The organism is Lentibacillus sediminis (assembly GCF_002763455.1).
Lineage (GTDB): Bacteria > Bacillota > Bacilli > Bacillales > Amphibacillaceae > Lentibacillus_D > Lentibacillus_D sediminis_A.
In genome coordinates this window covers 1-56,299 of record NZ_NIXK01000011.1, presented here as the reverse complement: position 1 = coordinate 56,299, position 56,299 = coordinate 1, and the positions used below count along the sequence as shown (strand labels likewise).

The 56,299-nt window shown below is 40.5% G+C and carries 64 protein-coding genes and 1 pseudogene (1 of these 65 cut by a window edge); 27 read left to right on the top strand and 38 right to left on the bottom strand.

The window, feature by feature from the left end; all coding sequences use genetic code 11:
- The 3 genes in view from CEG13_RS16145 to CEG13_RS16135 are tightly spaced (each overlapping or abutting the next) and all read right to left on the bottom strand, a layout consistent with a single transcriptional unit that may run on beyond the window.
- A protein-coding gene (locus tag CEG13_RS16145; protein ID WP_100012926.1) for a DUF4129 domain-containing protein crosses the window boundary here: on the bottom strand, window positions 1-758 show its 5' portion. Its footprint begins 436 nt before the window's first position; the window shows 758 of its 1,194 coding nt (coding positions 1-758); it begins with the start codon at window positions 756-758; its stop codon lies off the left edge, out of view.
- A complete protein-coding gene (locus tag CEG13_RS16140; protein ID WP_100012925.1) occupies window positions 748-1,962 on the bottom strand; it encodes a DUF58 domain-containing protein in 1,215 nt (404 codons plus the stop codon). Before CEG13_RS16140 ends, CEG13_RS16145 begins: the two co-directional genes overlap by 11 nt.
- The gene (locus CEG13_RS16135) at window positions 1,962-2,912 is read right to left on the bottom strand and encodes an AAA family ATPase (protein WP_100012924.1); all 951 of its coding nucleotides are present in this window, start codon (window positions 2,910-2,912) and stop codon (window positions 1,962-1,964) included. The genes CEG13_RS16140 and CEG13_RS16135 overlap by 1 nt, the downstream gene beginning before the upstream one ends.
- Before the next feature lie 175 nt (window positions 2,913-3,087).
- Here CEG13_RS16135 and CEG13_RS16130 point away from each other — a divergent pair, with 175 nt between their 5' ends.
- A complete protein-coding gene (locus CEG13_RS16130) occupies window positions 3,088-3,654 on the top strand; it encodes a YitT family protein (protein ID WP_100012923.1) in 567 nt (188 codons plus the stop codon).
- Window positions 3,655-3,733: 79 nt separating this feature from the next.
- On the opposite strand, the gene CEG13_RS16125 is transcribed toward CEG13_RS16130, so the two are convergent.
- Window positions 3,734-5,071, bottom strand: coding sequence for a C40 family peptidase (locus CEG13_RS16125; protein WP_239984680.1), 1,338 nt, complete (start codon window positions 5,069-5,071; stop codon window positions 3,734-3,736).
- 487 nt (window positions 5,072-5,558) lie between these two features.
- On the opposite strand from CEG13_RS16125, the gene CEG13_RS16120 reads away from it, so the two are divergent.
- On the top strand, window positions 5,559-6,095 hold the full coding sequence (locus CEG13_RS16120) for an isochorismatase family protein (RefSeq protein WP_100012921.1): 537 nt from the start codon (window positions 5,559-5,561) through the stop codon (window positions 6,093-6,095).
- 91 nt (window positions 6,096-6,186) lie between these two features.
- Window positions 6,187-6,423, top strand: a complete 237-nt coding sequence (locus tag CEG13_RS16115) for a hypothetical protein (RefSeq protein WP_239984685.1) — start codon at window positions 6,187-6,189, stop codon at window positions 6,421-6,423.
- A 47-nt stretch (window positions 6,424-6,470) separates the two neighbouring features.
- Here the strand turns inward: CEG13_RS16115 and CEG13_RS16110 are convergent, their stop codons facing one another.
- The 4 genes from CEG13_RS16110 to CEG13_RS16095 all read right to left on the bottom strand — a co-directional run bounded on the left by CEG13_RS16110 (window position 6,471) and on the right by CEG13_RS16095 (window position 10,895).
- Complete coding sequence (locus tag CEG13_RS16110) at window positions 6,471-8,366, bottom strand: ABC transporter permease (RefSeq protein WP_100012919.1); 1,896 nt, start codon at window positions 8,364-8,366, stop codon at window positions 6,471-6,473.
- On the bottom strand, window positions 8,341-9,105 hold the full coding sequence (locus tag CEG13_RS16105; RefSeq protein ID WP_100012918.1) for an ABC transporter ATP-binding protein: 765 nt from the start codon (window positions 9,103-9,105) through the stop codon (window positions 8,341-8,343). Before CEG13_RS16105 ends, CEG13_RS16110 begins: the two co-directional genes overlap by 26 nt.
- Window positions 9,106-9,189: 84 nt before the next feature.
- Window positions 9,190-10,191: a sensor histidine kinase gene (locus CEG13_RS16100; protein ID WP_100012917.1), complete on the bottom strand. Its 1,002-nt coding sequence runs from the start codon at window positions 10,189-10,191 to the stop codon at window positions 9,190-9,192.
- Window positions 10,188-10,895 (bottom strand): response regulator transcription factor, encoded by a 708-nt coding sequence (locus CEG13_RS16095; protein WP_100012916.1) that lies wholly within the window; start codon window positions 10,893-10,895, stop codon window positions 10,188-10,190. The genes CEG13_RS16100 and CEG13_RS16095 overlap by 4 nt, the downstream gene beginning before the upstream one ends.
- Window positions 10,896-11,011: 116 nt before the next feature.
- On the opposite strand from CEG13_RS16095, the gene CEG13_RS16090 reads away from it, so the two are divergent.
- Both CEG13_RS16090 and CEG13_RS16085 read left to right on the top strand, forming a co-directional pair.
- A complete protein-coding gene (locus CEG13_RS16090) occupies window positions 11,012-11,716 on the top strand; it encodes an aspartate/glutamate racemase family protein (RefSeq protein ID WP_100012915.1) in 705 nt (234 codons plus the stop codon).
- A gap of 195 nt (window positions 11,717-11,911) precedes the next feature.
- On the top strand, window positions 11,912-12,154 hold the full coding sequence (locus tag CEG13_RS16085; protein WP_100012914.1) for a hypothetical protein: 243 nt from the start codon (window positions 11,912-11,914) through the stop codon (window positions 12,152-12,154).
- Here CEG13_RS16085 and CEG13_RS16080 read toward each other — a convergent pair.
- Window positions 12,140-12,928 (bottom strand): HAD family hydrolase, encoded by a 789-nt coding sequence (locus tag CEG13_RS16080; protein ID WP_100012913.1) that lies wholly within the window; start codon window positions 12,926-12,928, stop codon window positions 12,140-12,142. The genes CEG13_RS16085 and CEG13_RS16080 overlap by 15 nt on opposite strands.
- 228 nt (window positions 12,929-13,156) lie before the next feature.
- On the opposite strand from CEG13_RS16080, the gene CEG13_RS16075 reads away from it, so the two are divergent.
- Window positions 13,157-14,020 (top strand): AraC family transcriptional regulator, encoded by an 864-nt coding sequence (locus CEG13_RS16075; protein WP_100012912.1) that lies wholly within the window; start codon window positions 13,157-13,159, stop codon window positions 14,018-14,020.
- Between the two features lie 155 nt (window positions 14,021-14,175).
- Here CEG13_RS16075 and CEG13_RS16070 read toward each other — a convergent pair whose 3' ends face one another.
- Both CEG13_RS16070 and CEG13_RS16065 read right to left on the bottom strand, forming a co-directional pair.
- Window positions 14,176-15,132: an LLM class flavin-dependent oxidoreductase gene (locus CEG13_RS16070; protein ID WP_100012971.1), complete on the bottom strand. Its 957-nt coding sequence runs from the start codon at window positions 15,130-15,132 to the stop codon at window positions 14,176-14,178.
- Between the two features lie 28 nt (window positions 15,133-15,160).
- Window positions 15,161-15,745 (bottom strand): DUF1836 domain-containing protein, encoded by a 585-nt coding sequence (locus CEG13_RS16065; RefSeq protein ID WP_100012911.1) that lies wholly within the window; start codon window positions 15,743-15,745, stop codon window positions 15,161-15,163.
- A 137-nt stretch (window positions 15,746-15,882) separates the two neighbouring features.
- Here CEG13_RS16065 and trhA point away from each other — a divergent pair, with 137 nt between their 5' ends.
- The gene (gene trhA / locus CEG13_RS16060) at window positions 15,883-16,530 is read left to right on the top strand and encodes a PAQR family membrane homeostasis protein TrhA (protein ID WP_100012910.1); all 648 of its coding nucleotides are present in this window, start codon (window positions 15,883-15,885) and stop codon (window positions 16,528-16,530) included.
- Window positions 16,531-16,764: 234 nt separating this feature from the next.
- Here the strand turns inward: trhA and CEG13_RS16050 are convergent, their stop codons facing one another.
- Both CEG13_RS16050 and CEG13_RS16045 read right to left on the bottom strand, forming a co-directional pair.
- Complete coding sequence (locus tag CEG13_RS16050) at window positions 16,765-17,160, bottom strand: HI0074 family nucleotidyltransferase substrate-binding subunit (protein WP_100012908.1); 396 nt, start codon at window positions 17,158-17,160, stop codon at window positions 16,765-16,767.
- A gap of 197 nt (window positions 17,161-17,357) precedes the next feature.
- Window positions 17,358-17,555, bottom strand: a complete 198-nt coding sequence (locus tag CEG13_RS16045) for a hypothetical protein (RefSeq protein ID WP_143469687.1) — start codon at window positions 17,553-17,555, stop codon at window positions 17,358-17,360.
- A 141-nt stretch (window positions 17,556-17,696) separates the two neighbouring features.
- Between CEG13_RS16045 and CEG13_RS16040 the strand changes: the two genes are divergently transcribed.
- Window positions 17,697-18,698, top strand: coding sequence for a DUF3231 family protein (locus CEG13_RS16040; RefSeq protein ID WP_100012906.1), 1,002 nt, complete (start codon window positions 17,697-17,699; stop codon window positions 18,696-18,698).
- A gap of 182 nt (window positions 18,699-18,880) precedes the next feature.
- Here the strand turns inward: CEG13_RS16040 and CEG13_RS16035 are convergent, their stop codons facing one another.
- Window positions 18,881-19,066, bottom strand: a complete 186-nt coding sequence (locus CEG13_RS16035; RefSeq protein ID WP_100012905.1) for a hypothetical protein — start codon at window positions 19,064-19,066, stop codon at window positions 18,881-18,883.
- 574 nt (window positions 19,067-19,640) lie between these two features.
- Window positions 19,641-19,778, bottom strand: a complete 138-nt coding sequence (locus CEG13_RS18835) for a hypothetical protein (RefSeq protein ID WP_158234716.1) — start codon at window positions 19,776-19,778, stop codon at window positions 19,641-19,643.
- 347 nt (window positions 19,779-20,125) lie between these two features.
- Here CEG13_RS18835 and CEG13_RS16030 point away from each other — a divergent pair, with 347 nt between their 5' ends.
- The 6 genes from CEG13_RS16030 to CEG13_RS16005 all read left to right on the top strand — a co-directional run bounded on the left by CEG13_RS16030 (window position 20,126) and on the right by CEG13_RS16005 (window position 24,224).
- Window positions 20,126-20,503 (top strand): CBO0543 family protein, encoded by a 378-nt coding sequence (locus tag CEG13_RS16030; RefSeq protein ID WP_100012904.1) that lies wholly within the window; start codon window positions 20,126-20,128, stop codon window positions 20,501-20,503.
- 20 nt (window positions 20,504-20,523) lie between these two features.
- Complete coding sequence (locus CEG13_RS16025; RefSeq protein WP_100012903.1) at window positions 20,524-21,312, top strand: hypothetical protein; 789 nt, start codon at window positions 20,524-20,526, stop codon at window positions 21,310-21,312.
- Between the two features lie 2 nt (window positions 21,313-21,314).
- Window positions 21,315-21,773, top strand: a complete 459-nt coding sequence (locus CEG13_RS16020) for a hypothetical protein (RefSeq protein ID WP_100012902.1) — start codon at window positions 21,315-21,317, stop codon at window positions 21,771-21,773.
- Between the two features lie 230 nt (window positions 21,774-22,003).
- A complete protein-coding gene (locus CEG13_RS16015; RefSeq protein WP_100012901.1) occupies window positions 22,004-22,498 on the top strand; it encodes a CBO0543 family protein in 495 nt (164 codons plus the stop codon).
- Between the two features lie 141 nt (window positions 22,499-22,639).
- Window positions 22,640-23,641 carry a DUF3231 family protein gene (locus CEG13_RS16010; protein ID WP_100012900.1) on the top strand — a complete coding sequence of 334 codons (1,002 nt, stop codon included), beginning with the start codon at window positions 22,640-22,642 and terminating at the stop codon, window positions 23,639-23,641.
- Window positions 23,642-23,744: 103 nt separating this feature from the next.
- On the top strand, window positions 23,745-24,224 hold the full coding sequence (locus tag CEG13_RS16005; protein ID WP_100012899.1) for a hypothetical protein: 480 nt from the start codon (window positions 23,745-23,747) through the stop codon (window positions 24,222-24,224).
- Window positions 24,225-24,359: 135 nt separating this feature from the next.
- Here CEG13_RS16005 and CEG13_RS16000 read toward each other — a convergent pair whose 3' ends face one another.
- Entirely contained in the window at window positions 24,360-24,578 is a 219-nt protein-coding gene (locus CEG13_RS16000) for a YppG family protein (protein ID WP_100012898.1), read from the bottom strand.
- A 175-nt stretch (window positions 24,579-24,753) separates the two neighbouring features.
- Between CEG13_RS16000 and CEG13_RS15995 the strand changes: the two genes are divergently transcribed.
- The 3 genes and pseudogenes from CEG13_RS15995 (at window position 24,754) to CEG13_RS15985 (ending at window position 25,727) form a co-directional block, all read left to right on the top strand.
- The gene (locus tag CEG13_RS15995) at window positions 24,754-24,858 is read left to right on the top strand and encodes a YjcZ family sporulation protein (protein WP_100012897.1); all 105 of its coding nucleotides are present in this window, start codon (window positions 24,754-24,756) and stop codon (window positions 24,856-24,858) included.
- A 68-nt stretch (window positions 24,859-24,926) separates the two neighbouring features.
- Window positions 24,927-25,013 (top strand): annotated as a pseudogene (locus CEG13_RS15990) (YjcZ family sporulation protein); the annotation flags it as partial.
- Between the two features lie 180 nt (window positions 25,014-25,193).
- Window positions 25,194-25,727, top strand: a complete 534-nt coding sequence (locus CEG13_RS15985; RefSeq protein WP_100012895.1) for a spore coat protein — start codon at window positions 25,194-25,196, stop codon at window positions 25,725-25,727.
- A gap of 64 nt (window positions 25,728-25,791) precedes the next feature.
- Here CEG13_RS15985 and CEG13_RS15980 read toward each other — a convergent pair whose 3' ends face one another.
- Together CEG13_RS15980 and CEG13_RS15975 are read right to left on the bottom strand one after the other, a co-directional pair.
- Window positions 25,792-26,424: a nitrite reductase gene (locus CEG13_RS15980; protein ID WP_100012894.1), complete on the bottom strand. Its 633-nt coding sequence runs from the start codon at window positions 26,422-26,424 to the stop codon at window positions 25,792-25,794.
- Between the two features lie 100 nt (window positions 26,425-26,524).
- Complete coding sequence (locus CEG13_RS15975) at window positions 26,525-28,630, bottom strand: heavy metal translocating P-type ATPase (protein ID WP_100012893.1); 2,106 nt, start codon at window positions 28,628-28,630, stop codon at window positions 26,525-26,527.
- A 193-nt stretch (window positions 28,631-28,823) separates the two neighbouring features.
- On the opposite strand from CEG13_RS15975, the gene CEG13_RS15970 reads away from it, so the two are divergent.
- On the top strand, window positions 28,824-29,150 hold the full coding sequence (locus CEG13_RS15970; protein ID WP_100012892.1) for a four-helix bundle copper-binding protein: 327 nt from the start codon (window positions 28,824-28,826) through the stop codon (window positions 29,148-29,150).
- A gap of 259 nt (window positions 29,151-29,409) precedes the next feature.
- Window positions 29,410-30,018 (top strand): YdhK family protein, encoded by a 609-nt coding sequence (locus CEG13_RS15965; RefSeq protein WP_100012891.1) that lies wholly within the window; start codon window positions 29,410-29,412, stop codon window positions 30,016-30,018.
- A gap of 200 nt (window positions 30,019-30,218) precedes the next feature.
- Here the strand turns inward: CEG13_RS15965 and CEG13_RS15960 are convergent, their stop codons facing one another.
- Window positions 30,219-30,746, bottom strand: a complete 528-nt coding sequence (locus CEG13_RS15960) for an HAD-IIIA family hydrolase (RefSeq protein ID WP_100012890.1) — start codon at window positions 30,744-30,746, stop codon at window positions 30,219-30,221.
- 148 nt (window positions 30,747-30,894) lie between these two features.
- On the bottom strand, window positions 30,895-31,017 hold the full coding sequence (locus CEG13_RS19265) for a hypothetical protein (protein ID WP_275661814.1): 123 nt from the start codon (window positions 31,015-31,017) through the stop codon (window positions 30,895-30,897).
- Between the two features lie 133 nt (window positions 31,018-31,150).
- On the opposite strand from CEG13_RS19265, the gene CEG13_RS15955 reads away from it, so the two are divergent.
- Window positions 31,151-31,687 (top strand): hypothetical protein, encoded by a 537-nt coding sequence (locus tag CEG13_RS15955; RefSeq protein WP_100012889.1) that lies wholly within the window; start codon window positions 31,151-31,153, stop codon window positions 31,685-31,687.
- A gap of 57 nt (window positions 31,688-31,744) precedes the next feature.
- On the opposite strand, the gene CEG13_RS15950 is transcribed toward CEG13_RS15955, so the two are convergent.
- A complete protein-coding gene (locus tag CEG13_RS15950) occupies window positions 31,745-32,401 on the bottom strand; it encodes a carboxymuconolactone decarboxylase family protein (protein WP_100012888.1) in 657 nt (218 codons plus the stop codon).
- Window positions 32,402-32,594: 193 nt separating this feature from the next.
- Here CEG13_RS15950 and CEG13_RS15945 point away from each other — a divergent pair, with 193 nt between their 5' ends.
- The 3 genes from CEG13_RS15945 (at window position 32,595) to CEG13_RS15935 (ending at window position 33,523) form a co-directional block, all read left to right on the top strand.
- Entirely contained in the window at window positions 32,595-32,690 is a 96-nt protein-coding gene (locus CEG13_RS15945; protein WP_100012887.1) for a YjcZ family sporulation protein, read from the top strand.
- 183 nt (window positions 32,691-32,873) lie between these two features.
- Window positions 32,874-33,140 (top strand): hypothetical protein, encoded by a 267-nt coding sequence (locus CEG13_RS15940; protein WP_100012886.1) that lies wholly within the window; start codon window positions 32,874-32,876, stop codon window positions 33,138-33,140.
- Window positions 33,131-33,523 carry a pepsin/retropepsin-like aspartic protease family protein gene (locus CEG13_RS15935; protein ID WP_100012885.1) on the top strand — a complete coding sequence of 131 codons (393 nt, stop codon included), beginning with the start codon at window positions 33,131-33,133 and terminating at the stop codon, window positions 33,521-33,523. The genes CEG13_RS15940 and CEG13_RS15935 overlap by 10 nt, the downstream gene beginning before the upstream one ends.
- Window positions 33,524-33,662: 139 nt before the next feature.
- Here the strand turns inward: CEG13_RS15935 and CEG13_RS15930 are convergent, their stop codons facing one another.
- From CEG13_RS15930 to CEG13_RS15920, 3 genes are all read right to left on the bottom strand, one after another.
- Window positions 33,663-33,899 carry a DUF6429 family protein gene (locus CEG13_RS15930; protein WP_100012884.1) on the bottom strand — a complete coding sequence of 79 codons (237 nt, stop codon included), beginning with the start codon at window positions 33,897-33,899 and terminating at the stop codon, window positions 33,663-33,665.
- Between the two features lie 29 nt (window positions 33,900-33,928).
- Window positions 33,929-34,312, bottom strand: a complete 384-nt coding sequence (locus CEG13_RS15925; protein ID WP_100012883.1) for a VOC family protein — start codon at window positions 34,310-34,312, stop codon at window positions 33,929-33,931.
- Between the two features lie 99 nt (window positions 34,313-34,411).
- Window positions 34,412-34,945 carry a GNAT family N-acetyltransferase gene (locus tag CEG13_RS15920; RefSeq protein ID WP_100012882.1) on the bottom strand — a complete coding sequence of 178 codons (534 nt, stop codon included), beginning with the start codon at window positions 34,943-34,945 and terminating at the stop codon, window positions 34,412-34,414.
- 255 nt (window positions 34,946-35,200) lie between these two features.
- Between CEG13_RS15920 and CEG13_RS15915 the strand changes: the two genes are divergently transcribed.
- The gene (locus CEG13_RS15915; protein WP_100012881.1) at window positions 35,201-35,833 is read left to right on the top strand and encodes a copper resistance CopC family protein; all 633 of its coding nucleotides are present in this window, start codon (window positions 35,201-35,203) and stop codon (window positions 35,831-35,833) included.
- Between the two features lie 18 nt (window positions 35,834-35,851).
- Window positions 35,852-36,994, top strand: a complete 1,143-nt coding sequence (locus tag CEG13_RS15910) for a copper resistance D family protein (protein ID WP_100012880.1) — start codon at window positions 35,852-35,854, stop codon at window positions 36,992-36,994.
- 1 nt (window position 36,995) lies between these two features.
- Here the strand turns inward: CEG13_RS15910 and CEG13_RS15905 are convergent, their stop codons facing one another.
- From CEG13_RS15905 to CEG13_RS15895, 3 genes are all read right to left on the bottom strand, one after another.
- Complete coding sequence (locus CEG13_RS15905; RefSeq protein ID WP_239984679.1) at window positions 36,996-37,667, bottom strand: haloacid dehalogenase type II; 672 nt, start codon at window positions 37,665-37,667, stop codon at window positions 36,996-36,998.
- Between the two features lie 222 nt (window positions 37,668-37,889).
- Window positions 37,890-40,490, bottom strand: coding sequence for a heavy metal translocating P-type ATPase (locus tag CEG13_RS15900; protein WP_100012879.1), 2,601 nt, complete (start codon window positions 40,488-40,490; stop codon window positions 37,890-37,892).
- Window positions 40,491-40,503: 13 nt separating this feature from the next.
- A complete protein-coding gene (locus CEG13_RS15895) occupies window positions 40,504-40,824 on the bottom strand; it encodes an ArsR/SmtB family transcription factor (RefSeq protein WP_100012878.1) in 321 nt (106 codons plus the stop codon).
- A 180-nt stretch (window positions 40,825-41,004) separates the two neighbouring features.
- Here CEG13_RS15895 and CEG13_RS15890 point away from each other — a divergent pair, with 180 nt between their 5' ends.
- On the top strand, window positions 41,005-41,676 hold the full coding sequence (locus CEG13_RS15890) for a DsbA family protein (protein ID WP_100012877.1): 672 nt from the start codon (window positions 41,005-41,007) through the stop codon (window positions 41,674-41,676).
- A gap of 12 nt (window positions 41,677-41,688) precedes the next feature.
- Window positions 41,689-42,108, top strand: a complete 420-nt coding sequence (locus CEG13_RS15885; RefSeq protein ID WP_239984683.1) for a disulfide oxidoreductase — start codon at window positions 41,689-41,691, stop codon at window positions 42,106-42,108.
- Window positions 42,109-42,272: 164 nt separating this feature from the next.
- Here the strand turns inward: CEG13_RS15885 and CEG13_RS15880 are convergent, their stop codons facing one another.
- The 11 genes from CEG13_RS15880 to CEG13_RS15830 all read right to left on the bottom strand — a co-directional run bounded on the left by CEG13_RS15880 (window position 42,273) and on the right by CEG13_RS15830 (window position 55,245).
- The gene (locus tag CEG13_RS15880) at window positions 42,273-42,575 is read right to left on the bottom strand and encodes a hypothetical protein (protein WP_100012875.1); all 303 of its coding nucleotides are present in this window, start codon (window positions 42,573-42,575) and stop codon (window positions 42,273-42,275) included.
- A gap of 177 nt (window positions 42,576-42,752) precedes the next feature.
- Window positions 42,753-44,009 carry a YeeE/YedE family protein gene (locus tag CEG13_RS15875; RefSeq protein WP_100012874.1) on the bottom strand — a complete coding sequence of 419 codons (1,257 nt, stop codon included), beginning with the start codon at window positions 44,007-44,009 and terminating at the stop codon, window positions 42,753-42,755.
- Window positions 44,010-44,471: 462 nt separating this feature from the next.
- Window positions 44,472-45,086 carry an MFS transporter gene (locus CEG13_RS15870; RefSeq protein WP_275661815.1) on the bottom strand — a complete coding sequence of 205 codons (615 nt, stop codon included), beginning with the start codon at window positions 45,084-45,086 and terminating at the stop codon, window positions 44,472-44,474.
- Between the two features lie 172 nt (window positions 45,087-45,258).
- Window positions 45,259-45,675, bottom strand: a complete 417-nt coding sequence (locus CEG13_RS15865) for a YhfM domain-containing protein (RefSeq protein WP_143469686.1) — start codon at window positions 45,673-45,675, stop codon at window positions 45,259-45,261.
- 99 nt (window positions 45,676-45,774) lie between these two features.
- Window positions 45,775-45,957: a hypothetical protein gene (locus tag CEG13_RS15860; RefSeq protein ID WP_100012872.1), complete on the bottom strand. Its 183-nt coding sequence runs from the start codon at window positions 45,955-45,957 to the stop codon at window positions 45,775-45,777.
- Between the two features lie 4 nt (window positions 45,958-45,961).
- Window positions 45,962-47,221, bottom strand: a complete 1,260-nt coding sequence (locus tag CEG13_RS15855; RefSeq protein ID WP_100012871.1) for an MFS transporter — start codon at window positions 47,219-47,221, stop codon at window positions 45,962-45,964.
- Between the two features lie 174 nt (window positions 47,222-47,395).
- A complete protein-coding gene (locus CEG13_RS15850) occupies window positions 47,396-47,620 on the bottom strand; it encodes a hypothetical protein (RefSeq protein ID WP_100012870.1) in 225 nt (74 codons plus the stop codon).
- Between the two features lie 487 nt (window positions 47,621-48,107).
- Complete coding sequence (locus CEG13_RS15845; protein ID WP_158234715.1) at window positions 48,108-49,907, bottom strand: TniQ family protein; 1,800 nt, start codon at window positions 49,905-49,907, stop codon at window positions 48,108-48,110.
- A gap of 26 nt (window positions 49,908-49,933) precedes the next feature.
- On the bottom strand, window positions 49,934-51,082 hold the full coding sequence (locus tag CEG13_RS15840; protein ID WP_158234714.1) for an ATP-binding protein: 1,149 nt from the start codon (window positions 51,080-51,082) through the stop codon (window positions 49,934-49,936).
- 1 nt (window position 51,083) lies between these two features.
- A complete protein-coding gene (locus CEG13_RS15835) occupies window positions 51,084-53,759 on the bottom strand; it encodes a TnsA endonuclease N-terminal domain-containing protein (protein WP_100012867.1) in 2,676 nt (891 codons plus the stop codon).
- 133 nt (window positions 53,760-53,892) lie between these two features.
- Window positions 53,893-55,245: a TniQ family protein gene (locus tag CEG13_RS15830; protein WP_100012866.1), complete on the bottom strand. Its 1,353-nt coding sequence runs from the start codon at window positions 55,243-55,245 to the stop codon at window positions 53,893-53,895.
- Window positions 55,246-56,299: the final 1,054 nt, after the last annotated feature.

Below are 56,299 nucleotides of genomic sequence, written 5' to 3'. Positions count from 1 at the left end.
GCATTGGTTGCGGAAAATTCCTGCAGTTCATTCCAATAGCCGTCTCCGTGATACTCGACGTCCTGCTCCGGCAGATCTGCCCAGGTTCGTTTTTCCACATCCCAGAAACTGAGAATGTTATTCGCTATAAAATTAATGGTGCTATCGATCGCCATCCGGAAAATATTCCAAAAGCCGAGCACGAAATAACGCACACCGTCAAACAGCAGATACAAACCAAGCGCAGCTCCACCAAAAATCCCTCCAAAGAGTAATGGCGTCTTCAGATCAAATTGCTTACGGTCGCGCTCCTCCATCACCGCAAAATGACTCGCGATATAGCCAAGTGTCAAAAAGGCAAACTGCACAAACGGAAACAGTAAAATCCGTGTATCACTAACAAGAAGGCTCACAAGCACCGTCAAAACCATGGTAATCACCAAATAGCGATTCTCCCGGTTGATCCCTTCCTCTTTACGAATCGCCATATAGCGCCAGACAAATAAAATACTAAACAACACGACAAACAACATCGGAAAATCCAGCATGCTGAACACAAAAAGCAGTGCCGGCAGCATCAGCCAATACCAAATATAGCTTCTGGTAAAAGCAGTAATCAGCGAAAACAGCACGGTTGCTCCGAAAATCACGGCAAGGTAATCCCAGTAGGGTACGCCCGCAAACCGGTGATGAAAAAACGGAACAGCAAGAATAAAGATAATAATTGTTTCACTGAGAAAATGATACGCATAGGTGATGAGCGGATGTCTACTCTGCATATTTCATCACATCCCTTGCCATCGGCTGAACAAATGCCCCGTCATCTGTTTCCTGAACTTGATAGACCGTGTGCTGGGCACGCCTCCAGCTTTGCACAATCTCTCCGGCACCGGCCGGCAATTCTCCGACCAGAATAATCGTTTTCGGATTATAGAAATTTTTGCCTGCATGGTAAAGCAGCTCATTGAACGGTGTAATCACCGACTGCTTATGAATCCGCGCCAGCATCTCTAATGCATTTCCGTAATGCGCTTTTCCTTCCCCTTCTTCCAGATGAACTCCCGGGATTCTGCCAGGGCGCCGTGCATTAATATAGATCTCATATGGAAAACCTTTTTCTGTGGCATATTGGCTTAAATAAGCGGTATAGGACAACAGATTCTCCAGGTTTTCATTGAACTTGGACATGTGCATCCGGTTCTCCGTCCCAAGATTAACAAGAAACACATAGGACATGTCCACCACTTTTTCATAAATATTTGTCTGCAGCCCCTGTGTTTTCACCGACGCCTTCCAGTTAATCCGGTGAAAGGGGTCGCTGTAATTATAATCCCTGGTTCCCAGCGGGCTTTGAATGTCTTCAAACGGTGACAAGTTAGCTCTCGATGTCCCGGGGAACATATGAAAAACTTCCTCCGCCCCATGTACCGCAAGCGGTTTGGGAAAAACCACAAACTCCGTGCGGTAAAAAGGCTGATACTTTAACGAAACCGTGTTAAAGCTGAACAAATGCGGAAACAGATAGGTAATATTGTTGATGCGCGAAGTTCCGCGGTGCTCGGCAATCACCGGAATTTCCATGCGCAGCTTGCGTTTTCTGAGCACCGACAGCGGAATATTCACCTGCTTCCAGTAATCCTCATCACTGCGGGTATGCTTGTAGGCTTTCATTGCCGCTCCCAGCTTGAATTGCAATTCCCCATTGATCATTGGAAAGATCGAACGGTTTTCCATTTCCAGGGTGAAAACTGTCTCCTCCCCAGGGAACAGCTTCACGGTTTTTGTGGGGTTTTTGACGGCAAGCTGTCTGCCGGTTTGATTATCATACACTTTATAAATAATTAAGTAGGCGGCAAACACCCCTACCGCAATGAACGCGAGCGGGATCTGAAAAATAACGCCCATTAACAGGAACACCACGAGGGCGAATGCCGTGTATTCAAAGCTTTTGTAATGCTCTGCCCCGTATACCTTTCTCCACATTACCGGGCCCCCGCTTCCACTTCCACCGGTACCGGCACTTCCTGGATAATTTCATTCACCACATCGCCTGTCGTTTTCTTGATCGATCCTTCCATGGAAAGAATCAGCCGGTGTTCAAACACGTACGGAGCGAGGATTTTCACATCATCCGGCGTGACATAGGAACGGTTTTGCAAAAATGCCCGGGCCTGTGCGGCACGCATGAAAGCCAGCATCCCCCTTGGGCTGACACCAAGATCCACTTCGGCATGATTCCTGGACTGGTGGACAAGTTTTAACAAATAATCAGTTACCACCTCGGACAGGGTGACTTGCTTCATTTCTTCCTGCAGCTCGCGAATGGTTTCCAGGGTCAGGGTTGGTATGATCCTATCATATGGGTCGCTTGTCCTGTATGTACGCAAAATTGCTTTATCTTCATCGATCGATGGATAACCTAAATCGATTTTGAATAAAAAACGGTCCAGCTGTGCTTCCGGCAATGGAAAAGTTCCATAGTTGCTTTCCACCGGGTTCTGTGTCGCCAATACAATAAATGGTGCATCAACACTTACAGTTTCTCCGTCGATTGTTGCCTGGTATTCTTCCATTACTTCCAAAAGACTCGACTGGGTTTTCGGTGTTGCACGGTTAATTTCATCGGCAAGCAGCACATTGGAGACTACTGGTCCAACCCGCAGTTCAAATTCCTGTGTTTTCGGATTGAAAAAGCGAATCCCTGTGACATCACTCGGCAAGACATCCGGAGTAAACTGCACCCGGTTGAATTCGCCGTCCATCACTTTGGCAAAACTCTTCGCCAATTTCGTCTTCCCCGTCCCCGGCACACTTTCCAGCAGTACATGTCCCTGTGCCAGCAAGGCCACGAATAGCAGGTCGGTAACCTCCTCCTTGCCGTAAATAACTTGATTTAATGCCTCTTTTGCCTGATCAATCGCTGTGTTTTCCAATCATGACTCCCCTTTGAATATTAGATAATTTTAATAATTATAGCATAAATGTACTACGAAAAGAAGAGCATATGGGTTTCAAAATTGTGGATTTTTTTAAAAGAAGAAAAAAGTTCTACAACATTCTGCCTGTCATACGATCATAATAAGGATGTTTGGACAAGGTGGGAGCCTATTGCTGAAAAAAGGACTGGCTATATTGCTCGGGAGTCTCCTGATCGCCCTAGGGGTGAATTATTTTGTCATTCCCAACCATTTGGTAGACGGGGGCATCATGGGGATTGGTTTAATTGCAAAATATGCGTTTGGCGCCCAGCCGGGACTGACGATTATATTAATCAGCATCCCGCTGTACGCACTCGCATTTTTTTATAATCGCACATATTTCTTCAATGGTATCCACGGCCTGCTCGTGTCTTCCTTTTTCATTGATTGGTTTCAGCCGCTCTCGGCTTGGGAGCCTGCGCCGATGTTGGTCAGCGCACTAATTGGCGGGGTGATGATTGGTGCCGGGATTGGGGTAATGCTGCATTCGGAGATCTCAACAGGCGGTACGGATTTAATTGCTCTCATTGTTTCCAATATCACAAAGGTCAATGCCGGGGTGTTTATTTTCCTGATGGACTGTGTGATTCTTTTATCCGGCTGGCTGATTATCCCGGAGGTGACGTTTTTCCATTCTGCTTTGATGGTAGTGACTATTGGTGTGACAACGTCGATGCTGCTTCAGTATTGGCGGTGATGATGAGTTGCCGAGTGGGATTGCAGCAGTCTCTGTTACATAAAAAAACCACCCTGAAATAGGATGGTTTTTGAATGAATTAATTTACACGGCGTACATGACCTTCAAATTCGTCTGCCCAGTAGCCGCTAGTCATATCAGCTACTGCTAAGCCTGTCGAATTCTGTGCGCCAATAAATTTTCCGCCGCCAAGATAAATACCAACATGGCCGTTTTTCTTGTATGTGTCAAAGAAAACTAAATCCCCGGGCTGTGCCTCGCTGTACGAAACTTGTGTGCCGATTCCCGCAAGTCCGCCAGTGTATGATGGAACCGAATAGCCACCTTGCGCGAATGCCCAGGCAATAAATCCGGAACAGTCAAACCCGGCAGGTGATTGGCCATTCCACGTATAAGGGGTTCCAAGGTGTGCGAATCCTGCATTGATCACAGCGCTCATGCCACTGCCGCTGGATGCAGCTTTTTCAGGCTTGCTCTCTTTCTTGCTTTCATTATCCGTTTCTTTGCTTAACTGTGTCAACTCACCGCCAGAATTGCTGTCACTCTCGCTTGAGCTGCTGTTATTAGAAGATGCAGCTGATTCATTGCTTTCCGTATTGCTTTCACTGCTTGTATCTGTGGTGTCTGCCACGGCAACAGCTGGTGCTGTTGCTTCCTCAATGCTTACTTGCACTTCTTTTTCCAACGATGTCAGGCTGCTCTCTTCCATCTCCAAATCAGAAATCATCGCAGTTAAATCTGCTTCTTTTTCCTGCAATGCTGCCTTTTTGTCTTCGTTTTGCTCTTTTTGAATTTCAATAGTTTCCTGGATCTCTTTTAATTCCGTTTTCTTGGCTTTAAGCTCATCCAGCTTGCTTTGTACTTCTTCTTGTTTAGCTTCTACTGCTTTTTTGTCTTCTTCCTGCTCTTTCATCAGGGCTGCATCGGAATCAGCAATTTTGCTGACAGCTGATACGCGGTTGACAAAATCTCCGAAACTCTGAGAACCGAATAATACTTCCAGAAAGCTGATATTGCCGCCCTGCTGCTGGTAGGATACCATTCGCTCTTTTAGGATTTCAAAACGTTTTTCGATCTTTTCTTCCAGTGCAGCAATGTCTGCTTCCAGGTCATCTATCTCCTTTTGGGAGCTGGCGATGTCTGTTTCCGTGTTATCCAGTGTCTGCTGGTTCTTTGCAAGCGCATTATCAACTTTTTCGATTTCGCTGTTCAGCTCTTCCAGTTCGAAAAGCACATCGGCAATTTCCGCTTCTGCATCAGACAGATTTGCTTTGACCTCCGCCCGGTCCGCTTCAATCTGTGATTGTCGGTCCTTTAATTGTTCAACCGTATCGGCATGCGCTGCCGAACCCCCGAAAAATGCACTTCCCAACACGACCACACCAGCTGTGGTGACTGTCATTAATGTTTTTTTCACTATGTATTCCCCGCTTTCTCCGTCCCACCTGCAAAAGTTCTCTATGTATGTTTATCTTGTTAGCTTTTTGGATAATATGCAGTAATGAGAGATATATTAAAATTTATGTATTATTTTTCCTAGGCAATTTGTAGTATAGCAGAGAAAAATGACATGCAGATGATAGCAATATTACAATTATATTTCAATTTCTTCATAAAAACCCTTTTTCCAGCATCCAATTATGCCAGAAAACTGGTCCTATCTCCCTATAAACCTGTTAAAAACCGTGTCAAATAGGCAATTGACACGGTTTTTATTTATGGAGCCTGGTTATTTTTCCAGAGATGTGGTTCTTTCCTCCTGTTATAATGTAAAAACATTTACGTTGATCTGACAAATTTTGCCGATTGAAGGCAGGCATTTGACAAATTCCCAGGAAATTTTCCGATGGAGGCAGGAATTCACTCTGTCATTCACGAAATTAACTAGCAAGGGGGAAGAAAAAATGAAAGCATTACTTGTACTTGATGTACAGAACGCCATTGTAGAATTTCGCGATTTTAAAGAAGATCTTGCAAAAATGGAAATGATTATTAAGGATTTCCAGCAGGCTGGTTCTCCTGTCCTTTTTACCCGTCACACTGATCTGGTGGAAGAAAGTCCTCTGTATAAGTACTCTCGTGGGTCGGAGCTGCATGATTCGCTGTCTTCATATGCTGAGGAAATTATCGAGAAGCACACCCCCAGCTCTTTTTATCAGACTAATCTTGCCGAAAAGCTGGGTTCCCTGGGAGTGGACCATATTTTCATCATTGGCTTCAATACGGAGTTCTGCTGTAATTTCACCGCCATTGCCGGTTTTGACCGTGGATATAAGGTGACATTGATTGAGGATGCAACAGGAACGGTCAACGATGCAGAGACATACGAAATGCCAGGTCTGGATATTAGGGATTTTGTCGGGACATTCCTGCACTGGTCGAATGTGATCGAAGTGCTGGATTTTGAGGAGTATGAGGAAGAATATCAAAGTAAAAGCTGATCATAACTTCTTGATTTTTACTTTATATTTCACCTATGGATGGTATAATAAGTTCAAGACCAACTGAACGGAGGAGAAATTTGTGGAAGAGATGATGAAGCAAATTTTGAATGAACTAAAAGAAATGCGTACAGATGTGGATGAAATAAAACAAGGACAGAACAGACTGGAAGCTGGTCAAGAAAAACTGCAAAAGAACCTTATCGAGAATTTGGGTTTATACACTGATAAAATTGTTGATCATTTCGATAATAAAACTGATGCACTGAACAAAAGAGTTTATGAAGTAGAAACTGAGATTGAGCGATTGAAAAAACAATACACATAATGTTTTGGAGGAGGGTCCAAAGGAACCCTCCTCCATTTTCTTCGTCGCTACAAAACAGCCCGCCTAATCTGTTTCGTATATAAATACCTAACCACCAGAAAATAAATAATCTGGATGCCCGCAAACGAGCCAAGCACCATTGCCGATTCGCTGACGAGATTGTAATCAAAGAAATTTGACAGGGCTGTCAATGCAACAGCTCCATGAATCAAGGCGACAACAATCGGTGCAAAAAACAAGAGCGCTGTCTGACGGTTGATTACTTTCTTCAATTCTTTGTCCGTCAAGCCCATTTTAGCAATCGACTTGAATTTTCTCTTGTCCTGGTCAAGATCGGAATACAGCCGGAAATACAGGAAGCTCCCAGCCGATACGAAAAACACAATCCCGATGAACAGCCCGATAAACAGCACAGGGCCAAAAGTTTTATTGATGGTATAAATGGAATAATCAATCGCGCTGAATAGCCCCGGCGGAAACTGACTCTGCAAAATTCCCCCGGCTTCGATGATCGCTTCCTCGGAGCCTTCTGTTGGCTGCCAGATTAGACGCGTTTTCGTTTCGACAGGTTCCGGCAAAGCTTCGAACGTTTCATCATCCACAATATAATAGGAATACATTTCCGGCATGACAACGGACGATATAAATTGATCTGGTTGAACAAGCTCCCCATTCGTAAGCTCAATGGGAACATCCAGCAGCCGTTCCTTTTTCGAAGCACCGATCAACACTCTCGAACTATCTGCAACGACAATCGCTTCGCCCTCAGCTGCATCAACTTTCTCCTCATCAAGAAGTTCAGCAAAACGATTATACTCCGATTCTTTCGCAATTAATACTTCAGATGGTCCGCTATTTTCCACCTCAAAATAATCCAATTCAGCCGAAGCTGTTTCCGTCTGAATATCGTGGTTGTTAAGTATTTCTTCAACCGTCTCGGTATGTTCCTGTATCTGGTTATCTTCCACTTCATAAGGAGAATACATGAACGTATATGGATTCATTTCTTTCAAGTTTTTCGTCAAATAAGACTGGAACCCATACAACGTACCAATCGCACTAAAAGCAACCGTCGAAATAATCGCCACCATGAAAAACGTTCTGGCGTTATCCTTCATCCGAAATGACAGATCCGAGAACAGCACCATATTGGTTTTCCGCCAAAAAATACCCTTGCTGCCCTTCAGCCGCCGGATCACATAAACACTCAGCTGGGTAAACAACAAATATGTTCCGATTACCACCACGATAATAACCGGCAGCATGGCGATGATAACTCCCTGTCCTTGCACATACAGAGCCGTTGCATAACCGGCGGCAAGCAATACCACCGCAATAACAGCCAGCGTAACAGACGCTTTCGGTTCCCCCTTAGACTGTTTGTCCGACTTGATCAAATCCACCAATTTCCGGGTCCTGAGAATAAACGACACAAACAGGGAAATCAACAAAAACAGCGCAATAAACGACACAAACGTTACGACAATCGCCCACAACGGAAAATAAAAATTAAGTGTTTCCTCAATCACCAGCACATTTTCCGCAAGCAAGAGAACTGTCTTAGCAAATACAAGCCCAAGCAAAATCCCGGTCAGGGTCGCAAAAAATCCAATAAGCATATTTTCCATAAAAACCATCAGCCGGATCTGCCTTGTGGACATCCCCTGCATCATCAACAGGCCGAATTCCTTTTTTCGCGATTGCAAAAAGGAACTCATCGAATAAAGCACAAAGAAGAAGGAAAACACATAAATGATCCCGCCTGCCACAGCCATGCCGTACAATACTTGCCATCTTATATCGCCCTCGAAAAACAGAGGGTGAAAAGCAAAAATGGCAAACGTAAAAAACACCATCACTGTAAACAGACTGCTCAAAAAATACGCAGCATACAGACGCTTATTGCGGAGGACATTATTAACCGCGAACTGACGAAAAGTCACGGTCATCCCCTCCCATCAAGGAAAGCGTGTCAATGATGCTTTGGAAGAATGTCTGCCGGCTTTTGCCCCGATGAATTTCAGAGTAAAACTTGCCGTCCTGGATAAACACAACCCGGTCCGCATAGCTTGCCGCCTGCGGATCATGCGTCACAAGCATCGTCGTGGTGTTTTCATTTTTATTCAGTGTCTCCAGCATGCCCATGACATCTTTGGATGCTTTCGAATCGAGATTTCCTGTCGGCTCATCAGCCAGAAGCAGTTTTGGCTGATGGATCATTGCCCTGGCAATCGCTGCCCGCTGTGCCTGCCCACCGGAAATCTCATGAACCCGCTTGCCCATGATTCCGGAAATGCCCAGTTTTTCGGCTATTGTCTTTGCTTTCTCATTCATTTCCTTCACGCGTTTTCCGTCCAAAGTCAGCGGCAGCACCATATTTTCCTCCACCGTCAGTGTGTACAGCAGATTGAACTCCTGAAAAACAAACCCCAATTCCCGGCGGCGAAATTTGGCCAGGTCATTGCGGCTGAGGACATGCGGATTACTCCCCTCAATCAGCACTTCACCGGTTGTCGGTGTGTCGATTGTAGCGACCATATTAAGCAGCGTTGTTTTCCCGCTTCCCGAAGGCCCCATGATGGCGACGAATTCTCCCTTTTCCAGAGCCAAATCGATATTTGACAAGGCGCGATAGGCGATTTTTCCTTCATACACTTTACTTACATTTTTCACTTGCAGCATGTTTATGCCCCTTTCATTGATAATTTCTGTCTTTAGTTTATCGCGCCTACTCCTTACAAAATATCGATTGTCCTTTCATTTACCTTACATTTGTGTAATGTTTTGCGTCGGCGAAAAAACGATGCGGAATGTTGTTTCCTGACCGACGATGCTTTCCATCTCAATCTCATGTCCCAGATAGTCAGCCACTTCTTTAACGAGATATAGTCCCATACCAGTTGATTCCCTGTACTTGCGGCCATTCTCCCCGGTATAAAATGCATGGAAAATACGGTTCCTGTCTTCTTCCGGGATCCCGACGCCAAAATCCGTCACTTCAAAAATGGCGGACTCACTGCGTTCGTACAGGGAAATAGTTATTTGTCTACTGATCCCTGCTGAATATTTCACCGCATTTTGAATCAGTTGGGTCATCATGAACAAGAGCCACTTCTCATCAGATTCCACTGTGATCCCGGAACGTTCTTTTTCCAGCTGAGGGTATACTTCATTACGGATAAATAAACGCTTGTTTTCCCGGTTTACGTCCCGAACCAGGTCCTCCAACACGACCGGTTTGATCCGGAAATCCTGCTCAATCGTACGGAGGCGAGCCATGTACAACACCGTACTCAGCCCCGTTTTTATCTGATCAGTTTCTTCACGGATGCTCGATGAATCCGGCTCATCCAGATCCTGTGCTGTCAGATCGATGACGGAAAGGGGTGTTTTCATTTGATGAACCCAGCGATCAATGAACGTCATATGCTCTTCTTTTCTTGCCTCTATTTCACCAATCCGCTGCTCATACAGCCGATACTGCGACTTCAGCAAGTGATCAAGCGCTTCGGCAATTGCCGCCTGATCCGTCTGCTGTAATGATTCGTCCAATGATTTCATTGGCTGCTCCAGCCGTTTGTAAAATGCCTTTCGCGTGAGATAATGATAGACGAGATAGCAGGAAAAGAGAAAGAGCCCCAGAAAAATCGCGTAGAACATCGTTTGGACATTCCGATAACCGTCCAGCCAGAGGATAAGGAAAAATAGCCCGAATTGAATACCTTGCAGGGCGATCAACATCTGATGCTCTTTGATAAATAGTTTCATGATTCCTCCGCCCCATTCCAGGTCACATGCAGACGGTATCCAGCTCCCCGGACGGTCTCCACCGCACCTGTGATTCCAAGCTCCTGAAATTTTTTCCGAACCCGGGTGATATTCACATTGAGTGTGTTTTCATCCACATACACCTGATCATCCCACAACTTTTCCAGCAAATCTTCCCTGCCGGCTACCCGGGGATGGCGATTCATCAGGGTTTCGATAATATCCGCCTCTTTTTTGGTGAGCGAAACCACATCATCATGAAATCGGAGCTCCAGACGTTCCGGCAAGAGCTTCAACCCCTCTTTCTGCAAAATCCGTTCATTCCCTTGAGCAGCATACTCTCCGTATGCCCGACGCAACTGACTGCGTATTTTTGCCATCACCACATCTGGATGAAATGGCTTGGTGATAAAATCATCCCCGCCGTTTTCCAGTGCCATCACCTGGTCCATCTCCCCCGTCCTGGCCGAAATAAATATGACCGGACAAATCGATTCAAGACGAATTTGCCTGCACCAGTAGAACCCGTCAAAACGCGGCAGGTTAATGTCTAAGAGCACAAGATCCGGCTGAAATTTCCGGAATACGTCCATCAGTTTTTCAAAATCATCCGCCTTTAACACATCGTAGCCGTATTTTTCTATGTACGTGTTCAGATAATCGGCTATTTTTAAGTCATCTTCTACGATCATGATTTTTTCCATGGTGGACCCTCGTTTCACAGTATGTTCTGAGGTAATTATAACATTTATACAGATAAGTCTACTTATGGTAACATAAAAGTAGTCGTTTAAATATTCATTAAAAAGGACGGGATACAATGAAAAAAGCAGGCATTATTGGAGGTTTGGGACCAGAATCAACCGTAGAATACTATCAATCATTCATTAAGAAATATCAGGAAAAGGTGAACAGCAAACAGAAACTCCCTGAATTGTTTATTAATAGCATCAATATGTACAACATTTTTCAATTCATTTCCGATGACGATTTGCAAGGATTAATCGATTATGTAGGGACTGCAGCGCAAAAATTGGAAACCATTGGGGCGGACTTCATTGTTATTTCTGCAAATACCCCACACATTGTTTTCGAGGAGGTTCGTGAAAAAGTCAGTACCCCGATGATCAGCATTGTTGAAGCAACATATGATAAAGCGGATGAACGGAATCTAAAAAGGGTAGGTCTTCTGGGAACAAAATTTACGATGGAACATGACTTTTTCAAAAAACCGTTCCAATCAAGCAATAAGGAAATTGTTGTACCGGATGAGGATGATCAGAAATATATTCATCAAAAGATTGTCGATGAACTGGAAAATGGTATCGTTAATCCGGACACAAAAAAGGATTTTCAGAAAATCAGTCAAAAAATGATCGAGAAAGAAAATCTGGATGGGCTGATTTTGGGATGTACGGAACTTCCAATGATTCTAAAAGATGGAGATTTGGATGTTGAATTGCTGAATACCACGGACATTCATGTGGATAAAATGATTGAGGAGACTTTTAAGGAACTTAGCTAACAATAGATAACTTAAATATCCGATCGTGGTAACTGCTCACCTCGGTAACAACAAAATTCATATCCTGTAACTTGGATATGGATTTTGTTATGGAGGAATGAGAAATCTTGAATTTCTGTATCCATGAAGTTTACAAAGTGATTAAATCGGGGAAGTATTTGTAACATAACTGTAAAGTTCGTGGAGGGAAAAATAATGGGAAGCAAAGCAAGTGTGATGAAATGGATTAGAGAAACCTTTGACGATCTAAGGGAAGTCATCATAGAGGATTATGGCCATTTACCATACGGGAAAAAGGTTACGGATTATACCGATGATTATGTGATCGTTTACTATGATGATGGTAAAGGTAGGGTAAATTATATATTTAAAGAAAAGGACAAAATTGTAACGCAAATGAACAACAAAAAGTTCAGTCACACCTCAGATAGCATATGAATGAACCAGATATTTTTCAATAAATTCGGCCAGACCATCCTGTTCATGATGACCGGTAGTAACATCTGCGGCCGCTTTTACTTCTTCACCAGCATTCGCCATGGCCGCGCTAAACCCAGCATGCTGCAGCATTTGGATATCATTTGGACCGTCGCCGATGGCTGCTGTTTCTTCCGGATTAATGCCAAACGCTTGAATAAGTGTTTGAATGGCAGCCCATTTGGAAACACCAGGGGCAACTATCTCAAACCCGTCTTGCCAGTCAATGACATCCGCAGCATCACGGAACAAATGGGACATTTGCGAGCCATGACAGCCGGTTTTGACATGGTATTTCAGCACGTTCCGGTAATCTGCATGACGCAAATCGCCTATATATCTTGGCGGAACCTTACCTTCCCTAGTCCACTCATCCACCTCTTTGTACTTCTTGTCGCAATAAAGACCGTCGGCTGTGTGTACAATGACATTGCACGAGTTTTCATTCATGACTTGATGAAAATGCGTCTCATCCAACACAACCGGAGTCATCTGAACAACCCTACCCGTGAACCCATCATAAATAGAAGCACCATTCAGGCAGATCATCGGCGCCTTCAAGCCAAGCAGATGATGGTAAGGTGCTGTAATCTCATATTGACGCCCTGTCGCCAGAAAAACTTTCACACCCTGATTGATCAATCGGTTGATCGCTTCCACATTGCGCTGTGAAACCTCATTTGATGATGTCAATAACGTACCATCCATATCAATAAACAACGCTCGTATACTCATGTTTTTCCTCCCTCCTATTGTATATCAAGTCTATCACCTGGATGTAAAGTGCGGATTAACTGTGTGTGATGATTTTATGAAGAATAAAGATAGGCGTGTGATATTGTATAACCGCTGGGGCCGAAACAGTTTAAATAAGATTTAACAAATCGATATTTTTTATGTTAAAAATGTCGAGTATTTTTAAAGTTGTTTTGCTATTATGTAGACATGAAAAGGAGGGATATATTGCTAAAAGAATTAAACTTGGTGATTGACTATATTGAAGATCATTTAACGGATGAACTATCTCTTGAAAAAATTTCCGAGTATGCCGGGGTTTCCGACTATCACTTTAGAAAGATATTTTTTTATCTCTCAGGGCTGACGTTAAGTGAATATATAAGAAACAGAAAATTGTCGGAAGCAAATAAGGATTTATTGAATGGGGTGACAGTAACGGATGTTGCCTTTAAATATGGCTATCAGTCAGTAGATGGATTTACAAGAGCATTTAAAAATTGGAGTGGGTTTTTACCCTCAGATGTTATGAAAAAAGGAATAAGCAAATCGTATCCCAAGCTTTCATTTGTAATAACTGTTAAAGGAGGAACAAGTATGGAATTTAGAATTGAAGACAAACCAGCATTTAATTTAGTCGGTGTAAGTAAACGTGTTCCTATGCAATTTGAAGGTGTTAATAACGAAATTGTAAAGCTTGCGGAAAGCATAACGGATAAACAAAAGGAAGAAATGCATTCACTTCAAAATATGGTGCCTTATGAAATTGTTAATGCTTCTTATGATGCTGACGCTAATTTCTTAAAAGAAGAAGGAAATTTAACTCATTTGATAGGTATATTAACGAGTAAAAATCAAGTAAGTGATCTATTAAAAAAAGTGCCAGTCGAAGCCTATACTTGGGCAATATTTCCAAATGAAGGGCCATTTCCATCTACGTTGCAGGATACAATGGCAAAAACATATTCAGAATGGCTTCCTTCTTCTGATTATGAAGTAATCAATGCTCCTGCTTTTTCTTTTACGAAAATGGATAATCATAAAAAGGATTACGCTTATAGTGAAGTTTGGATGCCTGTTCGGAAGAAATAAGGAACAGAAATCATTGTATTCGGTGCAATCAGTGACGAAGAATAGCTTAAGTTCACGGACATAAAGACACCGAACCGATAACTTATGAAGAGCAACGCAATAAGTCTGCGTTGCTCCTTTTGAATTGTTTTCCCGGGGATGTTGCTCCTCCCTTATTACCTTGCAGTTAAATCAAATGCACGTGCAACCCATTCATAGGATTCTCTTCGGGTCTGGTAATCCGGAGTGATCGTAACAATCATCAATTCATCGGTTTGATAGGCTTTGCTTAGTTCCAGTAATTGCTCTCTGACTTCTGACGGGTTTCCGATAATGGTCTTCTCACGCATTTCATTCAGCTTTTCTTCTTCCTCATCGGAAAGTGTTTCGGTCTGCGTGCCATCCGCTTCCTGTCGTATACGCTGAAGCATGCTCCGAAAAGCAAGATCTTCCGCTTCCTCCGTAGTTTCCGCACAAATCACGGAGACCGCAACCAGCGTAGCACCTTTACCAGTTTCCCGGTATTTCTCCAAAATAGCCGGGCCGTCCTGATCGGTCATAAAGTGGGCAAATGCATAGGACATGCCTTTTTCCGCGGCAAGTATCGCACTCTTTTCACTAGTGCCTAGCAGCCATGGAACAGGCGGGTGGTCCGGAACCGGGGAGGCTTTGATTTTTGCATAAGTGTGTTCGTCCGGAAAATCCTGCTGCAAAAATCTTAGTAGCTCATCCAGTTTCTCGGGCATATTTTTGACTTGTTCGAGAAAATTACCTGACAGTGCGATCGAGGCCTCTGCCGACCCGCCCGGCGCCCGGCCAATTCCCAGATCAATGCGCCCCGGATAAAGCGTGGCAAGCAGGTTATAGCGCTCGGCAACCTGGTATGGTCGGTAATGAGGCAAAAGCACAGCTCCCGAGCCTATCCGGATGTTTTCCGTTTGCGCTCCAATCAGTCCAAGCAGGATATCCGGTGCAGGGCTGGCCAGGCCGGTGAGATCATGATGTTCGGCAACCCAGTACCTGTCGTAACCCATACGATCCGCGGCTTTGGCAAGTTCCACCGTCGCCTCCAAAGCTTCTTTTGCTGTTTTTCCGGGAGTTACCGGAGACTGATCCAGAATGCTGAGTTTCAGCCTGCCTTTTCGCGTGCTGTTTCCCATATTACTCCTTCTCCTCCCGTTCTGCAGCGATATCATCCACAATTTTCTCTGCCGCCCGCCGGTAAAAATTACTCATATTCGCGAGCATGGTAACAGATAATAATTGTTGCAGATACTTGGAATCCGGATCGTCCAATTTGGCAACTTGTTCACTCACTTCTTCCTGCCGCTCCTTAATATTTTCGGTAACCATTTGCACGCTGGTTTCCGCCAGTTCCAGATACGTCTGATACAGTCTTTGCAGATCAAATGCTTCATCTGTCATTTTCGTATTCAGCTGATTCAGTGTGGTCTTAACATCATTGATGGACAGCGCGCCTTTCATCTGATAAATCATGCTGATGAAAATCAAATGATCTTTGGTGTATTTTTTGTTTTGGACGGGGAAGAAAAGTTTGCCTTTTGCATAATTATTAATCATTGTTTTGGTCAGCACTTTTTCCTCGTCATTCCGCTTGGTGTCGGCAAACGTCTTCTCAAACAACTGAATGACCTGATCCATATAAAGATCAAGGTCGGGAATGTCTTCCAAGGATAGTTGGCTGTCCAGGTGCAGCCCGTCCAGCAGCTGATTGGTATTCTCCATTATGAAACTCCTTGTACGATTTTCTTCCATTATACGGTATTTTGCTTCATTAGCAAAACTTGACTATATCTTGAGATACTAATATGATGATTATATAGTTTTATAAACTACATACACGAAAAAAAGGTGTTGATAATTTGGGAATCTATATTCGGGAACCTGTAAACGGTTTGACGCATTTGGTTGGAGCTATCTTGGCCTTTGCAGGGCTGCTGGCAATGGTGATTAAAGCCTCAATCACCACGGAATCTGCGCTTGTAATTATGTCAGTGATTATTTTCGGTATTAGCATGATCCTTTTGTATTCAGCCTCTGCGACCTATCATATGGTTGTCGCCAAAGACCGGGTGATCGCCTTTCTGCGCAGAATCGACCACGCGATGATTTATGTGCTGATCGCAGGAACCTATACTCCTATTTTGCTGATCGGTTTAAATGGCGTCTCCGGCTGGGTGCTTTTTGGTGTGGTCTGGACCCTCGCCTTGGCAGGAGTGACGTTCAAAATGGTTTGGTTCCATTCCCCCAGGGTCTTGTCAACAGCTTTGTATGTTGGACTCGGCTGGATTGCGGTCTTCTTTATCTCCTCACTCGCTCCAGTGCTGGGAACAGGAGGAATTGTTCTGTTATTGCTTGGCGGCTTATTCTATACGGTTGGAGCGGTGATTTACTGGTTAAAGCCTTCATTTTTGGCAACCAAGCATTTCGGTTTCCACGAGATTTTTCATATCTTCATCATGATCGGAAGCCTGTTTCACTTTTTCTGTGTTTATAGTTATGTGCTTTAGGATTTTTTAGTGGGCTTGCCGCGGGGCAGGCTTTTTTTGTGGGTGAAGAGTGGAATGTATGTTAGAACCGGTCTCTCGGACAATTCCAGTCTGATTGAGCGGTCAAATGTCCTTGAGAACCAGTCTCTACGACATTTCTTCCCTGATTGACCACCGAACTGTCTTTGAGAACTGTTCTCTACGAAAAAACCGTTAACAAATAAGCTAATATGTTTTATTTTATTAAAATCCGTTTCAACACACCCTACCACTAATCCTCCTCATCCACTCGCGCATAAGCTGATAGTACTGCGGTATTTTATAAAAAATCTCTTCAGCAAGCTGTTCTTCGTAGGCATAAACCGTAAGATTACGATCATCTGTCATTTGAAGTCCCAGAGCCGTTTCATCTTCAGAGAGTATTCCCAGCTCCCGAGAAGAACGCAAGACTCCTTTTGGTGAAACGACATCTAATCCTTCAACTCTATACAAATATTCTTTGGCAGTCTTCCAGGCGGCTTGGAAACTAACTTTAAAACGCTGAATTCCGGCATCTCTTTCCACCATAGAGGGAATAGAAATCTCTATAACCTCTTGTAATCTGTCTAATGCTTGTTCTGTTCCCTGAAGTCGTTCCTGCAGTCTCTTCAAACTATCTCCCCCTTTTCCACTTACATATATCGGATCTCCTGAAAGATGGAAACGTATATGTTTCCTTTCCTTAAGAAAAGTTAAGCTCAACCTAAACATACACAGGGTTGAGCTAATAAATATCGCTTTGAAAAAAGTTTGAGAATATTAATATCATATATACGGTAGGAAGAAAGAATCCATTTAACCAATCTATATTAACAACAAAACCAATAATCTTCAGCTTCTTTAAAAAAATAAATCACTTGATTTGTTCTTTCATCGTAAAAGAAAACCATAAAATCCCCCGTATGATCAACAATCTTTCTTCCATATGGGAAAATTGGGTAGGGTTGATTAATAATTTCTTCCTTTTCAAACATACTTTCGATACAGTGTGCGACTTGGGACGACATATACAGCCACTCCATTTTAATATTTCCTTAGCTTTTATTCCCGATTAATACTGTGTAAAACATTTCTGTATCCTTTGCTTATTGTTAACATGCCAAAATAAATTATTATAAATTGGGGACCATAAAGATTGAGGTGATTGTATGGATAAGGAGAATTTAAAACTTACCTCTGCAGAGATCGGCACATTGTGGGGGGAGTATGTAAATGGGACTGCAGTTGATATTGTAAACAAGTATATGATATCCATTGTAGAAGATGAAAAGATAAAAGCTCTTTTTGATGACGCTATACAGACATTTAATAAACAAAAGAAACAGATATCAACATTCCTTAAAAACGAGGGATTCCCCGTTCCCATTGGGTTTACTGAATCAGACCTTAATCGAGGAGCAAAAAGGCTGTTTTCCGACATATTCTGTTTGCATTATTTGCACGTTATAACCCAGCACGGATTATTAGGGCATACAACATCCCTTACTGCTTCTGTGAGGAACGACTTAAGAGATTTTTATGATTCGTGTGATAATGACGGAAAGAGAATGTACCATCAAACAATTGAATTATTACTGGAAAAAGGGCATTTTCAAAGAACCCCTTACTTTTATCCCGATAACCATCCTGAATTTATCTCTGGACAACAATTTGTACAAATTGTTGGAGGGCATCGTCCTTTAGCTGCCACGGAAATTATTGCTCTTTCGTTTAATATCAAAAAGAAAATAACGGAAAAATCCCTTTCCATTGGATTTAGTCAAGTGACACAATCAAAAGAGGTTAGAAAGTTTTTGAAATCTGCACAAGAAACATCAGATAATCAAATTCAATCATTAGCTAAATTATTGAAAAAGGATAATTTACCTGTTCCTATGTCTTGGGAATCTGAAGTCACCACATCACAGGATTCTCCTTTTTCAGATAAGTTAATGCTATATCACATCGGTTTCTTATTGCAATCTGCACAAAGTTACCACGGAACAGGACTTGCAGCCGCTATGCGAGCAGATCTTGCAACAACTTATGAAAAAGTCATATTAAAAAACATCATGGTTACAAAAGAATGGTTCAATTTAATGACCAAAAAGAAATGGCTTGAACAACCGCCACTTGCCCCAGACAGAAAAGAAATTTCAAAAGATAAATAACTATTGAGCACCCTCTTATGTATAGAATAGGGGGTGTTTTATATTCAATATCGAGCAAGGGGAACAATCCCCTCCTTCCCCTTTCAGTAACGAGGCAGCATACTAGGTAAAAGCATAAAACGAAAGCGAACCCTCTTGCAGGTCTGCACGCAAGAGGGTTCAAATTATATTATAGAATGTTTTTAGGCGTTCGGCGTCTTGTCGGTCTTGGCAACTTCCCAATACACTTTATCGATAGTAATGGAATTTAACTCATTTTTCATTAAGTTAGCATCTTCAAGTGTATTAAATACTTTGGCAATGTCCGTACTTGAAGAATGAAGCTCTTCGAGGGAATTTGTTCCTTTAGAGATTAGTTTATACGGCATGGAATAACTCCCTTCCCACTTATAGTAGATTTATTTATAATAAATCATTTAGTGTTAATTCAATTATACACATCTATTTATAATAATTCAATAATCAAGAAGATTCCCAGATGAATTACAAATCTAACCGACCGATCTCGCGCTCTTTAGACAAGCATATCCAAAGAAGTAAAATTTCGCAGCTATTTTATAAACATTGTTACTTTGTTTTAAACATCGTATCTTTTATATAAACATCGCGACTTTATTTCAAATCAACAGGTATACTATTTGTCTACTATCATTTCTGCAGGTATTGGAAACGATGCCACTGCTGCGGCTGCCAATCAACGGAGCGATTTAATGGTCACTTATGAACGATTACCGTTAGAAGTTATCCGACTTGAGCAGAGATCATGATTGAATACAATTAGCTGAAACAACCCCCGGTTACAAAAGATCAAAAAAAGCTCGCAAGGAATAAAGAAAAAAGCTGAATGTTATCAGCTTTTTTCTTATGATCTCTTTTAATAGAAACCTTAACCAGTAATCCTGAAATGATACTAATCTACTTTCGGCACTGCTCGTGGGTTGTTCATTGATCTGCTATTTCTTTTGTCACTAACCATTTAAGAAAATTTTTCTCTTTACCTGTAAGTGATCGTTTCAAACCCTCCTCAAATTCCATTGATAAAGCGTTATACCGTGACTGATAGTTTATTTTTTGTGTCATATGTCCCCCTTTTTAATTTTGTAATTACTGGCTATTTAAGCATAGTATAGCGTTTCGATAAAAATCCATATTTTACCATAAATTAGTGACTGTATGCAGAAAAACATCCCATCCACACTCAATACCAGCCATACATAGACCTAATAATCCTGTAAATACTATCAAGGCAATGAAATTTCGTGAAGAAAACCCCTTGCTCCCGCATCATGCAATGATTTTAAAATTAATAGCAGGAAAGTCGGATAACCCACAAAGCCAGAGGATGTGTAATCACCGTGTTTTTCATCATCGCTTCAATCTTCCTGTTTTACATAATCATATACTTCATGCCAAAAAGGATAACCTTGATGGAAATGTATGCAACAGCATGGTTTGCCTTAACGTTTGTGATGACTGTGGATATGTACCTCTCCTACAGATTCGGGTTATATGATTATTTGATCCCGGGGATAATCGATTGGGGCACATTAATTATTATTTTCGGTGTGTTTCCAGCTTACAATATTATCTTCCTGAACTTCTTCCCAAAAACAAGGCCCCGTCAGATTCTGTATATTATGGGGCACGCGGTCATCATCACTACTTATGAATGGATATGTATTCAAACAGGGGCTTTTCATCATAGCGTTCATTGGAAATTAGGCTATTCCGCCTTACTTTATCCATCTATCCTGCTGCTTCTTTATTGGAATTTGAAGATACTGAGGATATTAAAAATGCGCTAACACTAACATGGAGGTGAAACATGCAAAACTACAACAACAATACAGCAAGACGCGGCATCACCCATGTAAGTGCGCTTGGTACGACACAGATCCATTTAAGAAACCCCTATATTACTGCCTGGTGGAGTGCAGCATTTCCAGGGTTTGGCCACCTGCTTTTATCAAAATACATTCGCGGATTTATACTGATTATCTGGGAAGTTTTTGTTAATGTGCAAGCGAACATTAATCTGGGAATTATTTATACCTTTCAGGGTGATTTTTATGCCGCGACGAACACATTAAATACCGAATGGATTCTATTATATACGCCGATGTATTTTTTTACCATTTGGGATTGTTATCGTACAACAGTCGAAATGAATAAACTTTACGTTGTTGCAGAGCCTGAAGAGCAGCAGATTAGCACAGTCTCTATCGGTTCATTTGAAATTAACTTTTTGAGTAAAAGAAACCCTGTCATGGCCGTGGTGGTTTCTATATTTATGCCAGGCCTGGGACAGCTTTACATCAATCGAATTATTTCCGCTTTCTTTCTTTTGACTTGGGGTATTATATTTTTTTATTATTCTCATCTGCTGGAAGCATTGGTTTACTTTTTTACCGGTGACATTCACCAGGCTACTTCCGTTTTAAGCGCACAGTGGTTCTTATTTTTACCTTCTTTATTAGGATTTGCTATGTATGATGCTTATTCAAGTACCGTGGAAAATAATAAGTTATTTGAAAAAGAACAGCGAAGATACTTCAAAGATCATTACCAAAACAGTCATTTTCATGTTTTAAAAGGAAAAAAGGTGGAGCGATAACAATGCAGTTATTCTCAACGTTTGAACATCATTTAACGTTAGAAATGGCCATAGTCACACTGGAAAAAAGGGGCATTCCCAAAGAGCATATTTATGCCGTTCCACTGGATAACCGGAAGCAGGAGCCGGGATTGTTTGACACCCTCCACCACTCAGATGGAACCTCGCTCATTGATATCGGATTGGTCCTGGCAACAGCTTTTTCGGTGATTGGGGCGAGTATTGGCTTTGAATTGAATTGGGGACCGATTGTTTGGGGGTTAATTGCTGCTGTGATTGGGTTACTTCTCGGATTTGGCATTAGACTATTTATCGAGAAAGTCGTAAAAAAACGCAAAAGATCATTAAAGGGAAAACATGCAGAAGTAATTCTTATCATTGACTGTAAAGAGGAGCAGGCGGAATTAGTGGAAAATATTCTCTGGGAGCATTTAGCGCTGGGGATAGCGAAAGTGAAATGAGTTTCCTTGATGGTTCGACATGAGCCGGATTCAGCCGTTGGTGATCAAATAATCCATATGATCAAAAAAAGAGTCCATTAGAAGGATAGGAAAGGGCTGATAGTGAAAGAATAAATCCTGATTTTTCATTTAAGGAAATTGAGCTTCTTGTATAAACGTCCATTAAAAAGCATTGATGAATAATTCTTTTTCCATGAGAAATCCTATGGTGAGAAAGGACGGGCCTTCGTATGAAAGGGGATAAAGTTAGTAAGTTTATTTTGCGTGGTTCGCTGATCTTTACATTAATCTGTTTACCCATTTTTTTACTAAGGAAAAAACCATCAATAAAAGATTGGTTACTGGCTTATCTATTTAACGGCATTACCAATGGCTTTATCGATAATGTTCTTGCTTCACATAAATTACTTCAATATCCTGTTCGTTACTTACCAAAAACATTTAAGTCAAATGTGCTATTTGACTTTCTTGTATATCCTACATTTACGGTTTTTTTCAATCAATTAACGGATAAAGATAAACCAAAGACGATCCTTTTAAAATTGCTTGCCTTCACAGTCCCAACGACTTTATTTGAATATTTAATAGAAAAGAACACAAATTTACTCAAATGGAATAAGAAATGGAAATGGTACCATACTTTAATTAGTATGACCTTAAAGTCTTTAGTAACAAGAGGTGTAGTAGGGTGTGTAAGAAAAATAAGTGATAAACAGAACAAGTAAGCATTCAATATCTCATGAGCATTTTCATTTTTAGATAATCATTTTTTGTACCGCAATACGAAAGAAGTGAATAAAACCCATTAAAGTTCACAAACTGTATATTGTAAAATGAATCAGCTAACTATGGGAGGAATTGTTATAATGCCTGAAAAACCCGGGATCACTTCATCAGAACTTGGTACATTATGGCTTACATACCAGCAGAAAACAATGATACTGCGGATGCTGGAATATTTTATAGAGCAGGCAGATGACGAAAAAGCAAAAAATATTATGGTTTCGTTATACGATGAAATCGATCCTTATGTGGAGAAAATAACAGTCCTATTCCAAAACGAAGGGGCTGTCATACCAGTCGGATTTACAGCTCAGGATGTCAACAAAGGTGTCCCTAAGTTATATGATCATGGTTTCGATATCATGTTTGTTCGTTTAATCAAGGAAATTAGTATAGGTATGCATGCATTAAATACAACAATGGCATCCCGTGAAGATATTGTGGTGATTTATAAAGATCTGACCGCCATTACCCAAAAGTATTACAATGAATGTACCCAATATTTGATTGAAAAGGGAATGCTCGCCCGCCCGCCTTATGTTTCCATGCCAAAGACCGTTGAATTTGTTAAGGATATCAAATATCTAAAAGGATTAAATCCATTTAATCAAAAACGGACAATCAACACGGTAGAGGTAGCTAATGTATTCCATGCTATCGATACGAATATTACCGGCATGCAAATGATTACCGGTTTTGCTCAATGTGCTCAGGAACAAGAGGCCAAAAAATATTTTAAAAAAGGAGCTGAACTTTCCAAGAGCTTTATTAAAGAGTTGAGCGAGCTCCTTCTTCAAGATGGTATTCAAGTACCAAGTCCATCCGGCGGTATTGCAACAAGGTCAAAAGTGGCTCCGTTTTCCGACAAACTGATGATGTATTGTGTCAACCTTTTTTGCAGCTTTGCCATAGGGGGGAACTCATTCGGAACCTCTTTTAGTTTACGGACGGACATAGCTGCCAAAGTAGCCGTTATGGTCAAAGATACCTTCCAATATGCCCAGGAAGGAGCAAAACTCATGATTAATAAAGGATGGATGGAAGAGCAGCCTCAGATGGAAGAACGAAATGAACTAAACAAATAAAAGCCCTTGCAGAGGAAATAATGCCATGAACAAAGGTTAGGCAACTTACTGAATTGCGTTGCCTAATCCTGATTACAAGAAGAACAACAGATGGACGGTTAATATGAATCAGAAAAACAAGTATGAAATTTTACTTTGGAGTATTGCCTTACCTGGCTTTGGGCAATTATTAAATGGAAAGTATATCAAGGGATTGCTATTGATTTTCCTGGAGTTTTTGGTCAATGTTCAAGGGAATATAAACAAAATTATTGTTTCCAGTTTTTTGGGGAACATTGAAATGGCAATTGAACAGGCGAACTATCAATGGATCATGTTTTATCCTTGTTTGTACTTTTTTGCGATGTGGGATGCATTTAAAGACGCAGGTGGTGGAAAAGAACCTTATTCGTTTTTTCCATTTGTTTTTTCAGCTTATTTTATGACTGTGGGAGTGATCTATTCAACCAGACTCATGCTATTCGGTCAATTATTGGGACCTGTCTGGCTCCCAATATTGAGTATACTCCCAGGTTTGCTTGTGGGATTTTTGTTAAAATGGATAATAACGAAAAACAATCCCAGAAAAACCAAAAATGCTTAGTGGGTTAAACGGCATTGGTTAGCGGCACGCTTTCAGACGCCGAACAGGTATCTTATCTGCAAATAACAAAAATTAAACGTTTCCCTAAAAATTTCACCAGCTTCGCATGCATATGCAAAGCTGGCTTTTTGGGTATTATTTCTTCAATTTTGCAATATAAGGACTCACCTGCTTATACACATCCATCGCCTGCTTGCCGGTTGCATACAGTTTCTCGATGTCCATTTGGCCAACTGAATTCCGGAAATCAGCTATTGTCTCGGTTGCGGCGTGGAACCGGGATTTTGGTGCGGATCTTCGGCGATTTTGATGAGGGAATAAGGCTCTGCTTCGTCTCCTTCTCTCCGGGAACATGAAAAACACCCCCTTTTACATAGGAATTTCCTATATTTTATGCCAAAAGAAAGCTGCTGCAACGTTCATCTGCGGAGGTTTATTACTTTTCCTGCCCAATCTGGGTGGTTATCCATATCAATGTCTGCCCGCCCGCCATATGCTATTTAACAAATGGATATGGAGGTGTTGGAAAATGAGCGGTTTTTCTGAAGGATACGGCGGAGGATTTGCTTTTCTTGTCGTGCTGTTCATCCTGTTGATTATTGTTGGTTCTTCTTACGGCGGTTACGGTTATTAAATTAAATCGATAAAGAGAGGTGAAAAATTATGGGATACGGATATGGCCAATGCTGCTATGGAGGATATGGCGGCTACCAAGGCGGTAATAACGGCTTTGCGCTGATCGTTGTTTTATTTATCCTTCTCATCATTGTTGGCGCTGTTTGGTGCTAAATTTGGTTTATCACTAACTGTAAGTATAAAAACAGGCTGCACTTTTTCTGCAGCCTGTTTTTGCTATTTTCTCCCCATATTTCTTTTATCGTTTTCTCCTTTTGTAAAAGGGCGTTTCACCTTATTCAGAAAGCAAGCATACGATGAGGCAAAATTCCTTTCATCTAAAGAGGTGATTTGATGAAAATAATACCAGCGGCAGATCTGGGTTTAATGGCTGATCATCTGGCTGCCCACGAAGGCGTGATCAACAGGCTGGAGCTTTTACGCACAAAGGTTTCTGATGAAAGACTGGGAGCGCTTATTGCCTTGCAGATAAATATGATGCGTGCTCATGTTCATGTGATGCTCGACTTGATCAATCCATATCATAAACAGTATGTCGAAGTCCCATCCCTTAATCAGCTCAGCAATCACCCTTATTCACATCAGCAAAACCATATGAGTTATGACTCCGAGCTTCAAGACAGATGGATTGCGCTGGATGTACGCAGCACGGCCAAAAGCATGGCTGGACAGAATTTTTCATCTGCTTTAATGATGAAAAATCAGAATGTCCGCAATGCTCATGTGGAAATGGCCCTTCAGCAGCTGCAGCTAATGGAAAAGTATGGAGGATTTATAGAAAGCAAAGGATGGTCGTTTACCCCACAGTCCTCTGTGAAGGAACAGCTAGAAACACTTCAGCATTTTCAGCATATGTTTAACGGATAGTTGGTTGAAAAGGCAGTTAAACCCGAAAGATACACTCCCCGGGCTTAGCTGCCACAGAACCAACTTATGCCGCTTGCAGACCTTCCATTATCTGCTCCATTCCATATCGCTCCACAAAACGATGAAATTTCTCCCGCTTCTTTCCGTTTTCCCGGTAAATTTCCAAAATACGATCCACCATCTGGTACAATTCTTCCGGCTGAAGACCTGCCTGCACCAAGTGGCCTGGTTTTGCCTCCCTTCCCTTTGAAATACCGCCGATATATAATTCGTATGTGTCCTTATCTTTCATGACACCAATGTCATTGATCAGCGGCTCACCGCAGCCGATGGGACAGCCTGTATAGGCAGGACGCAGTGTAAATGGCACTTCCTGTCCGGCAATGCGCCGGTTCAATTCCTTCGCCACCGGCATGCCTTCTTCCTCTTCCCCTTTGCAGAAATTACAGGTTCGCAGGTTTTTCACATATTTCCCTACTTTATAATAATGCAGGTCTGCTTTCTCAAATTCCTTCTTAGCCTCTTCCAGCTCATCTTCGGGAATTTGCACAATCAGCTGCTGCAGTGTCGTCAGTTCTATTTCTGTATCATCATCCAAGTACTTTCCCAATGCGGCCAACTGCTTCGGTTTCAGCTTAGCTCCAAAGCCGATTCCGCCATTTACCGCGAGTGGAATATGTTTTTTGGTTTGCACCATGGTATCTCCTCCCCCTGTTAAATATTATACGATACCCGCGGTAGGTATACAACCAACAATTTTAAAACCCCGGATAGGACTCCCGAGGTTTTTAAACTTACTAAGCCCGCAGCAGCTTCGCATTAATTGCAACAATAATCGTGCTCAGACTCATCAGCACAGCTCCCACTGCCGGGCTGAGGACAATGCCGACTGGGGCCAGCACCCCTGCAGCAAGCGGGATGGCAAAGATATTGTAGCCGGTGGCCCACCAGAGATTCTGCACCATCTTCCGGTAGGTCTTTTTCGATAAATCCATCAGCGCAACCACGTCATTCGGGTTACTTTTGACGAGAACAACGTCCGCTGTTTCCATTGCTACATCTGTTCCTGCGCCAATTGCGATCCCGAGGTCAGCTGTTGCGAGAGCCGGTGCATCATTAACACCGTCGCCGGTCATGGCAACTTTCCAGCCTTTTTCTTGGATTTTCTTCACTTCATTTGCTTTATCGTCCGGCAAAACTTCAGCATGGACTTCCTCGATACCGAGTTGTTTTGCTACCCAATCCGCGACTTTCTGATTATCACCTGTCAGCATAATCGGATGAATGCCGCCTTCTTTTAAGGAGGCAATTGCTTCTTTGGCGGTTTCGCGGACCATGTCAGCAAGACCGATCATGCCGATTAATTGGTCATCCAGCAGGACAAACACGACTGTCTTTCCCTCTTCTGACATATCATTGAAGGTGTTCTGATCATACTCCAAGTTGTTGTTCGTAACATACCCAGGGCTAACGACATTTATCTTTTTACCGTCTACTTTTCCTTGAATTCCTTTACCTGTGATTGATTCAAAGTCTGTTACTTTGCCAAAGGAAAGATTTTTCCCCTCGGCCGAGCGCACAATTCCAGCAGCAATTGGGTGTTCGGAATGCTGTTCGACACTCGCTGCGAACTTGAGAATATCTTCTTTTTCATAGCCTTCGTTTGCGATAATGTCTGTTACACCAAATTCACCTTTGGTCAGTGTGCCGGTTTTATCAAAAACGACAGCGTTCAGATTACGCGCTCCCTCGAAGTTGGCACGGTTGCGAATCAAAAGACCTTTCTTCGCAGAAATCGCGGTCGATACGGCAACAACAAGTGGAGCTGCCAGGCCTAGCGCATGCGGACAAGTAATGACCATTACCGTAACCATGCGCTGAACCGCCACGTCGATCGAAAAGCCAAGAAGCAGCCAAACAACGAATGTGAGGAACCCTGCAGCAAGCGCCAGATAAAACAGCCATTTTGCCGCCCGGTTCGTTAAATCCTGTGTCCGCGATTTCGACTCCTGCGCCTCGCGAACCATGGTAATCACCTGGGATAAATACGAATCCTCACCGGTCTTTTCTACTTGAATCGTCAGCGAGCCTTCCTTGTTCACGGACCCGCCGATCACTTCATCATTTTTCCCCTTCTCTACCGGGACGGATTCACCGGTGAGCATCGATTCATCAATGGCGGATTTCCCGTCCAGAATCGTGCCATCTACCGGAATCTTTTCCCCCGGTTTTACGAGTACACGGTCATCGTTTTTCAGCTCAGAAAGAGGGACATCCTCCGCCTGATCATTCTCATCCAGCCGATGCGCTTCGTTCGGCATCAGTTTGACCAGCTGTTCCAGTGCATTGGAAGCACCCATCACCGAGCGCATCTCTATCCAGTGCCCCAGAAGCATGATATCAACCAAGGTGGCTAGCTCCCAGAAAAGCTGATCTCCCTGCCAGCCAAATACAACCATCGTACTATAGCCGTACGCAATGGCGATTGCCAGGCCTATCAATGTCATCATGCCAGGGTTTTTGTCTTTCAGCTCACTGATGGCTCCGGTTATAAACGGCCAGCCGCCATAGAAGAACACCACAGTGGATAGGGCAAATAGGATGTACATATCACCCGTGAAACGCCAATCCACTCCAAGGAACATCTGAATCATCGGCGACAACGCCAGGATAGGGATGGTGAGTATTAAGGAAATATAAAACCGTTTTTTAAAATCCTTTACCATATCTCCATGGTCGTGATGTCCGTGACTGCCGTGATCACCGTGGTTGTGGTCCGAGTGACCATGGTCATGATCATCGTGGTGATGCACATGATCGTGCGAAGAGTGTTTACTGTGATCATGATCAGCATGCTCATGATGGGAATGGTGCTCATGTTTACTGTCTTTTTCTCTGTTCATGCTATCTGCTCCTTCCAACTATATGATTCCTATTTTCTTCTTTTCTATAATACAATACCCCCGTAAGGTAAAACAATAAACCTGCTCATATGTAAAAAACCGTACAGACTTAACAGATTTTCCCTAAAGGCGTTTATTACAGCATTCAGCGGGAATCGTAAATAATGGAAATAACAAAAAGGAGATGTTTATGATGGCACACGAACAACACCAGCAATTGCTGCAGACGCTGCATGAATGTATGACAGAGTGCAATCATTGTTATGATGCATGCCTGCAGGAGGACGATGTGAAAATGATGGCGGAATGTATCCGGCTGGATCGGGAGTGCGCAGACATTTGCGCGTATCTGGAACAAGCGATTTCCCGTGGGACGCCATTTGTTTCCCAATTGGCATCCGTCTGTGCAGAGATTTGTGAAGCATGTGGCAATGAATGCAAAAAGCACGACCATGACCATTGCCAAAAATGTGCCGATGCTTGCTTCAAATGTGCGGAAGCTTGCCGGAATGCAGCTTAATTAAAAGCGACAGAGAGATTCATATCTTAAAAAGGTTGTCCGGAATGTGCTTTACATTCCGGACAACCTTCATTTTTTGAATCATATCTCTCCATTACCAAATCCACTTATAGCCAATACCCCAGACAGTTTTTAAATGATCTTCAATCGGAAATCCTGCTTGGAAAAAAATTTCTAAGCCAAATCACAATTAAATTTTACAATTCCCGGGTATGGTTTAACTGTGCACCTAAGAAGAAATGTCAAGGAGGGTCTTTCAATGAATAAAAAATGGATTATAGGAATAATGCTGCTTGTTACCATCTTTTTGCTGGCAGCATGCGGTGGAGGAAATGAAGAAGCAGAGCAAAACGGAAACGAGGAAGAGGCGAACACGGATGAGGAAATGGACATGGAATCCGGTTCTGGAGGACAGAGCGACATGAGTCACTCCGGCTCCGGTGAGGTTCCAGATGACTTGGAGGAAGCCGAAGACCCTGCCTATCCGGTGGGCAGCACCGCTATAATTGAAGCAAGCCACATGGGGGGAATGCATGGGATGCAAGGTGCGGAGGCAACCATTGAGGGAGCTTATAATACCACCGCATACGTTGTCTCTTACACACCAACTAATGGCGGAGAGCCAGTGGAAAATCATAAGTGGGTAATTCACGAAGAGCTGGAAGACCCAGGAGAAGCACCGCTTGAACCAGGCACGGAAGTTACACTGGATGCAAGCCATATGGAAGGCATGGACGGAGCCACGGCTGAAATTGATTCCGCCGTGCAAACAACGGTATACATGGTCAGCTACATGCCAACAAATGGCGGAGAGAAAGTCTCCAATCATAAATGGGTAACGGAAGATGAACTGTCTGAACCTGAATAGCTATTTTGCAGGAAAGCTTATGAGCGTATCATAAGCTTTCCTTTTTTAATATCCAGCGTTGTTTTCACAATTGCCACCATTTTTCCCCTCTCTCATTTCTCTCATCATTTCTTTAACCAAATTAACAACATTTGCTTCTGTCTCAAGAACGAGCCTCTCCGCTTCTCCTACAAAAGCCTTCTGTATTTTCTCAAGCGGATCTAATCAAGCAGCCACTCCACCGCTTCCAGCAAATTCTCTGCCACAAAATCTGCTTCTGTCGCTTGCCAGGTATTCCGATACGCATCAAGAGATTTTTTGCCCCAGCCTGTTAAAACCAGCACCTTTATTGCCCCAACTTCATCTGCCGCCAGCATATCAGTCGCGCCCACGTCTCCAATCACTGCACACTTTTTCAAGTCGAATTGGAATTTTCGTGCAGCTTCCTGGAGCATCCCAGGCTTCGGTTTACGGCAGCTGCGCTCCTCCATTTTGTTATGAGAGCAAATCAAAGCCTCTTCAAAACCGTAAGATGAAAATTCCTGCTGAAAATCTTCGACAGACGCTTGCCCTCTGCTGATCCGGTGCTGATTGGTGAATGCAAACCTCCTCACACCATGCGCATCCAGCTTAGCCAATGCCTGCTTACTGAAAGGATACGGTTTAAAATTCTTCGGATGAATGAAATGCCCATCACCGCCGATTGTCCCGTCCCTGTCAATGAAAACTGCCGCAAGCTTGTTTTCCATCAAGTTCTCCCCCTCCTATGAATCCTCATCCTTTTCCCCGCCCCAGTCATATCCGGATTTTCCCAAATAATACAAAAATCCGGCTGAGGATAAGATGATCAATATAGTGATTATCAGGTTCATAATTAACTCCCCGCCCTTGGATGAATTAACTAAATATCCCTTTCACGAATTGAGCGACGATCCTTGGAAAATATAGCAGCAATTCTCCCGCAGTGAACAATATATCCAAAATCCATGTCTGGTCCTTCTTTTTCTTTGCTTCTGCCACAGCACTAACCCCTTCCGTAAGTTTATTCTACCTAATTATACGCTCGAAGTGGGCCGGGGTTTCAATTTTTTAAGAACCGATTACTGGGCTCCTGTATATATTATGAAAGATGGAAAATTTGGGAGGCAATAAAATGGAAAACGAGTACCAGCATTACATCGAACAAATTTTAAGCAGATGGGAAAAACAGCAGCAGGAAGCAGCCTTAACAATCATCCAAAAGTATGGCTACCCTCAGGAGGCTATTCCAAGCAGATTAATTTGGTATCAGAACGGACCCTGGAAGCGAACGGTTGTATTACGGGATGCCGCACCGCATAACTTGCCGGTTAATCATCAGGATTTCCTTGCACAAACCGTTGATTATCGCACACCTGTAGAATTATTTGATGAAATTGCCCGCTTTGACGGCAGCTGTTACCCTGACAGAACCAGAGGGGAAGTTACCGTTATATGTGACAAGGAGGAAGCCAACTTTTTGGCTGTGAATTTATTCCACGAAATCGTAACTGGGAAGCTTACGGCAGATGAAGCGAAATATTTTATGGCTGAAACAGAGGCCAACTATATGTTAAAAAACATCTCTTCCCCCTATTTGGAAAAATTGCTGTTTCCGCATCAGCGCTATACCCACGATCCAGGCATTCAGTACTTTGACAAAGAGAACTAGATGCCAAAAAATACTTACTAACTAATTCCGTTATTAAGTATTTTTCATAGGCAGATGTTAGTCCTCCTGGTAACTTTGGATCATATTAGCCATATGGGCATAAGAAGCGCCCGTGCGGATTGCGGAACTCACCACGATGGCCTCAGCAAGCTCTTCATTGGTGGCACCCTGTTTCTCCGCATTTTTCGTATGAACATCGATGCAATAAGGGCATTGTGTCGAGTTTGCCACAGCGACGGCAATGATTTCTTTGAATTTGGCCGTTAATTCTCCTTCTTTCATGGCAGCGGCGTTGAAACCTTGATACCCTTTAAAACCATCTGGTGCAAATTTGCCTAATTGTCCTAACTGCTTCAAATTGGAACGAGCATAAAGGGTGTCCGGTGCGTCCTGATCTTTGGCATGATGTACATGGGTGCTATGTGTAACGGTTCCTCCAGCTTCAATAGCCGCAGATACAAACGCCGCTTCAGTCAGTTCTTCCAGTGTTGCCCCGGCTTTTTTTGCATTTTTTGTATGAGAGTCAATACAGTAAGGACATTGGGTCACATGCGTAACAGCTACGGCAATGATTTCTTTTTCCTTTTTTGATAACTTGCCATCTTGCAAGGCAGCAGTGTTAAAATCATCAAATGCTTTTACTTGATCAGGTGCAAGGTTTTTTAATTGAGCTAAATGCTGGGTGTTTTCTTTTGAGTACAGGTTTTTAGACATGTCAAAAGCTCCTTTTAGCTTATTTTTCCAGCTGTTCTTATATGTATGCTAGTACAACTGACTGAAGCGCCACAAGTGTTATGCTCAGACGATAAGCTATGTTGGCAGTTTCCGCCCATTTTTTAAAATATGGTGTATAGCCCTTTCATCCTGGTTTGTTCCGCATACTCTAACCAAGAAAGGGGGTGTAATCATGGGAGAATATGGCGGAGGTTTTGCGCTGATCGTAGTCCTTTTCATCTTGCTTATCATTGTAGGTGCAGGCGGCTACGGCAAAGGTGGCTACTAGAATTGACAAACCGCCGGGAAACATTGATTGCTTTCCCCGGACAGCAGTAAAAAGCTGATGGTTGAGACCGTCAGCTTTTTTTGCTGTATCAGAGGTGTATTCAAGCGAAAGCACGAATAAACTTTCAAAAAAGCAAAGCATTTATGTTAAAATAAGATAAACAGCACTCATGGAGGGGTCAGAATGGAATGGAATGATGTTCGTGAACAGTTTCCCAGCAAATTAGTATTGGTAGAAGCGTTATCAACGACATCAAAAGATAATATTCGAACACTTGATAACATGTCTGTCATTTCAACTTTTGACGATAATATGGAAGCATGGAAGGCATACAAAAAGACTCATTTAAAAAACCCTGAAAAAGAACTTTATGTCTTTCATACCTCAAAAGAACAACCAGAAGTCATTGAAAAATATTTTATTGGATCCCGAGGACGAAAATGGAGCTAAGAATAGAAAAAGGGATTTTATTAGCTAAAGTAGCATTAGAGTTTCATGGAGAAGAGCTGTTGCTAAATAATGTCATCGTTGATACAGGAAGTTCAGACACAATTTTTGATACGGATTTACTAGCTGAAATAGGGCTATTTGTTGACTATGTAAACGGGATACCTACTGTCATGTATGGAGTTGGCGGAAAAGGTGAAGTATGTAATCAACAATTGGTTAGTGAACTATATGTCGATGGACAATCCCTTAATCAATTTCCTCTGCAATTGGGTATGACACAGGATATATATGGATTCGATGGATTTATTGGGCTTGATTTCATGATGAAAACAAACATGGTAGTTGATTTTGCTGAATTGGCAGTAATTTATAAAGAAGGTTAATGGAGAAAACATTGAAAGATAGCTATGCTTATATTCGACACATCGTGTCTGTCAAGATCAATAATCTTTCCCCGGACAAAAAAAGTTGACGGTGGCAGTTTGCAGCCGTCAACTTCTTTTTTAAATGTTGTATGTGTTTTTACGTCTCAATATTGTACTTTTTCATCAGTTCTTTCGCTTGTTCAACGCCATCCTCCGTTAGATGAACAGATTTTGCCCGCCTGCTTCCAATAATATAATGATCATCGGTTAGTTCGTTCAATGACTCAAAAGGATAGCCTTTCCAGCTTCTCGGTAATACCTCTATGCCTATATCCTCTTTAAATGATGTTAGATACAAGAGAAGCAAAGTGAGTTCATCAATTTGATCTTTCATGTAAAAAACCCCCTTCAAAAAACATCAATTTATGCCTGCACGATCTGAATGAGATTGCCGCATGTATCATCGAAAACAGCCAATATGACTCCATCCATTTCTGTCGGCTCCTGTGTGAACTTCACACCAAGTTCTGTTAATCGTTCATATTCTTTTTGAACATCCTCAACACCAAACATTGTAGCTGGGATCCCATCAGCAAATAACTTCCTTTGATACTCTTTGGCAGCTGGATGGACATCGGGTTCGAGGACAAGTTCGGTGCCATCCTGATCGCCGGGAGAAACTAGTGTGATCCATCTATATTCTCCGGCGGGTTCGTCATGTTTTTTTACAAAGCCGAGTGTTTCTGAATAAAACTCCAGTGCCTTGTCCTGATCTGATACGAAAAGACTGGTAGCAATGATTTTCATATTGTTTTATCTCCTTTGATCGTTGTGTTCTTTTTTTAAAATACCCCTTTAGATAATTCTATCCAAAGGGGGGAAACTTTAAATCGACAGGGGATTCTTTTACCGCAGCAACCCCATCAAAATTGTATCATAATATGCGCCATCTACATATTCATTTTCCTTCAGACGGCCTTCAATTTCAAAACCACACTTTTGATAGGCACGGATCGCCCGCCCATTGCCGCTCCATGTGTCCAGCTGGATTCTGCGTAAGTTCAAATGGTTAAACAAATGCCGAACCAACGTCCTGACAACATCTGAGCCGTAGCCATGATTCCAATAGCTCTTCTCCCCGATTGATAAACCAATTGTCGCGGTTCTCGTCACGAGATTCACATCCCGATAGTCACAATTTCCAATATGTTCCCCTTCCGCTAATGTATAAACGGAAAAAGCATAGCCTTCTTTTTTGTTGTCAGACGCCAGTTTCTTCTCATAAACCATTTCCATCATTTCGATAGGAGTATTGTTGTACAAAAATGCATCCGTTCCCGCTGCCAGATTGGCAAACCCTTCATCATTTCTCCATTTGAACTGATTCTGCAAATCAGCTTTCGTTACTGCTCTAAGTTCTACTTTTTCTCCTTTTAGCAATGTGATGCCTTCCTTCTTTTGGATTTTTCCGGATTCCTGCTGCGACGTTGTTCAAGTTTGTTGAGTTAGCCATAAGACATCACACCTCTCTTTGATTGATAAGGAAATTATAGCACAAATGAAGCGGTTTAATTACCCTTTTTCTGCAGAAAGTCGAAAGCCATTACATCAATCTCAACTGTCACATGCTCGAAACAGAATTCTTCCAGCCTATGTTGTATAATTGACGTATAATGTGATAGAAAGGAAGATTTCATGCATTCTACTAGAAAATTACTTTTCACTCTAGTTGCCATATTAATATTTACGCTTTTGCCCGTACATATCGCATCAGCGCACACCACTCTGGAGGAATCAACTCCGGCAGCTGGCGAAGAGCTGGATGAGCCGATTGACCAAATCACCCTCTCTTTCAGCACGGTTATTGAAGAAGGCAGCACACTCATCTTGGAAAATCAGGCAGGAGATCAGTTGGAGCCCTCTTCTATAGAGATTACAGAAGACATAATGGAAGCATCCTTTGATGAGCCGCTTGAAGCAGGAGAATATCAAGCCAACTGGCAAATTATTGGGGCCGATGGACATGTCATGGAAAGCTCCATTTCCTTCTCCATTGCGGAGGCGGAAGGTAATACAGCCGAGAATACTGAGGATGTGACGGAAGAAAATAATGCTGCTTCCGACCAGGAAGAAAACCAAGAAAACGCTTCTGAAGAGCTGGGAGAAGAATCAGCAACTGAAGGCGATTCTCAGACAAATGAGGAGAACACCTCACCTCAGACAAGCGAAGAGAGCGGCATGTCCGGGTTAACAATTGGTATAATCGTATTACTCTTGATCGCAGGTGCTGGCCTTGTTGCCTGGATGGTCTTCAGCAAGCGCAAATAGAAGAAAGCGGGGAAAACCATGATTCTTATCACCATCGCAGAGGTTATTTTATATATTTGTTTTTCTATCTTGTTCGGGGCGCTCATGCTGGCCCTCGTGCCGGAAACGAAGAAGCCTCCGGTATACATCCCGCAGCGCTTACAGATTCTGGCAGCTGCCCTGATCCCTGTTGCTGCATTTATGCCCGTATTCGATGTGGCGAGAACCCTTGGAGCGGGCATGGATCTCAGTTTTATTCTGCAGAGTGTCCTATTTAGCTTCGAAATCGGCCAAGCCTGGATGCTGATTTTGATTATCTCGCTTGTGCTGATGATCGTACTGCTCGGGAAAAACCTGTCAGACAGCAAACAGCTTAATTTCTGGGCATTGCTCTTAACCCTGTTCATGCTGATTGCCTACACAAGCTCCAGTCATGCGGCAAGCCTTTCAGATTGGGGATTTCTCTGGCACACCCTGCATTTTCTGGCTGTTTCGGTCTGGATAGGAATTCTCTTAATGGTAAGCTGGTTTGCCAAAAGCCAAGAGAATTGGACCACCTTCCTTAAATGGTTTACACCATTAGCACTCACCTGTCTCTTCATCGTAATGGTGAGCGGGTATTTTACCATGTCGATTGATATCGCATCGTATGATGATCCGAATGCTTCTGTTGTCCAGGAATACAGCGACAGCCTGATGGTCAATTACGGCCAGGCCTTATTTTTGAAGCATCTGTTCATTATCTCGCTAATTATGTTTGCGGTATTTAACGGCATTCTGTTTCGCAAAAAATCCTCAGTTGACAGCTTTAATCCGTTCAAATGGGCGCGGGCGGAAAGTGTGTATGCCCTGATCGTCTTCGGGCTGACCGCGTTTATGGGGCAATCCTGGCCACCGCATCAGCTCTACAGCTTAATTAATACGGAAGGTCCCTCGCCCCTGTTTCAGGCGGTCTACGACGGGCAAATGATCTCCACCATCCAAAATGCCGGTCAGACAGGGATCTTTCATGTAAGCCTATCGTTTGGCCTGGAAAGTTATCTGCTGTTTGCGATGAGTATCCTGTTCCTGGTTATGATGATTTTTGCTGCAGTGAAGAGGCATTCTGTTTTTGCCACTTCCTTCGCTTCCCTGCTCATGATGCTGGCTCTTTATTTTGGCGTGATACTTGGGGTGCAGTAGTTCACATGGTCCATTCCAATAGGCCGTTCAAATCCGGATAAATGCCATCAGGTGGCAGATTTAGTTCTTCCACTGGGAGGTGCTGCCGGTTAATCCAGGCAGTCCGGAAGCCGTAATTTTTTGCTCCGGAAATGTCCCAGCCATTGGAAGAGACGAACAGTATATTTTCCCGAGCGAGGCGCAGGCGGTGAGCTGCATAGTCATACGAAGCAGGTGTCGGTTTGTACATTTGCACGTCATCTGCGCTGAGAATATCATTGATCAAACCAGCAATACCTGAGCTGTTTACCAAAGGATCAAGCATGTCGTGGGACCCATTGGAAAAAACAACAAGCCTTTTGTGCCGCAATTTCATCAGCACGTTTTGCACTTCCGGAAAAATTTCCAGATCCAGGTAAGCATGAAGCAGTGCTCTTTCCGCTGTTTCATCCAATCGGCAGCCATGCTTCTTGACGGCATAGCGCAGAGCATCTTTGGTGACCACAGAAAACGGTCGATAAATACCCATCAGCTGGCGGAGATTGGCATATTCCAGCTGCTTTTCCCTCCAGGTCTTGCTAATCTCTTCCCCTTTGCCCGGGAAAAACACATTGATCTTGGCGGCGATGGATTGGACATCAAACAGTGTGCCATACGCATCAAAGACAATTGCTTGAATCACATCTTTCTTCACTTTAGCACTCCTTTATGAATCAGTATTATTGGTAAGATATTATGTGAAATTGGCTTGTTGGAAGCTGTTGCTTTGTATGAAGCTTATTCAAAGATGCCTCACGAATTCATATTTCACCTCATCAAGAATAATGAAACTTATTTAATGTTGCTTGAGTGCATAGCCCAGTGCTAAACCCGTCTGCCCGCCACCATATTACAACATCCGTAAAAAGGTCTCCTATTAATCTTCGACTTTTAAAAGACGTAATGCATTTAAAATGACAATCACAGCAGCTCCTGTATCACTCAGTACTGCCATCCAAAGCGTAAGCCATCCTGGGAATATAAGGGCTAGGGCAATGACTTTTACTACCAGCGCAAACCAAATATTTTGTTTAATAATTGTCAGTGCTTTTCTGCTTAATTTAACGGTATGCGGGAGCTTTTCCAGGTTATCCGCCATTAGAACAATATCAGCAGTTTCCATTGCGGAATCTGTTCCCGCGCCGCCCATCGCAATCCCCAAATCGGAGGTTGCAAGTGCTGGAGCATCGTTTATACCGTCACCGACCATTGCTACTTTGTGGCCTTCGCTTTGCAATGTTTTAATCGCCTTTACTTTATCTTGCGGCAGTAGTTCAGCGAAATAGCGATTTACATTCGTTTTCTCGGAGATCATTTTTGCTGTTCCTTCGTTGTCTCCTGTAAGCATGACCAATTGATTTACACCAGCTTGCTTCAAACCATTTAACGCCTCAACAGCAGTCTTACGGATCGTATCAGCCACTGAGATAATCCCGATTATCTCTTGTTCTGTTCCGATAATCACGACCGTTTTTCCTTGACTTTGTATCTCCTCTACTTTTGTCTTAACATCATTCAAATCTAAAGCCATATCTTCAAATAGTTTTAAGTTCCCAGCATAATAAACTTCACCATCAATTGTTGCCTGAACTCCTTTACCGGCCATATTCTTAAACAACTCACCATGTTTTGGCTGTACGCCCTGGTCCTTTGCATAGTCAACAATCGTTTTTGCGATTGGATGAGTGGAGTAATTTTCTAATGTAAATGCCAGAGCCATTAATTCATTCTCTGGGACAGTTAATGCATTGATTTCAGAAACTTTTGGCTTCCCTTCCGTTAATGTGCCGGTTTTATCAAATGCTATTGACTTTATAGCACCTGCTTTCTCCAGGAAAGTACCACCTTTTATTAAAACACCGTTCTTCGCAGCATTCCCAATTGCAGAAACAATAGCTACAGGCGTCGAGATAACCAGCGCACAAGGGCAAGCCACAACTAATAACGCAAGACCTCTATAAACCCATTCACCCCAGGCACCAAAACCAAATAACGGCGGCAAAACAATCACAGCTAATGCAACACCGAACACGATAGGTGTGTAGATACTTGCAAACTTATCGATAAAAGCTTCCGTGGGTGCCTTTTGTTCTTGAGCTTCCTCCACAAGATGGATGATGTTCGATATGGTTGTATCCTCAACCAGCTTTGTGACTTTTACTTCAAGAGACCCACTTTCATTAATCGTACCTGCGTATACTGTATCCCCAATCATTTTGTCAACCGGAATCGACTCTCCCGTAATCGGGGCCTGATTAACACTGGTTTCACCCCGGGATATTTCACCATCTAATGGGATACGGTCACCGGGTTTTATCACAATGGTCTCGCCGACCGAAATTTCTTCCACCGGTTTCTTCACTAATTCTGAGCCGGCTTTAATCCATGCTTCTGATGGTGCTAATTCCATTAAATTACTGATGGACTTCCTCGTTTGTTCAATTGATCTGTTTTGAAGGGCATTTCCAAGTGCAAATAACCAGACGACGATTGCACCTTCAAACCATTCCCCTATCAAAACAGCTCCAATTACTGCAACAGACATCAGAACATTCATGTCCAGGGAACGACTTTTTATAGCGTAATAAGCACTTTTTACAGGTTTAAAGCCACTCGTTACAATTGCAATAGCATAAAGAATCATCGACATTAACGGAGAAATTCCATTGAAAGAACCAATAAACCCTAGTGCGATTAAAATACCTGATAAGGTGATTAGTCCGTATCCGTCCTTGCTTTTCGGCGTTTCCTCAGCTTTCTTGTTATCTGAATGCAAAGAGGCTTTATAGCCGATTTTAGACACTTCAGAAACAATATCATCGATACTATTTTCATGTTGCACTTTCATTTTTCCAGTTGAAAAACTAACACTGACATCACGGACGGACGAAATCGTACTTAAATGGTTTTCAATGCTCTTGGCACAACTGCCGCAATCCATTCCAACAACATCATACGTTTTGTAGTTCCTGTTTTGTTTTAGCGGTTCAGCCGTATATCCCAATTTTTGGATCTGGTTTTCGACACTGTCAAAAGACAAGGCACTGCTGCCTGATACTTGCAGTTTCGCTGTATTATAATTTACCTTAACCTCTTGAATATCGTTCAATCGGTTCAAACCTTTTTCTATCGTTACAGCACAGGAAGGGCAATCCATCCCGTGTATGCGGTATTCAGTCTTGTTCTCCTTATCAGTTGTTGCAGCTGTTGTATTTGGAGTTGGAAATTCCACAACATTGCCGCAACTGCTGCAGCAGGATGTTTCCTCTGTCTCCATAACCTTAGATGATGAGTGACTGGCACAGCAGCTGTCATTTTCTTTCTCGTATCCCGTTTCTTCAGGGTGATGGCTACAGCAGCTGTCTGTATGACCACCATCAGCAGAAATTGCTTTTTCATCCTCATGACCGCAATATTGATGATGATCTTGTTTCGCTATACGTCCCTGTTCATTTGATCCGCAGCATTTCTCTGACATTAACCTTCACCCTTTACTCTATATGATTTTTACAACTAGCAATATCATTTTGAACATCTTCAAGCACGACATCGAACATGGTTAATAAATCACGTACCAGCTGATTACGTGCCCGGTAATACACATATTTGCCATCCTGTCTCCCCACAATAAGCCCACAACCTTTTAAGCACGACAAATGTTGCGAAATGTTCGATTGATTGCCATTTAGATCGTCGACAATTTGGGAAACTGTCTTTTCTTCTTCTTTTATACTTTCAAGTATTAGAATTCTCGTTTTATGTGAAAAGCCATGCAAGAACTTCATCTTTGTATCAATATCAATATTTATCATTCGTTATCCACCTTTTGTATTAGACGTCACTAATATGTTTTGTTAGTATCATATTAGCAATGATGAATATGTGTGTCAAACTTCTATTTATGAAAAGTATTTGAACAACACATAATTAACCTTTATAGATAACAGTTTGATGATAAAATGAAATTTACATAATAAAAGGCAGGTGTTCCGATGAAGAATTCTCCATTTAAGTTAGTTGTAATTATCACATTAGTTGTTGTGGCATTAATAATTGCTTTGGTTGTTATTAATAGCAATAATTCTGGATCAAGCGAAGAAACAACCTTGGACGAGCAACCACCTATTAATGGACAACCCACGTTAGGTGATTCAGATGCTCCTGTAACAGTTGTAGAATTTGGCGATTTTAAGTGTCCGGCTTGTAAAGCTTGGGGAGAAAACATTTTTCCACAATTAGTAAGTGATTTTGTTGATACAGGCAAGGTGAAATTTTCGTATATCAATGTGTTATTTCATGGAGAGGGATCACAATTAGCTTCACTAGCAGCAGAATCCGTTTATAAACAAAATCCAGATGCATATTGGGAATTTCATAAAGCGCTCTTTGAGGAGCAACCAAGTGAAAATCACCACAGTAGTTGGGTTACAACAGAGAAGATTCTTGAAGTAGCAAGTGGGGTGTCAGGTATTGATACAGATAAATTAAAATCAGCAATTGAAAGTAATTCTGAAATGAATGAAGTCAATAAGGATACAAAATTGGTAACAGAATTCAATGTTCAACTCACACCAACTATCATGGTAAATGAAATGGTAATTGATGATCCCTTTGACTATGAGGCGATCAAAACTGCAATAAACAATGCACTAGAGGAAAATTAGGATATGAAGAAAATGGATTTTCGACAGTTTTCACTTTATGCAGCCTGGTTAGTTTCGATTGTTGCAACACTTGGAAGTCTTTATTTTAGTGACATACGAGGTTTTACTCCTTGTGAACTTTGTTGGTATCAGCGTATTTTAATGTACCCATTATCTTTAATACTTGGAATAGCAACATTTCAAAATGATCGTTCTGTTAAAAAATATGTATTACCAATGGCGATCATTGGCTCGTCTATTTCACTCTTTCATTATTTAGAGCAAAAAGTTCCAGGTTTTGCAGATATCAAACCCTGTGCTAATGGTGTACCCTGTAGTGCTGAGTACATTAATTGGCTAGGGTTTATCACAATACCATTTTTAGCATTGATCGCCTTCACCTTAATCGCAATATTAATGCTATTGATCAAGAATCCAAAGAAAAACAACTAAAAAAAGAGGTGCAGTTCTGTATAAACGAATTGCATCTCTTTCCATTTATATAACGCTTCTTTTTTTAGAACAGTTCAACTTTATTTCAAAGCTACAGAAGCAAAGCAATTTATTGTTTCGAGTATTGGAGTTTATCTGCCCTGTGTCCCGAGCAAACAAATCAGCTATTCGATCAGCCACTCATAGTTCATCATGTCGCCATCAATGCTGATTTTAACGGTAAATGACGCGCCTGTATTGTATTGATCAAACAGATTTCCGCGGACCTCATATAAATTACCCCCGACTTCTTCAATCTCCGCCATCTCAAATTCAGAGTACTCCAAATCATACCCATTTGGTTCGGCGAACTCCGTTTCCAGAATATTAATCGCTTCATCATACAGCTGTTCGTCACTCAGACCCGATCCACAAGCCATCAGGAGAATGATAAATAATGACACAACCCCAGCCTTCAATTTCCCCACAAAAAAACCCCTTTCCCATTATGTGTTTTGTAAATTCGTTGCTGAAATTACATAATCATCATAGTGTATGAAGGGCAGCTGGGGTTGTAGCCTGTTCCGTTTTATTTTATCTTTCCGTTGCAAAACAAAAAGACTGACCGCAAACTGCCCCTTAGCAGTTCACAATCAGCCTTCCTTCTAACAAAATGAATCTTTTGATTTTGGCACAGATAAACCAAACAGCGGCCGGAGATATAATGCGACAAAGGTTCCGCCCAATGCCAGAATCCCCCAAACGTACCCGTGCAGGCTGAATGAGGCAATTCCGCCGAAGTAGGCACCGATGTTACAGCCAAACGCCAGGCGCGCGCCGTAGCCCATCATCAGACCACCGATGACAGCCGCCGCTGTGTTCTTGGTGTTTATTTTAGAAAACTTGAAAAGTCCCCCTGCTGCCGATGCCAGGAATGCCCCCAGGATAACTCCGAGGTTCAGCACCGTTGTGGAGTCTGCAAAAATCGAGGCTTCCAATGCTGCAGCGTTGGCGCCTTGCCAATAACCCCAGCTGGCGACATCAATACCAAAGAACTGTGCAACTTTCGAACCCCACAGGGCAAATGCGGAAGTAACGCCCCAAGGAGTGCCGCGTGTCATCAGGGTCAAGGCATTTAACACCGCAAGCGCGATGGCTGCAGCAAATAGTGGCCAGGAACCACGGAAAATCCGTCTCCAGCCACTGGTCTTCGGCACTGGTGCCATTTTTGGTGCTTTCTTTTTTCTTTCCACCACTAAGGTAATCCAGGCGATCAAGCCAAACAAAGCAATGGACAGTGCCCAGGCACCACCATAGCCAAGACCTGTCGAGGTAGCCAGCGAAACGGGTTCAAATGCTGGCAGATCCTCTATCCAAAACGGCAAATGGGCGGCTCCAATAGTCGAGCCAATAATAAAGAATAAGAGCGTCACAAACATGACCGAGCGTCCGCCGCCTACCGCATAGAGCGTTCCGGAAGCACACCCTCCACCAAGCTGCATTCCAATGCCAAACATGAACGCACCTACCAGAAGGCTAATCCCCACTGGCGATACATAACCGCTCACACCGCCGCCAAAAAAGGAATATCCAAATGCCAAAATCGGTGCGAATAAAGTAACCGCAACAGCCAGCATCACCATATGTGAGCGCAGTGCCTTCCCATTGCCGACAGACATGAACCGGCGAAAGGCCGATGTAAAACCAAATCTTGCATGAAATAGCGTATAGCCCAGCAACAATCCAATCACCAATAGGAGCGGTTGGACGACATTCTGTGTAGCCATTAAATATACCAGCAGCACAGCTCCCACAATAAGCCCACCGATTATCAAACGCATCTGCGGAGCATTTAACTCTGTATCTGAACGTTGAACGGGATCTTTCACTTCTTCTACAGGTTGCACTTTTGCTGTTCCCATTCAAAAACTCCCTTTCCTTATAAATTTACTCGGATTTATAACATTATAGTAAAGGGTGGGAGTTTTGGTGTCAATGGATTGATTTGGTAGGATGATATAATTAAACTGTGTTATTCAGTTGTCAGATTCGAAAAATCCTTTAAAAATTTTTCCCATGCTTACATAAGCTTCACTGGGAATATGGCTCAATATATCCAGCTGTGTATATATACGCCCGCCTCTCTTGTATTCCGGATATCCTGTAACGGATTTTCATTCAAAATAACAAGATCAGCGATGTTTCCGGTTTTGATCACACCAAGATGATCCAATTGTATAGCAAGTGGCAGCCTGAGATACCTCCATCTCAGTGAAACTGTTTTCGACAAACAACTCTAATTCGCGATGCACCCCCATCCCCGGCAGCCCAGGGTGTCGGTGCCTGCTACTACGGGATCATTAATTTTCGCCACTAACTTGAATCTACTTATGTTTAAACAGCTTTACACGATCAATATCAGGAAGTTTACGTAAAACGGAACTGCTTAACCAATAAATGCTGAAGATAATCATCGAAATACTGCAAAACATAACAGCGAATTCCGGTGTAAATGTCTCACCTAAAACACCACCAATTAGAGAACCTATGGGCATTCCGAGGGCTGCGGTACTAGTCATTACAGTGATTACTCTGCCTATATACTCTGTCTCCACTTGTTTCTGTATGGATGAAAATACAAGAATATTAAGTATCCCCATAGAAATTGCTCCCACGCAGAATAAAATGATGGATGCGGTAAACGGTAAAGCTGCTGTCCCCATCCACATGATCCCTGTACCGATAAAAGAAAATATAATTAATTTCCCGAAATCCATATGCTTTACTTTTGGAGTAATAATCGTACCAATCATTATTCCTAAGGACATGGAAGCCATATAAAAACCATAAGCAGCTTCAATACCATTCCCTTTTATAAGAGAAAATGCCGGCATATTTGTTGTCATGATTGCCATTACCAAGTTTACGAAAACGATAGAGAAGATCATTTTAGGCACCAGTGAATTTCTGATATAGTTAAAACCCGATTTAAGGTCAATAATATAATTTTTTTGATTTTCCTGGTTTTCGTGTCGGGGATAAGCCTATGCGGCGGAAAGTAAGATCCCGTGGCGACCATGTATACAAAAAACACCCTAATTTTGCTTAGAAGTTAAAATCCCTCTACGCAACAATTAGAGTGCTTTTTAAAAAAACAATACGGCTGCTCAATTATTTGTTTTCAATCACATCAATTAACTGGTTTGTGACCACTTCTGGAACGGTATAAATGGTGTTCGTGTCTTCCACATTCATTAATGTACTTTTCTGACCTTCTTTATTTGCCCACAAATGATATCCCTGTGTGCTCCCATCGGCATATGTTATTTCCAGATCAAAATCAGGTTCAATCATATTCACTACCCCAGGTTCTTTTTCTGCATTCGAAATGACGTTTTCAAATACAACGAGAGTCTCCTCATCGTCCCAGACAGCAAAAAAATCTGTATTCACCTCACCAAAACCATTGGACTCGGCAATGCTTACTTTTGATATTTCTCCGCCTGCTAATCCCTTGCTGCCCATCGCCTGACATCCTTGTAGGATGAGAAACACTAAAGCAAATAATAACAACATGGTATTTCTCATGTACCATTACCTCCGGGAGCGAATTTATTGTTATTAGACGAAGTTGATCTGGATAAAGTTTCATTTACTAATTCGTTTGGTTCTACTCATTGCCTAAAACTATTCATCAGCCAAACCATCTACAACAATAGCAAGGTCATATACTTTGTTTTCGTTAAGGTTTTCTGTTGATTTGGGGATATTCAAATCAGCCTTATTAAATCCTAAATCACTAGACTTATTAAAAAAAGGCAAGCTAATTTCTATAGGTAACATACTGTCACAATCGTTTATAAATTTCACGCTATCAAGCTTTCCTTTTATTCATATAAATAGGCTCTATTTGATTGAGTTTTACACCTTGCTTCCTAAATTTAATTATATATACTGCTGGGAGTGCCAACATAGCGACACCAAATCCTAAGGCGAACTTCCCCGAGAGGAATTCAGGAATAACACCTGCTAAAAAAGTTCCCAGCATAGAAAATATACCGCTGATTACGTAAGTAGCACTCCTGACTCTTGATAAGTACTCATCTGGAGTAATTCCCTGATGGACTGCTCCTTGAACAACAAATGCCATCGAAAGAGCGCCGTCAAATAACATCATTCCTAAGCAAATAATTAGCAAGCCATTAGCCATCAGCATTGTTAAAACGCCAAGAGAAGAAACGAGCAGTAATATCACTAACGTGAGTAGCCAATTTGTTTCTTTGAGCCATCTCATGAGAAAAATTCCAACTATATTACCCACGCCCGCACTGGATAATATGATTCCAATATACTCTTCGGAAAAATTTAATGATATTCTGGCATGGAACAATACTGTTAACACGATAAAGACTGTTGAAAAACCAAGTGAGCACATAACCAACGTACAAATTAATTGAGACGGATTAGCAAAAAGATAACCGACACCCTCCGTTGACTCAGAGAAAAAGTTGCTAACTTTCTTCTTTATAGCACCTGTCTCTTTTGCTGAAATACTTTTATCTTCCCTATATTTTACAATAAAAATGAATATCATAGAAAATATAGAAAGAAACCCGCATAAGGCCATGGTAATACCTGCTCCCGCACTAGCCAGCAGGATGCCACCAATCGCCGGCCCAATTAACGTAGATATTGCATCGGATGCTTCCAAGCTAGTGTGAGCTTCCAATAACTTTTCTCTTCCAGCTACTCTTGGAACCATTGTAGAAAAAGCGGTTCTTGTAATCAGTGCTATGACCCCTAGTATAAACAATATGAAAGCAATAATAGCTGGATGCACCTTATCCTGTGTTATGAAAAATGCGAGTAAAAATGTGCCAAGTCCATATAAAAAATGGCAAACTGTTGCCACTTTCTTTTTATTCTTCTTTTCTAACCAAGTTCCTACAGGGATAGCAAACAAGACAGCTCCCAGTTGTTGCGAAAGGGCTACTAGTCCAGTCACTAAAGGAGAGCCGGTTAATCCCAAAACAATTAAGGGTATTATTAGCTCTCTAAATCTGCCATTTAAAATCGATATGAAATTTGAGGTCCACATGGATAGAAAGTTTCTGTTTATCATTAAAAATTTCATTTGTTGTTTACTCCTAAAGAAAATAAGCTACAATTTAATGTAGCTTATTTTTCCTTTCTCACTGGAACCCCTACTTCAATATTTGAAAAACCCTTAACGAAAGCCTATTTAGAGCAGGGTTCGATCTATTCTCAGCAAGGTAAATTTTGTTTCTTTATATTTAGTTTGGTTTAATTAATCTTCCCCGTATGATTTATCGAAGTTTTCATTAGGTAGTGTATATACATCTATCTGTACCCCAGTATCTTCGTCAATTTTACTATCCAGTAATTTTGCATTTTCGAAGGAGACTTTGTATTCCGGTAAGTCGATTGGAGAAGCATGCCCTTTATCAAAAATTAAGTATGCGCCTAATAAAACTGTTAAACAAGATAATGTAACAGTAAGTATTTTTTTCATATTTAATCCCTCTTTAAGAAATAATTTTATAGGAAAAATGGTGTTTCAAAAGAAGGTTAAAGATAACGCTTTCCTATCCATCAAAAAAGTTCAATCAAATGTTTGCATGTTAAAAAGGTTGATAAATATAATCCATATACTCGCAACTTTAATAAATAAATCATAACAATTTTAAAATAATAATTCAATAGATCTTCTGAAAAATGAACCGACATTATCGTTATAGTCATCACTATTAGAAAAATAAGGCTATGGACCCGCACATATTACACACAATGTAACTTAAAATATTATAATGTCACGAAATAAAGCATATAATTGTCAGATCAATAAAAAAGGCCTTACACATTAAGAATTAATCTCCTTAATTTAATAAAAACTCCTATCTTCTCTCAGCATATTTCTCCGCTTTGATGTGAAATACTTTTAACAAGGTAACTCCTTACGTTATTTTGCTTTGCAATTAAATTCCTAACAATATTTTACTTTATTCAAACTCACTCACTTTTACAAAAGATTTCCTATCTATACCGAGTTCCTTTAAAGTGTCTCTCCAAACTGTAAAAAAAGGATTGTTAAATTTAAAACTTAGGTGTTTTTGCAATGTCGTTAAACTAGGATAAATATCCTTTGATACCAAATAAGTAATAGTATTAATTAGTTCTTCATTGCATTTATCAAAATATTTTTTGCGGTTTCTATCTTCAATATCTTTATTTTTAGCGCTAATAAGTTTAATCAATTCTGGAAAATGACGTCTCAGTCTGAAGTGGGGGATTCCAAGTTCTTTTTCAATCTGGTATAAGTACTTAGGTTCTTCTAATTTTGATTCAGAGATTGCTTTTAGTTTTTCTTGAATTCTTTTGATATCTAATTCCTTATATTTTGGTAACGGTCTTCCCTTATTATTTTTAGTACTTTCTTTTCTTAACTTCTTATTTTCACTTTTTATTTCCTTCATTAATTTTGGGAAATATTTCTTTAATGTTGCTGAACATACTCCAAGTTCAAATGTGATTTCTTCTATTGTTTGAACTTCTTTTGAATTTAATACTTTTTTCAAGTAATTAGATACCCTTATATTATCATTTTTATGGTTATATTTGTATCTTTTCTTTTTAAAATTCTGATTAATTTTATTATTATTTTCTTTGATCTTGTTTATTAGCTCTGGGAACCTAGAACTTAACGTAATTCTGGACACATTTAACCTTTCTGACAATGAAATTATCGAGATGTAATCATTTTGTGATTCGATGACATCCTCTAGATATTTTTTCACTTTTTCATAATGACTTTTATGATTGTAATGAACAATTTTAGATTGGTCATTTATGTTCTTTAAAGATACCTTTTTGACTTGCCCATTCAATATTTCTACAAAACTTACTTCTAAGAATCTGCTAATTTTAAGTAACATATTTATTTCAGGCATAGTTTTACCAACACCATATGCTAACAAGGAATCTTGAGTAATATCCAATTTAGTTAAACTGAAGTCTTTTAATGCGCTGTTCTCCCTTAACTTATTGTTGATAAAATTTAATGAAGATATACGGGGTTCACTTTGCACCTTAATACTATTAAAAAAGTAATTAAACATTTCCTCAATTTGTTCAGAGTTATAAATGCTTTCTTCAAACCTATTTTCAAAGTTATCATCTGAATCCCTCTTTATTTCTCCAAGCCAACTAAAGCAATATTGGCAATAACCAATACTTGATTTTACATGTATAATATTTTGTAGCATTCCACATTGGGCACATGTGGTCTTTAAAAAAGTAGAATGTTTTACACAGACGTCATAGTGGTTTATATTCCAAATCAATTTTTCATATAGTGGGAGGGAATTTTCCTTCATTAGTTGAAGACAGTCTGGACACCAAGCACGGGTAGTCTTCATTAATTTTTTTTTAGAGAATACCTCTCTAAATTTGATTAATGTGAGATTAGACAGCTTTCTTTGACCAGTCAATTTTTCCAAAATTTTTACGTTAATTTCAGAAAACTCACCAAGGCCATTTATATGACTAGAATGCGCCAAATATATGTTAGTAGCGTATTTCAATTTATGCGCTCTTAAATATTCTTTTAAAATTTTGGATGTTAGAATACCAACCGAAACCTTATGAGCATTAGCTAATCTTATTAAATAACTACTTAAACTTTCAACATCCTTTCCTTCATTCATTATAGGATTCAAACTGTATAAAAACGTAGTTATTAAGTCATCATCTTGCTTCTCACTAGGTATTAGGTTATACATTTCATACACATTATTAAACATTTTTTTCATCACCACTTATTTAGTGTTTATGCCTCTTTTTCAGTGATACCAATTACATCTCTAACCGGATTCCTTTTTCCGACATCTTTCCTCTTGATTGTGTTGTCGCTTTTATTACTGTCTTCTTTATCCGTCAGATTACTAAAGCCTAATAATTGTTGAAGATTATAACTATCTTTTTCCCCTTTTTCCAGATCCCTTTCGCCGTAAACAGCCTCTTGAGCTATTTTTAGAGCTTTTGATGGAAGTGGTGCATTATTCTTAATTAATTCGTAAGAGATACTCGGTAGGTTTCTATTTAGTGCTTGAATTAAACAAACATTTAACCATTCCTTGAGAATTCCTATACACCCTACTGTTCTTTCGTATAAAAATTCCCAGTGTAATAGCAGTTCTGAATCCTCGTCGAGTGGCAAGTGCTTTTCAAATGTATAAATAACACTTTTAAATTCTCGAATGTCTTGAGTATTATTTAAATTATATCGTCGAAAATGTATTTCATTGGTACGCCTTCCCAATTGACCATTTAAATCAAAAAAACTCATTAATTCATATGTACCAAACATGACAAAAATACTTCCAGTTAAGTTAGCAATTGACTTTATTGCATCCATTTGATCTTGTATAGCCTTGCCACCAGGAACTTTGAGGAGATGTTGTGCTTCATCCAGTAATACTATTTTTGTTTTTCTGTGGATAATTGCATTTTCCAGAGACTCCCTTAATGCTGGAGAAGTTGATGGTAAATGATTGGGAATATATCTATGATTTGGTTTCTTTTCTGGTTCTCTTAAAACTTTATAATCAATAAGAGGCTCATTCATTTCTTTAAGCATTCTCCTGTAAAAATCTTTCCAATTAAACTTCCCATTATCTGGGGATGGTAATTCAAGAGAGACAATAGGAATAATACCTTTATCTTTCTGTATTATTGTATGATTCTTACTTAACACTTCTCTTTTAACTCTTTTACATAAAGTCGATTTCCCAACTCCTGTTGGGCCAAAAACCTGGTATACTTTACCTTTTTCTGATTCCTCGATCTTCTCCATTAAACTTGTGTAAACACGTTGAAGTATGGGATGATTAATCGTCCGTTCACGAAAATAATTTTTCTTCTCAAGGATAGAAGAATTAGTAATTTGTTCTGAGAGAATCTCCTTATTTTCGTCCATATTAAAACTCCTCGTATAAATCAAAGTGTTCATTTTCGATATTTTTTTCGAAGTGCTGATTATTGGATGGATTTATGTCACTTGTGCTCTGTGGAATTTTGTCTTTATTTCTAAATTGAACTAAGTTGTTTGTTTCATCCACTCTATTTTTTAGTAATTCATATTGAATATTGTCTTCTATTTCAGTAATAAACCTTGCTATTTTTTGTGCATTTATTGAAAAGTTCTTTGCGTGATTGTGCTTGTTTTTTTTGATTTCTGATGTAATAAACTTAAGTTCCTTCTCTGTTAGATTCTTTAAAATCGAATAATATTGAGATATGCATTTAACCCATTTTTTATTAATATAAGCATATGCGATTCCTAGGTTGAAAGGGTCAAATCTTACCTTAACTTTTACCTTATTGGAATGTAATCTTTTAAAGTCATCATGCCAATAATAGATATAATTAATTTTAACACCGTTTTTTTGAACAGTTGCCTCCCCATTTTTTGTGGAGGGTAAAGTTAAAATTTCAAAAACCTTATCATAGGGAATATAGAAATCTTTTCTCTCACCAGAATAAAACATTCCTTGTTGAAACGCTTCTTTAGGGGTTCTATCTAAAGCTGGATGCTCGATATTTTCATAAATCTCGAAGAAATAATAATCTAATGCTCCGGATAATTCATACAAAGTCCAGATGGCGTGATTTTTTGGATTTACACTTTTGGTAACCTCACGTACATTTTTCATTATCTGGGTATTTCCTTTTAAATTGTTAATAAAATTGGTATTAGTTGTACCAAAAAGTCTCTCTAATACGGAACCATACCTTGGCTTTGCGGCTGGTCTCCAGATAAGCTCTTTTTCATACATAGCTAATAATGTTTCGAAATATACACTATGAAATTCCTTTCCGTTGTCGACAAATACTTGTTGAGGTAGTCGGTTATATCGCCTCACACAGTCCCTAAAAACCATTAAACATGATCTATAACTTGGTGGCTCAAACGATAAATAAAAAGCTATGACTTTTCTTGAAAATGCATCAATCATGAGAGTTAAATATGGTCTGCCAAGGTTTTTCCCAGTACTTGAACATACCAGTTCTATGTCTAATTCAGTATGATCTAAATGACAAATGTTAAAAGGAAAATCCCCATGTCTGGGTGTAGTTCTAGTCAATTCCCAGTAATATGTTTTTTTCTGATATTCAGCTCTTTTCCCTTTACGTTTTTTAGTTTGCTCATCGATTGGACGCTTTTTAATATATGAATAAAAAGTTACTGAACTAGGTGGATCATACCCCAGTTCTTCACATTTATTTTTAAAGGATCCATATACTAAAGCTACATTCTTCTGAACTTCAGATTCATATTCATTTTGGATGTATTCATTCATAAGCGTCATCACTTCACTACTAAATCGGCCCTGTCTATTCCCTTTATTCTTATCTTTTGGTAGCAAGCCAATATATCCATTTCCAAATAAATTTTCTGCTTTTCTGTACTTTCCTGACCAATCACGCACCTTCCGTAGATTAGGTTCAACCTTTGTTTCTTTAAATTCTTTAGATCCAAACCTTAAATACTTTTCAACGTATTTCAGTCTGTAGTTTGCAATTTTATAGTCTTCTTCACTTGCTTCAGTGATAAGATCAACAAGAGGGTCATTAAGCTCTTCTTTAACTTGACCAATAATTTTTTCATCCCTAATTAATTTATCGAATAACTCTCTAGAGATTTCATTGTATTTACCCTCTGAACTAAGAAATACATTGTTATCTCCAATATTAATGATTGTCCAGATATAATTATCCCATAGAATTTTCGTACCAATTTCAAAAGAAATTTTTATCGAGGAAGACAAATCCTTTTCACATGAAATTAAGTTAATATACATTTCTTCATGTTCTTTATGCAGGAAAACCTTTACCGAATCAGCATCTGCTAAGGATTTTTCATTTAAATCAACATATATATCATGGTTTACTATTGAAGCATAAACATCATCTGCGCAATAAAAATAATCATTAGAGTGATCTATTAACTGTTTAAGTGAAAGTCCTGGATTCTGGAAAATCACTTGCCTAATTTCATCTAAAATAGATAAATTTAATTTTAAACTCTTCTCTCTTCTCAAATAATCATCAAGAAACACAAAATTTCTATGCAAATTCCAATTGATACTACTATTAATGCATACCTGGAATTCAAGACCTAATTTCTTCGCAAATTTTTCTCCTGGCGGGCATCTCCATTTGCCATGGTCATCTTTAATATATTTCCATGGTTGCTTTTTTGACAGTATTAATAAGTCATTTTCATCTTTCCACTCTACCCATCCAGCATTATCTTCCCTAATCACAAAAAAATCTGGTGTATAGAGTGTCCCACAATTTTTCCCTTTATTGTTAACATAATTTAATTTTATCCTATTTGGTTGATCATAAAACTCTAATACCGTATCATCATTCTCCATCATTAGAACAGCAGGCCCTTCAACCTTCTTACTTTCCCATTGAATAAACACCCCCATTTTCTTCGAAGGATATTTGCCAGAGGGACTTCTACCACTCCCACCTACTGAACGCGCGGGTTGTGAGAAACGAATATTCTTGTTGATATAGTCCTGGGTATCCTTAGATATGTTATTTTTTTCACACCAACTTAGAAATTCCACTTCAGACAACATTACCCAACACCCCACTCATTTCATTGTAGTTGATGATAGCACATTCTTATTCGAATTTGTTGTCGAACTTTATCGAATAAAACTAATTTTATGAACCTAACATATTAATTCGACACTGTTTCATTATATCCTTCTAATTTTCCAAATTTATTTTTTGTTTTTCTCCAACATTTTGGTTGATATCTTTTATTTTGCTATTAATTAACTTTTTCCACGTTGTAGCAATACCTTTTTCCCTAACCAGGTATGACCCTTTTAACAACAATTCGACCTTTCTACGACTTGGATAAATATTATCATTTTGCAGGGCATCAACTGACTTCGATAGTTCTAATTCGGCTTTTAATAGCCGATTACGTTTTCTCTCTTTTATATGCGCTACATATATTTCGTTTATTTTTCTAGTTTCATTCGGATATTTTAGGTACAGCAATCGACGATCACACCCAATAACTGAAGCTATTTTTTTAATTGATTTTGGAGCAGTAATATAATCACGATGAATGTAATTATTTAAATAATTTTTGATGTATTCATGATCCAGTTTTTTCTTCGATTTCTTTTCCACAGTAATTCCTGAAATGAGATTTTTGTTTATATTGGCGGGTTTCTTGTGAAAAAAACCAATTACTGTAATATCAAGCTTATTACAAATCAAAATTAACGTCTTGAGTTCAGGTATATTAATCCCTTTATACCAATATCTAAAAGTTGTCCTTGCAACTCCAAATACCTCAGCTGCTTTGTTAATATTTCCTTCAAATTCGTTTTGCACGTAGTATTGAAGACTTTCGGAAATATGCTTTCTATGGATTATGTTTGATGAATTATGGGTAATCAAGTTCATTACCTGTTTAGTAATATTAATTTCTTCCTCCAAAGCATTACTTTCTAATTTCTTTACTAACTCTTTCCCAAGCCACCCTCCACAATTATCACAGTAACCAGGTCGACTATTTCTTGAAAGAATTTGCATTTTCTTAAGGCAATACGTACATTGCTGTTCAAGTAGTATTTGATGAATTGGACAAATTTTTACCACCTTAATATTCCACAGTAATTGTTCATAGATCGTTTTACCTTCGTTTAATGCCACGTGAAAACAGACTGGACACCAAGCTTTTTTCTCTCTCATCAAACCCCTAGTTGGTATTATTTTGGAACACTTAATTAAGGTAATATCTCTTAAGTCCGTTCTGGTTGTTAAAGTTGACATAACATTAACAAAATCATTTGCCATTGTCCCTATTCCATTTATTCCAGACGATGAATCATAAAAACCATTTCCACCCTTCGCTGCTATGTTAGTTAAATACTCCTTGTTCATTTGCGGAGTAATAACTTTCGAAAATAATAATCCTTGAGAAACATTGTGAGCGACTGCCAATCTTGACATGTAACTAGATAAGGATTCCTTATGCGCAGTATTTATTTCAATTGGTTCTAGGTTATATAGTAAACTCCCAGTAAAATATTGATTTCCCATTGTAGTCACCTGATCTTTTTATTTATTTTCCATTAGTTTTGTGATTTTATTCAAATATGAACGTGGAAACATAATATTAAGCTGATGTTGAGTGACAATAAAGTCGTTTAATTACAAATAAAGTGGTTACAAATAAAGTTGTTTACTTTGTTATCAAGACCTAAATCTTTAAAAGTCATAAAAAATAAAGAGTGATACATATTAGTCATGTATAATGTGTATCACCCTTATAATACTTGTTAAACAATCGCGCCCGATCGTATTATATGGTTAACCAGTCATTTCTGGTTGACCTATTTTTAATAGGTTTTATGCTTGAGGAAGCCGGGGTAGGACGTTCGCGCCCGTGGGACTTGATCCCGTCCGTAATGCTGTCCACCCCTCCTTGTAGAAACATGTTTGAGGCTGGTTGGGGCATAGACCCCGTATTGCGGTACAATTCCAATTTCACCACAAACACCTTTTTTAATCTTTAATGCAAAAACCATAGAAGCACTCCAGTTTTTAATTTGGATGAACAGGAGTTATAAGCCACCCAAATAGTGTCACTGCTGATAAAAAAATTCCAATAATTAACCCTAAAGTTATACCTATATTAGCTAATAGTCTTTTCTCACTTTTTTTCCTTAAAGCCATTATACCCAGTATAATGGAAGAAGGGACGCCAATAATTATTATTAAGTATACTATTGGTATCAATATTTTTGGTAGTAATGATTCAGCAGGTAAAAAAAGTGTAAAAAAGATAAGAATCCTAGTCCAAATGATGTATAGCTCAACCAAGAATACTTTTTTTCATTCTGCAATGTTATCTCCATCCTCCCCCTTCAAAACCTCTTCCGTAATCAGGTATTCTGCTTCGTTTAAATAGGGAAGAACTTCAGCAATATAGCCCGAATATGGCAAACTGGGTGCTATATTTTATTCCGCAAGCGCGCCCGTTCGTATTATAAGGTCAGCCAGTCATTTCTGGTTGACCTATTTTTAATGGGTTTTATGCTTGAAGTAGCCGGGGTAGAACGTTCGCGCCCGTGGGACACCGATCCCGTCCGTA

Bases quoted from the DNA above. Each gene is read 5' to 3' on its own strand.
- CEG13_RS16140 (WP_100012925.1), bottom strand. From the start codon at position 1,962: ATGTGGAGAAAGGTATACGGGGCAGAGCATTACAAAAGCTTTGAATAC.
- CEG13_RS16120 (WP_100012921.1), top strand. From the start codon at position 5,559: ATGAAAGCATTACTTGTACTTGATGTACAGAACGCCATTGTAGAATTT.
- CEG13_RS16115 (WP_239984685.1), top strand. From the start codon at position 6,187: ATGATGAAGCAAATTTTGAATGAACTAAAAGAAATGCGTACAGATGTG.
- CEG13_RS16105 (WP_100012918.1), bottom strand. From the start codon at position 9,105: ATGCTGCAAGTGAAAAATGTAAGTAAAGTGTATGAAGGAAAAATCGCC.
- CEG13_RS16100 (WP_100012917.1), bottom strand. From the start codon at position 10,191: ATGAAACTATTTATCAAAGAGCATCAGATGTTGATCGCCCTGCAAGGT.
- CEG13_RS16095 (WP_100012916.1), bottom strand. From the start codon at position 10,895: ATGGAAAAAATCATGATCGTAGAAGATGACTTAAAAATAGCCGATTAT.
- CEG13_RS16090 (WP_100012915.1), top strand. From the start codon at position 11,012: ATGAAAAAAGCAGGCATTATTGGAGGTTTGGGACCAGAATCAACCGTA.
- CEG13_RS16085 (WP_100012914.1), top strand. From the start codon at position 11,912: ATGGGAAGCAAAGCAAGTGTGATGAAATGGATTAGAGAAACCTTTGAC.
- CEG13_RS16080 (WP_100012913.1), bottom strand. From the start codon at position 12,928: ATGAGTATACGAGCGTTGTTTATTGATATGGATGGTACGTTATTGACA.
- CEG13_RS16065 (WP_100012911.1), bottom strand. From the start codon at position 15,745: ATGGAGAATACCAATCAGCTGCTGGACGGGCTGCACCTGGACAGCCAA.
- CEG13_RS16045 (WP_143469687.1), bottom strand. From the start codon at position 17,555: ATGTCGTCCCAAGTCGCACACTGTATCGAAAGTATGTTTGAAAAGGAA.
- CEG13_RS16040 (WP_100012906.1), top strand. From the start codon at position 17,697: ATGGATAAGGAGAATTTAAAACTTACCTCTGCAGAGATCGGCACATTG.
- CEG13_RS16035 (WP_100012905.1), bottom strand. From the start codon at position 19,066: ATGCCGTATAAACTAATCTCTAAAGGAACAAATTCCCTCGAAGAGCTT.
- CEG13_RS18835 (WP_158234716.1), bottom strand. From the start codon at position 19,778: ATGACACAAAAAATAAACTATCAGTCACGGTATAACGCTTTATCAATG.
- CEG13_RS16030 (WP_100012904.1), top strand. From the start codon at position 20,126: ATGGAAATGTATGCAACAGCATGGTTTGCCTTAACGTTTGTGATGACT.
- CEG13_RS16025 (WP_100012903.1), top strand. From the start codon at position 20,524: ATGCAAAACTACAACAACAATACAGCAAGACGCGGCATCACCCATGTA.
- CEG13_RS16020 (WP_100012902.1), top strand. From the start codon at position 21,315: ATGCAGTTATTCTCAACGTTTGAACATCATTTAACGTTAGAAATGGCC.
- CEG13_RS16015 (WP_100012901.1), top strand. From the start codon at position 22,004: ATGAAAGGGGATAAAGTTAGTAAGTTTATTTTGCGTGGTTCGCTGATC.
- CEG13_RS16010 (WP_100012900.1), top strand. From the start codon at position 22,640: ATGCCTGAAAAACCCGGGATCACTTCATCAGAACTTGGTACATTATGG.
- CEG13_RS16005 (WP_100012899.1), top strand. From the start codon at position 23,745: ATGAATCAGAAAAACAAGTATGAAATTTTACTTTGGAGTATTGCCTTA.
- CEG13_RS16000 (WP_100012898.1), bottom strand. From the start codon at position 24,578: ATGTTCCCGGAGAGAAGGAGACGAAGCAGAGCCTTATTCCCTCATCAA.
- CEG13_RS15995 (WP_100012897.1), top strand. From the start codon at position 24,754: ATGAGCGGTTTTTCTGAAGGATACGGCGGAGGATTTGCTTTTCTTGTC.
- CEG13_RS15985 (WP_100012895.1), top strand. From the start codon at position 25,194: ATGAAAATAATACCAGCGGCAGATCTGGGTTTAATGGCTGATCATCTG.
- CEG13_RS15980 (WP_100012894.1), bottom strand. From the start codon at position 26,424: ATGGTGCAAACCAAAAAACATATTCCACTCGCGGTAAATGGCGGAATC.
- CEG13_RS15975 (WP_100012893.1), bottom strand. From the start codon at position 28,630: ATGAACAGAGAAAAAGACAGTAAACATGAGCACCATTCCCATCATGAG.
- CEG13_RS15970 (WP_100012892.1), top strand. From the start codon at position 28,824: ATGGCACACGAACAACACCAGCAATTGCTGCAGACGCTGCATGAATGT.
- CEG13_RS15965 (WP_100012891.1), top strand. From the start codon at position 29,410: ATGAATAAAAAATGGATTATAGGAATAATGCTGCTTGTTACCATCTTT.
- CEG13_RS15960 (WP_100012890.1), bottom strand. From the start codon at position 30,746: ATGGAAAACAAGCTTGCGGCAGTTTTCATTGACAGGGACGGGACAATC.
- CEG13_RS15955 (WP_100012889.1), top strand. From the start codon at position 31,151: ATGGAAAACGAGTACCAGCATTACATCGAACAAATTTTAAGCAGATGG.
- CEG13_RS15950 (WP_100012888.1), bottom strand. From the start codon at position 32,401: ATGTCTAAAAACCTGTACTCAAAAGAAAACACCCAGCATTTAGCTCAA.
- CEG13_RS15945 (WP_100012887.1), top strand. From the start codon at position 32,595: ATGGGAGAATATGGCGGAGGTTTTGCGCTGATCGTAGTCCTTTTCATC.
- CEG13_RS15940 (WP_100012886.1), top strand. From the start codon at position 32,874: ATGGAATGGAATGATGTTCGTGAACAGTTTCCCAGCAAATTAGTATTG.
- CEG13_RS15935 (WP_100012885.1), top strand. From the start codon at position 33,131: ATGGAGCTAAGAATAGAAAAAGGGATTTTATTAGCTAAAGTAGCATTA.
- CEG13_RS15930 (WP_100012884.1), bottom strand. From the start codon at position 33,899: ATGAAAGATCAAATTGATGAACTCACTTTGCTTCTCTTGTATCTAACA.
- CEG13_RS15925 (WP_100012883.1), bottom strand. From the start codon at position 34,312: ATGAAAATCATTGCTACCAGTCTTTTCGTATCAGATCAGGACAAGGCA.
- CEG13_RS15915 (WP_100012881.1), top strand. From the start codon at position 35,201: ATGCATTCTACTAGAAAATTACTTTTCACTCTAGTTGCCATATTAATA.
- CEG13_RS15910 (WP_100012880.1), top strand. From the start codon at position 35,852: ATGATTCTTATCACCATCGCAGAGGTTATTTTATATATTTGTTTTTCT.
- CEG13_RS15900 (WP_100012879.1), bottom strand. From the start codon at position 40,490: ATGTCAGAGAAATGCTGCGGATCAAATGAACAGGGACGTATAGCGAAA.
- CEG13_RS15895 (WP_100012878.1), bottom strand. From the start codon at position 40,824: ATGATAAATATTGATATTGATACAAAGATGAAGTTCTTGCATGGCTTT.
- CEG13_RS15890 (WP_100012877.1), top strand. From the start codon at position 41,005: ATGAAGAATTCTCCATTTAAGTTAGTTGTAATTATCACATTAGTTGTT.
- CEG13_RS15885 (WP_239984683.1), top strand. From the start codon at position 41,689: ATGGATTTTCGACAGTTTTCACTTTATGCAGCCTGGTTAGTTTCGATT.
- CEG13_RS15875 (WP_100012874.1), bottom strand. From the start codon at position 44,009: ATGGGAACAGCAAAAGTGCAACCTGTAGAAGAAGTGAAAGATCCCGTT.
- CEG13_RS15865 (WP_143469686.1), bottom strand. From the start codon at position 45,675: ATGAGAAATACCATGTTGTTATTATTTGCTTTAGTGTTTCTCATCCTA.
- CEG13_RS15855 (WP_100012871.1), bottom strand. From the start codon at position 47,221: ATGAAATTTTTAATGATAAACAGAAACTTTCTATCCATGTGGACCTCA.
- CEG13_RS15850 (WP_100012870.1), bottom strand. From the start codon at position 47,620: ATGAAAAAAATACTTACTGTTACATTATCTTGTTTAACAGTTTTATTA.
- CEG13_RS15845 (WP_158234715.1), bottom strand. From the start codon at position 49,907: ATGTTTAATAATGTGTATGAAATGTATAACCTAATACCTAGTGAGAAG.
- CEG13_RS15840 (WP_158234714.1), bottom strand. From the start codon at position 51,082: ATGGACGAAAATAAGGAGATTCTCTCAGAACAAATTACTAATTCTTCT.
- CEG13_RS15835 (WP_100012867.1), bottom strand. From the start codon at position 53,759: ATGTTGTCTGAAGTGGAATTTCTAAGTTGGTGTGAAAAAAATAACATA.
- CEG13_RS15830 (WP_100012866.1), bottom strand. From the start codon at position 55,245: ATGGGAAATCAATATTTTACTGGGAGTTTACTATATAACCTAGAACCA.